Here is a 56,448-nt window from a genome sequence, read left to right on the forward strand (position 1 = left end):
AGTTGCGGCGGCGTGCTGTCAATCATCTCTATTGCTGTGCTTTCTGCAACCAGCCCCAACTCTTTCAAGACCGGAGACCCATCGTTGATGGCCTGCTTGATCTTGTCGAAATTCCAACGGGTCCTCAGCCCCTCCAGACGGTTCAGGCTTTCCTCTTCAGCGCGGTTGGGCATTTCAAGTCTCCTTGGATGAAAGAAGTCAACGGAAAATGGTTTCTGGAGGTACCTCGTGCAGGACGAGCACCGCTAGTGTTGCAGCCTGAACGAGGGGCAGTTCATCTTTTTGCAGAAGTTTTAGAACCTCTGTCCGTCCGTGGCTCCGTTTGGCAAACGCGTTAAGGTAGGGCCGTCGCAATCTGCGCCGAGCTTGCGCACCGTACCGGTCGCGTGGGGCAAGCAGCCACAACAGCGCTTCGGCACGATCCGGTGTCCCCAAATGCTCTGTCAAAGCAACGGCTTGGTGATCGGCAGGGATGTCCGAAACCCAATCTTCGGGTGGGAGCGAGGCATAGGACCAAAGGCCATTCACGTTTCGCCGCCACCGTTCCGCCGCGTCGGCGAGCGCAGGCAGATCACGGTCAGGACGGAAGAAGGCGTAACCACCGAGTGTTTCCGCTGCCAGCCCCGCATTTGCCAGTGCCTCTGCCGTGTCCGAGGCGTAGGAGGATAGCCCGGAAGCGATGTTGTTGAGCCCTTGCAGTTCCGGCGCGACTAAGTCCCCGATCTCTCCGAACAACTCTCTCAGGCGCGCAAGCTCGTTCTGAAGGCGCGCACCACCACGGTCAAACATTTGGTCGAGCCGGACAAATTCGACCAGTGGCGTGGCATAGGGATTGAGCGGCGCAACTCTGCGCCCTTGGGTTTCAGGTTCTATACCATTACTGGAGGCCAGATTTTGCTGCACGCCCAGATTGGCGCGCAGTCGGTCGGCACGATCAAGTGTGCGCCAGGCCAGTTCTTCGTTGCCGCCGGCAACGAACGGAAATATCAAGGCGCGTGTTTCGTCGATAATCCATGGGAAGGCGGCGGTTTCCCGTACAGACAACAGCATGAAATCCAGCGCGCACCCTGTCAGCATCGAAGCCTGCCGCATGTTCGCGCACTTGCCCAGCACCTCGTACCGGTCCTCCGACTGTAACCAATCCAAGCATTTCTCAAATCTGAACTCAGCCCATACTTCCAATAGAAGGCGTGTCATGGGCGGGCTGACTCTTTTTAGCGCGTCGTGAAAAAACGGCATCGGCAAAGCGCCAAGGATCTGGCTCGCCAGCGTCCACTGTCCGCTGCGCCATGCATAGGCCATCGTGATCAACCCAGCGTCGCTGGCCAGTTCATAACGTTCGGGAAAAGCGCTTTGCATGATACCGGGTATTTCACGCAATTCGCCTTTCTCCAGCATGATTTCGACATCCTTGATCGCGCGATCGTCCACTGGATAAGTCAGGTCGGCATCAATGGGTTTCACATATGTCGACCGCATTTGTTGAGGATCGAACGCAAGTTGCGGCTGCACGTGTCTGGCATCCAGAGGCGAGGAAGCGACGCCGCTCCAGAAATCTCTTCCGAGCTCTTGTTCGAGATTCAGGGCGAAATCTTCCGGTTCCAGATGGTCGTCCGCTTCGGGCAGAACCTGGTCCTGTCGTCCGAAATCCGATCGTTCCTGTTTTGCCTGACGGATTGCGTCACTTGCACGCGCGGGCAACTCGGCAAGCATATGGTCGTCGAACTCTTCAGCCAAAGCGCGGCCAATCTGCGGTATGTCCACTTTCGGTTCTCGGCACATCTGAAGCCGGTGATAGAGCGCAGCAACCGGATTTATCCCCTTGAACCATTCCGCGGCTTTTTGATCGATCTCGCGTGAGGTGTCCGGGAATTCTTCATAAATCAGTTTCAGAGTGGCCGCCCGGAGATCGCTACGATGCAGAATCCATGACCCCTCTCTCCGTACCAGCCAATGGTGGCGGCCCAGCTCTTTTAGAATGTCTTCGGCTTCTTTCTTGCTTAGCTCAAATCCAAGTGCAGGGGCGACTACTTCGCGCAAGGCGCCCACATTTATCCGCTGCAAGACCAAACCCTTGAGTGCCACTTCACGCAAAGTACGCGGCACCCGACTGAGAATGGCGCGATAAAGATAGCCTTCGATCTGCGCGCCGCTGGTATTCGCCGGCACGTGCAGGTCAGGTCGTGCTCCCATTTTCAGAGACTTGCTGGCGAGGACCAGGCGCAGGGGAATTCCTTGCGCAAGTTCCAGGATCGGAGCCCGTTGGGCCGCGTCGACGCCACGTTGTTCCAGCATGCTGTCAGCCACCGGATCTTCGAGCCCCGTCAAATCGATGCTGTCTCTGTCGACCCGGGATTGCGCGGGGACGATGGATTCCTTGCGCCCGGCTGAGATCACACAAATCGGGCACGCAGCGAATTCGGCCAGTCGATCGAGATGTTCAAACAGGCGGACGACACGGGAATCAGCTCGCTGGCGCAAGACCTCCAATGTATCGAGCAGGATAAGGATCGTACCGTCAAAGCTGGACAGGGCGCTTCGGATGGCCTGCATGATCTCCCGAGACCGTCCGCGTCGAGAAAGGTTCTCGGTGTCTGCCAGCGTTTCGGCCCGTTCGAACCGCGCCTCGCGCAGTTGCTTAGCAGTATATGGCAGGCCGTTTCCGATTTGACGGGATATCTCGTCGAAAAGGGCGTGATCGTCCTGCACATTCAGCGAAGACCGGTCGAAATCCAGTCGCAGAATGACCATGTCACGTTGGCGAGCCATCTGTATGACACGCTCCAAAAGATAGGATTTCCCAATTCCGGGCAGGCCTGAAATATGCAACGTGCGTAGTTTCACTGCGGTCTTTCGACTTGGGTGGTCTTCCCTTGTTGCCCAGCGGTCGGGCGAGGCCATCCAGCTATCAATCTTGCCTAATTCATCTTCGCGGCCGAAAAAACCACCTGATAGGGCCTGCTCATTGGCTTGTACCTGAAGCAACTTGTTGACTGTCCCTCGCAAGGCAGCCACCTGTGAATAACCCGGCGCTTGCGGTCCGCTCCGATCCAACACTTTAATCAGGTCCAGCAACGGTTGCGGGTTGTCGGCTTTGACGATCAGATCAGAGATCGCCTCGGGCGAGTATTGGGCCGCGCCTGTCAGGGCTAGCTCCACATCGGTTGGGGATTTGGCATATTCGCTACTGGGCGCAAAAGGTGAGGGTTTGGACAGTACTTCGCGGCGAACGCTGTTGCGCATGGTCCAGAGATCCTGAGACTCGTCCCGCTCCACCGTGCAATCCGGGCGTAAGAGGCTAACGATATCCAGCATTCGGTTCGTATCGGCCACCAGTTCGTTGCCGCCGATCTTCAACAAGGTTGAAACCGGGTTGAATGCACCTGACACCGCCGCGACCCATCGCAGCTTTTCCAGTACGTCACGAGTTCGCGGATCAGCCTGCATCATGAACTCCAATGTCTTTTCTCGCCTCTGTGCGCAACCGTTCGGCGACGAGCGGAAGATTGGCGATAGCAAAGCGGTTCATTTCCGCCGGAATTCCCTGCAAGGCAAGGTCAACGATGTGCCCGCACACATCAGGTGTCCATTTCAACGCCAATGCCCTGACCATCAGACCAACGCAGTCTTTGACGTCTTTTCGCAGGAACGGGCGGATATAGTCGACAAATAGCTTCGGTCGCGGATCGACTTCCACATTGTCCAGATTAGTTATGGTGCGGGCACGCAAATCATAGGTTTCGAAACCGGCCAGGATCAGCCGCAAGTTCGGAGTATCCAGAACTTCTTCAATCAAGTGTTCCAGTTGATATCGGGTGCGGTCGATCAACCCGCTGTCGGGATTGTCAAAGTAAAGCCAAACGGTCTCGTTCCTTTCCGTGGCGATCTTGCTCAGCTCGGAGACGACAGTGCGGATTCTGTCGTCTTCATGCGCGGTGCCGGTTGTTTCGTCTGCTGCGACGCCGGGCTGGGCTGCTATTGATGCGCTTCCGCCCAATGCTCGGCGGTTGAGGCTGGCGGTCAGATCACCTTGTTCATATCCAGGCTGCATCCTGACGATGCGATGTCGGGCACCATGGATCTCCAGAAAACGATCAAGCAGAGTATGGCTGAAATTCAACCCCTGCCTCTCGGCGATCTTTGTGCGTTTGATCCAAACGCCACGAAGGTTCTTGTCTTGCCTGTCCAGAATCGCGGTCAGTGCGTCAAAGAAATTGTTTCGCCCGATCACAAAGTGACCATCCAGATCATCGCTGAGTGACCAAAGTCTGCGTGGCGGGCAATCCAGCTTGATCTGCGCGCAGAAATCGTCATTGGCGGCAAAATGCTGAAAGGGCACCAGTCGGCGGACATTGTTCCATCGCCCCTGATGCAGGCCGACAAAATTGAACTGGCGGTCAAATCCGGCTCCACCGGAAGACCCGCCATGCGTTTTGATACTGTGAAGGTGGCGCGGTTCGTCCAGCCTATCTCGCCGGAGTTTTCCCACTGCAATCCCTTTTTCGGCGCCCTCCGGGAAATGAATCAGAACAAAACTTTCCGTACCCACCCAATTTGGCAACGCGTTCGGCAATGACATGTGTCCGAGAGTGCGGCCAAGCGGTGAACGTATGCGCAGCAGAACCGCATCGCACATCGTAGTGGCATCTCCATCGCCCGGAAGCACACCGTTCTTCTCACTGTCGAGGCAGGGCGCAACCCAGACCGGTCGGGCTTTGTGTTCACTGCCATCGGACAGCAGTACGCTGACGTCCGAGATCGTGTCCAAATCGAACTCGCTTGCTGCATCCGGCACGAAGGCACCCACAACATGGGCCGAAGTGAGGATTAGTCTCGGCGAAATGAGTGCGCCACTTCCGAGAACCTGATCGTGTTTCAGAACCCGGCACCGAAACGCCTTGGCGCCGCTGGCGAATTCGCCGATACGGTCGATGTCCAGATCATCAGCGTCAGCAGGGGCCAGGCTGGCCCCGTTGATCGGGACGTGCTCCACTTGATCCGCCGGATCGTCGGCCAGTGGAAGTGGCTCCAGCCCTCGACTGCGTAGGGCGGCAATGAACCGGCTCATCAGCTTCTTGTCTACCAGACGTCCGACGATCAAACCGGCCACTGCCGTTCCAGGCATCGATTGGGCCACCATCCGAAACGTGTCGATATCCCCAATGTGACCTGCCGACTGGAACACTTCCTCCACGGTTTGGTTCACCATGTTCGGGTGTTCCTGCATCAAGGGTTGCAGTTGGACGGCCGTCAGTGTTTCCGTTCCAGCCATGGATATAACTCAGCCCGCACCGATGGCAGCCGTAAGTGCAGGCTTGCCGGATAGTGCATCCTTCAATTCTTTGCCGATGTCGTCGCCTCCAGCAGTGCTCTCCTCGCCCAGCATCACTTCCGCGCGTTTGCGGGCGCCGGCGCGATAGCGCAGCCACAGCATTTCCGAGGCATAGTCTGCGAGCTCAGTTGTAAACTCGGCCGCAGCCGTTGGGTCCGAGTTGACGAGCTGTGTCAAAAGCACATTCGCGCTGGATTCCACACCAGCTTTGCCCAGTTCAGCTTCCGCAACAGCCTCGTGGCCAGTAGCCGACTGCGGCAAAGAAGCATCCAAAGCCGTTTTTGCATCAATAACACCCGCGCCAAGATCCGTGGCTCCGTTCCAGACAGATGGCTTGCTGAGGTCATTCGTGACGCAAGCCACCCACATCGACTGAACAGTGGTTCCAGCCGCTGCCGCTTTTGCTCGCAGCGTGGCTCGGCCACCGTGCCGCGCGACCCAAAGCGCTGCGACACCTCCGGCCAAAGAGGTGGCGAGTGTCGTGCCTTGCGCCGCTTTGATGCCCCAGTCGTGATCGATCGCCTTGTTCTTGGCTGCTCCCCACACATGCTCGCCCGGGGCGGACAGCGTTACTTGCGGTCCGCGACCGGTCCGCGCCCAAGGCCTCAGATCCGGACCCACAGCGGCCATCGCCGTGGCCAGCCCGAAATCCGAATAGGCTGCCGGAAAGATCACGTCGGGCCAGCAATTCCCTGCAGCGCAGATCACCACCAGCCCGCGCTCCACCGCCAACCGCAGAGCCCGTTCGGTAGAAGCGACACGCATCGGCCCCCCTTGCGCCATGACGATGACATCTGCACCATTGTTGATGGCGTGTGCAATCGCTCTGGGCAGGGTTCGCTGTTCGAAATTGATGACAGACCTGATTGCTCGGATAGGCATCACCATCGCGTCCGGGGCTGAGCCTGTGATTGCGCCCGGGCCGCTGGTTCTGCCGTTCATGTCTGCGCCCCCGCGCGATGCGACAACCGACATGACCAAAGTGCCATGTCCGGGATGTTGCAGCAGACTGTCGCTGAAACGATCAGACGCATCGGTGCCGCCTTCAACAAAATTAATCTGGTGGGTCAGATCCAACACGCCTTCAAGCTCTCCGTGCGTGGAATACCCGGTATCGATCACTGCAACCGTCGAACCCGCCCCACGGCTGTGTTGCCAGGCCAGCGGCGTACGGACCAGTTTATGCACCCAACCGAACGTTTGCGCGCTGCTGCGCGGTGTTGAGCACGAGAACAACCCGGCCTCCGTGGTAACCGCACCTACCGAGACAGCGCCATATAGGCTTTCGGGCAGAACCGGATTTGCTTCGACCGCATCCAAGGCACTTCGCAAGTGGCGAGCAAATGCAAAGGCAGTTGTTTCCCGTCCTGTTACATCGGTGTTTGGAAACTCGGCAAAAAAGAACTGATCCCTGTCACTACCAAACGCGGTTTCCACGATTGAGTTGGATCCTGGCACCGATTGCTCAATCAGTTTTTCCACGTCTTTCGAATTGGTTTCTTCCAAAAAGACCAATTCAACAACAAGAGGTGCGCCGACGTCCGATGCCTGCGCGCGAAGCGTTTCCAGAAGTTCCTGCATGGTAATATCCGGTATCGAAATGAAACAATCAGTACGGGTTACGATAACACAGATTTCCCTTCATTTCACCCTGCGCGGATGAATGCTTGGAAGACGTTAAAACAGAAGACCGGGCAAGGAATCTTGCCCGGCGCAAAAAAAACGAGATTGTTCGACCTTTAGCTTTTTGCCCGCATCAGCATCCCGAACAGATCACGTGGATCGTCAGGGTCGGCCAGCATGTCCAGTGGTTCATAGAAATTCGTGCCACCAATAGCACCTTTGATATAACGAAGGGCCGAGAAATCCTCGATAGCAAATCCCACACTGTCGAACAGGGTGATCTGCCGGTCATCATGACGCCCTTGTGCCTGGCCTGTCATCACCTGCCACATCTCGGTAACTGGGTGGTCGGGTTCAAGGGCCTGTATTTCCCCTTCGATCCTGGTTTGTTCGGGGTACTCCACGAAAATCTTCGAGCGCAGAAGGATATCGCGGTGCAGTTCCGTCTTGCCGGGGCAGTCGCCACCGATGGCATTGATGTGCACACCGGGGCCGACCATGTTGTCGGTCAGGATCGTGGCGTATTTCTTGTCGGCGGTGCAGGTCGTGATAACTTGCGCGCCCTCTATGGCCTCTTCTGCTGTCTTGCAACTCACCACAGTCAGCCCTTTGCCAGCCAGATTGGCTGCACATTTGGCGGTTGCGTTCGCGTCGGTGTCATAAAGACGAACCGTGTCGATACCGCACAAGGCCTTGAAGGCAAGGCACTGGAACTCGGACTGCGCTCCGTTGCCGATCATGGCCATTGTTGTAGCGCCTTCGGGTGCCAAATACTTGCCCACAAGGGCCGAGGTGGCCGCCGTTCTTAGCGCGGTCAGCATGGTCATTTCGGTCAGAAGGATTGGATAGCCAGTATAAACGTCAGCCAGCAGGCCAAAGGCGGTTACCGTCTGCAACCCCTCGGACGTGTTTTTGGGGTGGCCGTTGACATATTTGAACCCATAAGCCTCGCCATCCGAGGTGGGCATCAGCTCGATCACCCCATGTGGTGAATGGGCCGGGATTCGCGGAGTTTTGTCGAAACTTTCCCACCGTTTGAAATCAGATTCGATCTGATCGGCAATTTCAGAGATCATCTGTTCGACGCCGATGTGATGGATCAGCCGCATCATGTTGTCGACGGATACAAAGGGTACGAGGGCTTTGTCAGAAGGTTGCATCACGCACTCCTATCGGCGGGCAAGGTGGATGCCGGCGATCATGCAGCGGACCGATCCGCCGGCGGTTTCGATGGTGGGAACCGAGAGGGGCAGCGGCGTGGCGCTGGCCTCGATGATGGCGATCTGATCCGGCGTCAGCGCGGCAAGCGCGCGCGATGAAAGCGCCAGAACCAGCCCGTCGTGCCCGGTCAGCTCGATTGTGTTTCCGGCAAACTCCGTGATCTGATCATGTGTTAGGTCGATGACTTTGCGCCCGGTCTCTTCCAGCCGGGTGCAGATCGTCGCGCGCCGCTTGGGATCGGTGATCATGTCCAGACAGATCATCGCATAGTTGGTGCCGATCCCCATCAGGACGTTGGTGTGATAGACGTCGCGGCTCTGCGCGTCGCGCGCCTCGAACGCGATGGGTTCATAGTTGAAATGGGTGCAGAACCGCTCCAGCAGCACCGGATCGGCGCGGTGGGATTTGACCGTATAGGCAATGCGGCCCACGTGATCCAGTACCATGGCCCCGGTGCCCTCCAGCGCCAGATCGTCCTGTTCCAGCCCGGAATAGTCGATCACGTCCTGAACCCGGTAGTCCTGTTTCAGCATTTCGATCACGTCCGCGCGCCGCTCGCGCCGCCGCGACGGCACGAACATCGGATAGATCGCCACATGCCCACCCGGATGGGTCGAGAACCAGTTGTTGGGAAATACGCTGTCGGGCGTGTCGCGATCGCCGTGATCGTCAAAGACATGCACGGTCACACCGGCCTCGCGCAGTTGTTCCACGGCGCGGTCATGCTCATCCCGCGCGGCGGCCGAGGTGGCGGCGGCAGAGCGGTTGGCTAGCGTCTGGAACGCGTTGTCGTCGCGCGTCTCGGGGTTCGAGGCAAAGGCATGCGGCCGGATCATCACCACGGCGGAAGGGGCTTGCAGGGACAGCATCAGAAGCTCCGTGTCGGGCGGTCGAAGATGCGGCGCCCCATCAGCGAGGCGGCCAGATCGACCATCAGTTTCGCAGTGCGTCCACGCTCATCGAGGAACGGGTTCAGCTCCACCAGATCAAGCGAACAGACCAGCCCGCTTTCGTGCAGCAGTTCCATAACCAAATGGGCCTCTCGCTCGGTGGCACCGCCGGGAACTGTGGTGCCCACGGCGGGCGCGATGGTGGGTTCCAGGAAATCCACATCCAGCGACACGTGCAGGATGCCGTTGGCGTCGCGCACGCGGTCCAGGAACGCCATCAACGGCACCTTGATGCCATTCTCGTCGATGCTGCGCATGTCAACAAGAAATGCATCGTCTCTCTCCAGCGCCGCACGTTCGTGCGGATCGACCGAACGCAACCCAATCATCCCGACCCGGTCTGTTGGAACGGGCGCCGCGAGGGCAGGGAAGGCTTCGAACCCCGGTTGACCGGTGAAATACGCGACGGGAGTGCCGTGCAGGTTGCCGCTTCCAGTGCTGTCCGGAGTGTGAAAGTCGCTGTGGGCGTCAAGCCATAATACAAAAAGCGGGCGTTCCGTAGCCTTTGCATGCGCGGCCATTCCCGCGACGGTTCCCATTGACAAAGCATGGTCCCCACCCATGAAGACTGGAATACCTCGGCCTGCGGCATCTTGTGCAGTGCGTGACAGGGATCGAGCCCAGCCCACGCATTCCGGCAGAGCGAACAGGTGCTTATGCTCGGGCATATCCACGGGATCAGGTCGGATATCGCCCTGGTCGATAACTCGGTGACCCAAATCTGAAAGTGCCTGCATCATACCGGCAACGCGATAGGCATCGGGTCCCATCCGGCAGCCCTGACGCCGCTTACCCGCGTCCATGGGGACGCCAATGAGAAGTAGATCGTTGTTTTTCATGCCCTGATATTGTTCCCGAAGCGGTCTTGCCGGAAGAGAGCAAAATGCTCAAAATGGAACCAATCCACTCATAACGGAATATCAAAATGGACGATCTGGATAGCCGGCTTCTGAACGCGCTGCATCGGGATGCCCGCGCTTCGCTATCGGAACTGGCTGAACAGCTGGGTGTGACACGCACAACGATTCGAAGCCGGATGCAAAAGCTTAAGCAAACCGGAGAAATCGTGGGGTTCACTGTTCTCACCCGTCGGGACGTAGCACAAAGCCCGGTACGCGGGTTGATGATGCTGGGGATCGAGGGGCGCGGAACCGAACGTATCATGTCTCGAATATCTGCAATGCGGCAAGTGCGGACCGTGCATTCGACAAATGGCACCTGGGATCTGATCGCCGAGATTGGCACTCAAACACTTGAGGAACTGGATGAGGTCATCTTCTTTATCCGGCGTATGGATGGCGTGACGCGGTCAGAGACGAACTTGTTGCTCTCAACCCGGAAAGGACGAGTCTGAACGGGTTAAAAAGCGAAACTGATTGCAATATTATGCAGTAAAATATGCCCGTTCAGCTTTGCTTATCCGAAGCAGGTCTTGAGGTGAAATCGGAAAGACATGACGCGGTGTTCCGGCAGCAGCCCAGACCACGTCGAAACCTGTCAAGCGAGGATCGAAAAACGCCCGGATCGGGGACAGGTGTCCGACAGGGGCCACGCCGCCAATTGCAAACCCGGTTTGAGCGCGAACCAAAGCGGCGTCGGCCTTTTCAAGTGCCTCACCGGCAGCATTTTCCGGGCTGACCGAGTTTCCTCCGGCGGTCAGAAACAGAAGGGTGTCTCCGGAGCGTTCGCCTTGGAACACGATCGATTTGACAATTTGATCCAACGCACAGCCCACTGCGTTTGCAGCGTCTTGCGCAGTGCGGGCGTTGTCGGTCTCGCGGATTTCGACTGGCAAGCCAGCCTGTTCCAAGGCTACTCGGACACGTTTTAGGCTTTTGCTAATGGTTTGCCCCGGTTGACCGTGGAACGTTCACTGCGCATTCTGCGTCAATGGAAAGTCGCGAAATACGCTCGGGCCCGATTGTGGACCATATCCTGTCGCTGGAAAAGAAGGTTTGGCAAGCATTGGTCGAGGGCGATGCCACATCAGATCGGGCGCTGCTCAGTGACGACTTCACCGGGGTCTACCCGACTGGGTTCGCAACAAGGGACGAACACGTCGGGCAGTTCGCTGAAGCACCAACAATGGCTGAATTTCACCTGAGCGCTGTTCGCTTGCGAATACTGATCGGTGATGCAGTTTTGTTGTCTTATCGTGCTGACTATCGGAGACCCGGAAATGCTACGGCGGAGGTCATGCTGATCTCTTCCTTGTGGGAACGGCGAGCCGGGAAATGGATCAACACTTTTAGCCAAGACACGCCTGTCGTTTGATTGACCTAAATCTGGATCGTTTGTCCCATTGACCTGATCGCGACCGGGTGCACAACCTGCGCCTATGACCGATACACTTGCCATTACCCGCTTGCCACGTCCGTTCGACCCTTCACTCGGGGCCGAAGCGCGCGCTTCCATACCCGAGCTTACACCCGAACAGGGAGATTTGATCGCAGGCGCTGCCGGGACAAGCCCATATCTCAAGGGCCTTATCGATCGCGAGGTCGAATGGATTGCGCCGGCGTTGGCAACCCCCGACGCGGCTTTAGCAAAGATTTTTCAGGGTGTTCGTACCTTGCCTCCTGATCAGTTGAAGGGCGGATTACGGCAGGCCAAGCGCAGGCTGGCTCTTCTGACAGCTCTGGCCGATCTGTCGGGTGCATGGTCGCTCGAAAAAGTCACCGCGGCATTGACCAATTTTGGTGCATTAGCTGCCGATGTGGCCGCCAAGGCCGAGATTGCGGCATTGATTCGGCGCAAGAAACTGCCCGGCATGACCGAAGATGATATTGAATCTGCGGCGGGTATGACCATTCTGGCGATGGGAAAGATGGGCGCGTATGAATTGAATTACAGCTCTGACATCGACCTGATCGTGCTTTTTGACGAAACCCGGTTTGAACCTGATGATTTTTTCGATGCCCGGCAGAGTATGGTGAGGGCGACACGGAATTTTTGCGCGGTTTTGAGCGAGAAAACCGCTGATGGCTATGTCTTCAGAACCGACTTGAGGTTGCGGCCAGATCCCGCGGTCACACCGGTGTGCATCGCGATGGAGGCGGCAGAACGGTATTATGAAAGCCTTGGCCGAACCTGGGAGCGCGCCGCATATATCAAGGCGCGCCCATGCGCAGGCGACGTTGCCGCCGGAGAACGGTTTCTGGAAGCTTTGCGTCCCTTTGTCTGGAGGCGGCATCTGGATTTTGCGGCCATTCAGGATGCCCACGACATGCGTTTGAGAATTCGCGAAAACAAGGGAACAGGCGGTGCGTTCTCTATTCCCGGCCACGACATGAAACTCGGGCGGGGTGGCATACGCGAAATAGAGTTCTTCACTCAGACACGGCAATTGATTGCCGGCGGACGCGACCGCGACCTCAGGGTGCGCGGAACGGTTGACGGGTTGGCAGCGTTGGCGGTCAAAGAATGGATACCACAGGACGTGGCCTACAAACTGACGGGTCATTACCGGGCTCATCGCGAAGTGGAGCATCGAATTCAGATGGTTCACGACGCGCAGACACATAAGGTCCCCCAATCCGAAGACGGGATAGAACGGATCGCCTGTCTGATGGGGATAAATCGCAGCGATCTGGTCAAGCATTTGACGCAAGGGCTGACCGAAGTGCACGAGTTGACCGAAGGGTTTTTCGCCCCTGGGTCCGGTGCTGTGCCTGCGCCTGTGGATACTTTTCAGTTCGATTCAAATGTTCTGGCGCGCTGGCCAACCTATCCGGCACTCCGGTCGCAGCGGGGCGCTCGAATCTTCGAAAAACTGAAACCTGAGATTCTGAACCGCCTGTCAAAGACGGCTCGGCCTGACGAGGCGCTTGTGGCGTTAGACGGATTTCTGTCGGGTCTGCCGGCTGGGGTGCAGCTCTTTTCCCTGTTTGACGCCAATCCGCAACTCATCGACCTTTTGGTCGATATCGTTGGCACATCGCATGCCTTGGCGGGGCATTTGTCTCGCAACTCTTCCGTTTTTGATGCGGTGATCGGTGGAGATTTTTTTGCAGACTGGCCGGGCAAGACTGCCTTGCAATCTGAGCTGGTCGCGGCGCTGACGGCGGAAGATGACTATGAAACCCAGCTCGACATGGCGCGCCGCTGGTGCAAGGAATGGCATTTCAGAATCGGTGTCCACCATCTTCGTGGTCTGATCGATGGCGCGACGGCAGGGCGCCAGTATGCCGATCTGGCGGATGCGGTGATCTCTGCAATACTGCCATTCGTCATGACTCAATTCGAGGCCAAACACGGTCCCGCACCAGGGCGCGGCCTTGCGGTGTTGGGCATGGGGTCGCTTGGGGCAAGGCGTATCCATTCGCAATCCGATCTCGACATGATCGTCATATATGATCCGCAGGATCAGGATTTTTCAGATGGACGACGTCCACTGGCAACTCGAACATACTATGCTCGGCTTACACAGGCGCTCATCACCGCCCTGTCGGCGCCGATGTCGCAGGGCCGGTTGTACGAGGTCGACATGCGCTTGCGCCCATCGGGAAATCAAGGGCCGGTGGCGACAAGTCTAACAAGTTTCAAGAACTACCAGCAGAAAGATGCGTGGGTATGGGAGCATCTGGCGCTGACCCGCGCGCGAGTCGTTACAGGGGAATACAGTCTGTGTCGGGATATCGAAGATTTCCGGTCCAGTCTGATATGTCAGCCGAAGGACCGGCAAAAAGCCCTGCACGAGGTTGCCGAGATGAGAACGCGTCTTGCCGAAGCGAAATCGCCTACCGGGATCTGGGACGCCAAGACAGGGGCAGGTCGTTTGCTTGACATCGAGTTGGTAGCTGAAACCGGAGCACTACTGGCAGGGAGAACGGAGAGGGATGTTCAGGCCGGCCTTGACGGTGCGGTCGCTGCCGGTCTGCTTGGTGTCGCAGATGCCCAGTCTCTGAAAAGCAACTATGACTTATGTTGGTCTGTGCAGACCGCGACACGCCTGCTTTCTGGAAATGCGATCGATACCGACAAGATCGGCGAGGGCGGAGCGGCCTTCCTGTGCCGGTCCACCGGGTTCGAGCGGATCGAAGACCTTGAGGCTGCGCTGGAGCAAAGTTATGGGTCGGCGGCGTTGCTGATCGAGACCGCAATCGGAGAGAGTATGGATGCCCAGCAGCAACGATCCGAATGACCCGAAGGGGCTAATTCGCGAGGCCTATCGCATTGAAGGAATCACGTTACCCGAATGTCGTAGCATATTTCTGGATTGGGCACTCAGTCTGCCAGCTGAATTTGATCAGCTTCAGGTTTTGCGCGAACTTCATGCGGTGTATTCTCCCCAGGCGCCGGAACACCCGATGACCGAGGTCCTCAGCGACGGTTTGAGCGCAGCAAAAGCTCCAAAGCGCCGCGGCGGTTGGAAGTCGCGTCCGCGCGGACATGGCTGACAAAGGGGGCTTCCCCAGCGCGTGCAAGCGAATTATGAGGGCGCACATGACAGCGCCGCAGACAAACATCATTCGACCACGAATCCGTCTCAAGCCCAAGGCCAACGCCCGAGGAGTTCGGCACGGGTTTCCTTGGGTCTATGTCAACGACATCGTGACAGACCGGCGAACTCGAAAGATTGCGGCGGGATCGCTCGCGGTACTGGAAGATGACAAGCGGGATCCGATCGCGCTGGTTGCGGTCAACCCAAACTCCAAGATCATGTGCCGGGTGCTGGACCGCAACATCGACGCGGTGCTGGATCCGGCGTGGTTCGAGGCGCGGCTGAGTTACGCGCTGGCCTTGCGCGAACGCTTGTTCGATGCGCCATATTATCGTCTGGTCCATGCCGAAGCAGACGGTTTTCCCGGCGTGATCATCGATCGTTTTGGCGAAGTTTGCGTGATCCAGCCCAACGCCGCTTGGGCGGAATGTCATCTGGATCTTTTTGTCGACGCTCTGGTGAAGGTGACCGGGGTCACGACTGTGCTCAAGAACGCATCGGGGCGGACGCGGGCGCTTGAAGGATTAGATGACGTCAGTGTGACCCTGCGTGGAGATACGCCGGACAAAACGTTGCCCGTTCCCATGAACGGGGCCATCTATATGGCCGACCTGACAGGTGGTCAGAAAACCGGCCTGTTCTACGATCAGCGTCTGAACCACGCCTTTGCCGCGCGGCTTGTACACGCTGAGGCACAGGTTCTGGATGTGTTCAGCCACGTCGGCGGTTTTGCCCATGCAATGCTGGCTGGTGGTGCCGCGCAGGCATTGTCCGTTGACGGTTCCGCTGCGGCATTGGAACTGGCCAGTGCCGGTGCCGGAGCCTCAGGGTTCGGAGACAGGTTCGCAACGCGGCAGGGCGATGCATTCGAAGTTCTGACCGCATTGGGTGAAGAAGGCGCGCAATTCGACGTCGTGATTTGCGACCCACCTGCCTTTGCGCCGTCGAAACAAGCGCTTGATGCCGGTTTGCGCGCTTACGAACGTGTTGCGCGGCTGGCTGCGCCGCTGGTCAAGCCGGGTGGATATCTGGGTCTCTGCTCTTGTTCGCATGCAGCCGATCTGGGGCGCTTCCGAGATGCGTCGGCGCGTGGGATCGGACGGGCAGGGCGGCAGGCACAGCTCATCCATACGGGCTTTGCGGGGCCAGATCATCCGCAGATGCCACAACTTGCCGAAAGCGGCTATCTCAAAGCGGTTTTTTTCCGGCTGTGAGGGCCGTTCTTGACACCTGCGTGATCTATCCCACGGTTATGCGCGAGATGCTTCTGGGAGCCGCCAGACTCGGTCATTTCACGCCGCTATGGTCCGCACGAATTCTCGAGGAATGGGCTCGCGCGTCGCGCAAACTCGGCGCAGAAGGCGAGGCACAGGCGCGCGCGGAAATCGCTTTGACCCGTGCAAACTGGCCCAATTCCGAACTGCCGCCTGCGCCTGGTGTGGAAAAGCGGCTTTGGCTGCCGGATGCAGCCGATATTCATGTTCTGGCCGTCGCTGTCTCAGGAGCTGCGGATGTCATCATCACCCTGAACGCGCGAGATTTTCCAAAGCACATTCTTGCCGAAGAAGGTTTGGACAGGATTGACCCGGACGCGCTGTTGCATGGCTTCTGGCGCGATGATCCCAGCGGGTTGTCACAGGTTGCTGATCGTGTTCTGACCGAAGCCAACCGTCTTTCCGGCAACCAATGGACCTTGCGTAACTTGATGAAGAAGGCCCGGCTGCCAAAACTGGGTAAGGCGCTTGTGGCGCCTTATTAACTTCGGGTTCGACGCTCAGCTTATTGTCTTCCAGCGCTGTTCAAGTTTTTCCAGCGCGGCAATACGTTCGCCGGTTTTTGGGTGGCTCATCAACCAGGCGGGCGTCACACCCGCGCGCTTTTGTGTCAGGTCTTCCAGCTTTCGAAACAAGGATTTCTGTGCCTCGATTCCGATCCCGGCCTTGGTCAGCAACGCGGCGGCATACTCGTCTGCCTCGTACTCATCCGCCCGCGACAAGCGAGAGGCCAGCAAAGAGGTCAAGGCATTTGCGATCCAGACGCCAATCAGCGGTACGAATCTATTCAGGAAAATGATCAGTACGGTTCGCAGGGCATTCTGACCCGAAAAATCAATCATTCGACGCCTAGCATGACCCAAGGCGACGTGACCCAACTCATGCGCGATGACAGAGGCCATTTCCTCTGCCGACACGTCTCCGTTGCGAAACTTGCGGTAGAATCCACGGGTTATGAATATCCGCCCGTCCGGGGCCGCGAGACCATTTACCGGGTCGATCTCATATATATAGACAGGTATCCGGGCCAGATCGAGGGCGGCGGCCAACCGATCGGTCATCCGTTTCAGAACCGGATCGGCAAGCTCGGTCGATTTGGCATCAAGCTCCCGATGCGTTCGCCAAACAGAAATTCGGTACATCACGATGGCATATAGCAAGGCCAGCAGGATCGGGGTTACTCTAAGCATGACCTAGATATGGGGCAGGCGGACAATCCCGGCAAGGCGTACTTTTGACGTCCGGAATTTGAAAAGCTCCAAATTCTTGACAATCAAAGACGTGGCCGCACAATCGATGAAAGCGATTTGTTTGGGGAAATGGTTATGAATGTTTGGCACAGGGGCGGGTGTGCTCTTTCTGTATTAGCATTGTCTGCGACAATCGCGCAGGCACAGGATCGCATTGAAATTTCGGAAGGTGCGCTGACGTTATCAGCACCATCATCGATAGACTGTTCAGAACCACCCGAATTCAAACTGGAAGGCCCAGCAACGGCACTCTTCGCCGAAGACCGTTCTCCAGTGAATCGGATGGTATCACAGATGGCAAAAGGCTTGGCGCAAAGCTGTCCGGATGTTGAAGAACTGGCGGTGTCAGGCGAGGACCGTGGTGTTCAATACTCATTCACTGTGCAGCGCGACAATGGCTGGCTACTCGATCCAACTGTTGAAGACAAACCGGAGGAATCAACTGAGGAGACGGTTGCGCAAACTGCGTCTGAAGTCGAACAGCCAAAAACGGCAGGATTCGCGGAGCCCGAAATCAAGCCGGGATTGGCGATAGAGCAATTTGCAGGAGTTTTTGGACCGGTGAAGTCGGTTCGAGGATACCTGCCGCTCAATAACGACGATATCTGGTCCCGCGTATTGGCTGCTCGTGCTTATGCCGAGCACCCTGAATTCCTTCAAAACGACGAACTGGCCGTTGAGATCGCGGAACGTATGCTGACGCCGGTGGAATACCAGCAATTCCAGGGGCTGCTTGCCGGTAAACAGGCACATCAATGGTCCGTATTCGAGCGCCGGGATCTGGCCAACCGGGTGCGCACCCAATTGGCGCAGGGGCTGGATACACGTCGTCAAACCGGCCCGATCAACGTTTACCATGTGGCTGCGATTCAACTTGGGGAGTATGATTTTAACACTGGGTCGTTCCCATTGAATGGCGAACAACTACGCGGCTACAACGCGCCACGCTGGAGAAACATGCAAGTGTCGAATGCCTTTGATGGCATCGTCTTGCCGAACGAACTTGTTGCAAGCGTGGAGCAGGCGCGACAACTGGACAACTATCTGCGGCAGCGCAATGACAATCGTCTCTATCTGGCAGTTTTTGCCCGGATAACGCCAAACGTTCCGCCGTCGCTGGAACATTATGCTTCCAACCGCCATCACGTGCGCGATACGGAACTCGAACAAATCGCGCTGTTTGCCGATCCGGGACTGTCTCAAATACTGTTCGACTACACCCCGGCTTTGGCTGACCGTCAGACAATGGCGGATCAGGTCGCAGAATTTCTCTTGCGTCCGGTATCCTTCGGCGAGGATTTCGTGCGCGCGATCGGCACATTGACGGACAGTGATGCTGTCGCGGAATATCTGGCGCAGACTTATGTGAATAGTGGCGTACAACCGAAAAAAACCGCTGCACAGGTCTTGACCGAATTCGGTGAAACCCGAGGGCCGACAATGATGACTTTCAGCGGGGCCCTTCAGGTCGGCACCTACGACCCTGTCAGGAAGGTTCTGCCAGTACAAAGTTTTAGCGTTCAAAATCAGAATTATCAGTCGCTGCCGATCGGTTTCGGTATGAGAAACACGTTTTTCCCGCAGGTTTCCGAAATTCCCATGACTGAAGAACAGGCGCGCAGATTGAGTGAGACCGTGCAGAACAATTATCAGGTCGAGTTCCGGCTCGATGCTGAAATGGTAAGTGGCAATTTCCAGAACAGCCAGCCGACAACACTCTATCTGGAAACGACGCATCGCCCGCATCGGCTTGTGCTGTTTTCCGGGCGTCAAGGCGAGATACCGGCCAAGCGAGAAGTGCTTCTGGATGTCGAACTGCCCGAAAGTGGATCAGGTGTTCCGTCGTTGCTGGAAAGTCTGAGGATCGATCAATAAGGTTCTGGTCGCAATCAGCGGGTTAGACCGCGCATGCCCTGTTCCAACCCGGCCAGCGTCATCGGGACCATGCGGTCATCAAAGATTTCTCGGATCATGCCAATGGAATGGGTATAGTCCCAGTATTTCTCGGGGACTGGATTGATCCACAGGTTCGACGCCCACTGCTCGCGGGCGCGTTGCAACCAGATTTGTCCGGCCTCGGGGTTCCAGTGTTCGTTGGCGCCACCGGGGTAAGCTATTTCATAGGGTGACATTGATGCATCTCCCACGAAGATGCATTTGTAGTCAGGCCCATAAGTGCGCAGAACCTCGTGCGTAGGTGTCTGTGCGTCCCAACGGCGACGATTGTCGCGCCAGACGCCTTCATAAAGGCAGTTGTGGAAATAGTAGTATTCCAGATGCTTGAATTCGGCGCGCGCCGCCGAGAACAGTTCTTCGACGACCTTGATATGCGAGTCCATTGATCCTCCCACATCCAGGAAAAGGATCACCTTGACCGCGTTGTGACGCTCGGGCCGTTCCTTGACGTCGAGATAGCCGTGCTCTGCAGTGGCGCGGATGGTTCCGTCAAGGTCAAGTTCCATCGCGGCGCCCTCTCGAACCCAACGACGCAGACGTTTGAGCGCCACCTTGATGTTGCGGGTGCCCAACTCGACTGTGTCGTCCAGATTACGGAACTCGCGCTTGTCCCAGACCTTGACTGCGCGTTGATGACGGCTTTCCTTTTGGCCGATCCGTACCCCTTCGGGATTGTAACCATAGGCGCCAAAAGGCGAGGTACCGGCAGTGCCGATCCATTTGTTACCACCCTGATGTCGGCCTTGTTGTTCCTTGAGCCGTTCGCGCAGTGTCTCCATCAGCTTTTCAAAGCCGCCAAGAGCGTCGATTTCGGCTTTTTCCTCATCGGTCAGATGTTTCTCGGCCATCTTTTCCAACCAGTCTGCAGGGATGTTGACGGCTTCCAACACCCGTTCGAATCCGATCTCCTCTAACCCCTTGAAGCTCGCGGCAAAGGCGCGGTCGAACTTGTCGATGTTGCGTTCATCCTTCACCATCGAAACACGGGCAAGGTAATAGAATGCCTCGATGTCGTAGGTAGCCAATCCCCGCTTCATTCCTTCGAGAAAGGTCAGATATTCGCGCAGCGATACGGGAACGCTTGCTTTCCTGAGATTTTCGAAGAAAGGCAGGAACATCGCGTCAAACCATGAACCTGTGGGCCAGCAAAGTGGCGACCATTCCCACCAATGCAAACGCAATTGCGTATCCGGCGGCATATTGGGCAATATCCGCCCGGCTACCGTTGCGTCTACGGGCAGTCAGACCACCCACGATTGCCCCCAATGCGGCCAAAGCCAAAACGATCATCTGTTCTTATCCGCCCAATCTTTTGCGAGGGTTCAAGAGTGCGATGTCTTCCATCACCGAGCGAACCTCCCAATCCGAGCCGAACCCGTAGCGCGCCCATCCAATGCTGTCCAGCCTCAGGTTGCGGGCCTGATCCGGTTTGCCGGTCAGATCCAGCGCCTCGGCCTTGAGCATCATCAGAGTGGCCATCATTGCTGCATTCTCGGCGCGGGCGGTCACGTCGATGCTGGGGTTGATCTGGCGCAGGGCCGTGGTGCCATCGCCCTGCGAGATCGCGTATGCCGCAGTCTGGGCCGCGACATAGGCACGGTGCAACTCCGTGTCCGGTGTTTGAGATAGAAAATGTAGTGCAGTACCATAATGAAGCTGCGCTTGCTCGGGGTCATCCAATTGGATCATCCGCCCGATAAGGTAATGCGGGAAGGCGCGGCGCTGATCGTTCCATCCAGATTGCTCGGCGATCACGGCAGCACGATTTGCGGCCCGGCGGCGCTGCGATGGATCGGCGTTTGGTCCCAAAGAAATCTGTACGGCCTCGATCCAACTGCGAGGGGTTTCGAAATATGTTGCGGAACGAACGAAATCGCCGTTCGGATTGAGACGGCTCAGCAGCCCCGGCAGAACCGACGCCACTTGTCCGCGCCCCATGCCACTGCGCAATTCAGGTGAATAGGTCGCGCGCAGAACAAGCATGTCGAACCCGGTCAGAACGGTATGTACATTATCGTCATTAAAGACTGAATCCGGCAATCTATAGAGATCGTTGAGTGGCCCTAATGCCTGCGCCAGTTCTTCGTGCAGGCAGTCTCGGACCTCTTGCGGACTGACGTCATAGGGAATGAAGATGCCCAGCCGCTCCCGTTTTGTCAGGGTTGACCAGTTGGTCTTGGGGCTGCGCCGGTCGCGGCGGTATTCTGCCAGGCTTGAGACATTGGGAACAACGAAACAGGCGGCCTGAGGAAGCGCGCGGTGGATCTGGTCGCGGCTGACCGCTTCGATTGTAATGTTCGCGTTGCTTTCGAATGTGCGGTGAATGTCGATTCTGGCTTCGCTGCGCAACCGTGTCAGCAAACGGTCCAGATCGGCAGTCATGGTCGGAGGCGGCGACCCGGTGACGCGTACCGTGATTGGCGTTTCAAAGCGCGTGAAAACGGGGAGTTCGCGTCCGCTTTCCAACTCGAAATGCAACGAAAGGAAATCTGCCGCAATATTGGCGTTCGACCGCGTTGGTGCTTTCGGGTGCGCGGTCGTAAAGCTTTTCATCGGCGGCAGAACACTGCTAGCTATCTGCGAGCGTGTGGCGGTTTCTTGCGGGGGAAAGGTGCTGCATCCGGCAAGGATCGTAGACAATATCAGGGCGGCGAAACGTATCATTGGCGGTTGTACCGGACGAACGGGGTTAGTTTGCCGACGCGATCATATAACCTGCGTGCAGTTTCGTTGAACTCCTGCGTCAGCCAATAGACCGACGGCGCGCCCTGCCGATCAGCCTCGGCATAGACCGCCTCGATCAGAGCACGACCAACTCCGCGTCCACGAGCTTCGGGGCGGGAATACAGGTCTTGCAGATAACAAGTGTTTTCAATCTTCCAAGCGTGTCGGTGAAACAGGTAATGAGTGAGTCCCACGAGTCGCCCATCAAGCTCGGCCACGAAGCATGAGAAATCCTGAGGATTGTCCCCCAGCAGCCGCGCAAACGTGCTTTCATAGATGTCATCCGTCGCCGAAGTTTCGTAGAACACCAGATAGTCCTGCCACATCTCGGCCCATTCGGAGCGGTCCGTTGGGCGCAATTCCCTGATCAGGAGTTCACTGGTCACGCTCATATCCCCGGTTTTGGCCAGCCTGCACTGGTCTCATCGCATAGCATGGTCGCATCCTGCTCCGGCCAAGGCAAGCGGGCAGGGGTACATATATTGCGAACTCCGTCTAGCGTTGTCTTCTGGCCATAAAGGCCAAGCGCTCGAAAAGATGAACATCTTGTTCATTCTTCAACAGCGCCCCATGCAGTTTCGGCAGAGCATTGGCCCCATCGCGTTTCAGGTCTTCAGCGCTCAGATCCTCGGCCAGAAGCAGTTTTAACCAATCAAGCACTTCTGACGTCGACGGTTTCTTTTTCAAGCCTGACGTTTCCCTGATTTCATAAAATTGGGTTAGCGCTGTTGTGAGCAAGGCTTCCTTAATACCAGGATGATGAACTTCGACAATCCGGCGCATCGTCGGTTCGTCGGGAAACCGGATGTAATGAAAGAAGCAACGCCGCAGAAAGGCGTCCGGCAATTCTTTTTCGTTGTTGGACGTGATGATCACGACGGGCCGATGCTTGGCCCGAACCGTCGCGCCGGTCTCGTAGACGTGGAACTCCATCTTGTCGAGTTCCTGCAACAGATCATTGGGGAACTCGATATCGGCCTTGTCGATTTCGTCGATCAGCAAAACCACCTTCTCGTCGGCATCGAACGCCTGCCACAGCTTGCCGCGTTTGATATAATTGCTGACGTCGTGAACTTTCTCTTCGCCCAGTTGGCTGTCTCTGAGACGACTCACCGCGTCGTACTCGTACAGGCCTTGCTGTGCCCGCGTCGTGGATTTGATATTCCACTCGATCATCTTTAGCCCAAGCGCGCCAGCCACTTGTTTGGCCAATTCGGTTTTGCCGGTTCCAGGTTCACCCTTGACCAACAGGGGGCGTTCCAGTGTTACGGCGGCATTCACGGCGATGTTCAGGTCATCGGTCGCCACATATTCAGCGGTACCTTGAAAACGTGTGGTCATGAATCTCTCGTCAATCGGCTGATCAGAGCAATAGGTGATGCCATCGGGTTACTCGCGGGTGCGGCGATTTACAAGTCCGACGCCGGGTCGCATGGATCGCTCATTGGCCAGTAACCGAAGGGATCTTGATTCGGCGCACAGCGCTTTGCCTTCAGCTATGGTGCCGCAGAAATGCCAGACAAAGATCACAGAAAAACAAGGTTCTTCTGCAAGATGTCTCATAATTAGACAAGTTGATATTCGGGTCGGATTTCGCGGCGTTTGTGTAGTGACATTCCTCGTTCCGTCGGATAAACGCACCGCAGTAGGAGAGAGCCGATTGTCAGGTGAAGCAACAATGACCGACGCGTCCGGCCATGCCGAGGGAGCAGATATGAAACAGGAAGTTTTTCTGCCGGAGGACTATCGTCCGGCCGAAGATGAGCCTTTCATGAATGATCGCCAGCTTGAGTATTTTCGTCGTAAGCTGTTGAATTGGAAAAGTGAACTATTGGCGGGAAGCCGCGACACGATTGAAGGACTTCAGGGAAATACGCGCAATATTCCCGACGTTGCCGACCGCGCCAGCGAGGAGACGGATCGCGCGTTGGAATTACGCACCCGCGACCGCCAGCGAAAACTTGTCGCCAAAATCGAAGCCGCGCTGCGTCGGATCGACGAGGGCGAATATGGCTATTGCGAAGTAACCGGTGACCCGATCTCGCTCAAGCGGTTGGATGCACGCCCGATCGCGACCATGACTTTGGAAGCACAGGAACGGCACGAACGGCGCGAAAAAGTTCACCGCGACGATTGATCGCTGAGTCATCTTTGATGAATTGAACGCCGGGGCCTTTCGCTTCGGCGTTTTTTCGTTATGCCAACGGAATGGATATCACTGGATTAAGAATTTGCGTGGTGGGGGGCGGTATCGGAGGCCTTGCCGCCGCTATCGCGCTGCGAAAACGTGGCGCTTTGGTTCGGATCCTCGAACAGGCGCCGGAGATCGCCGAGGTCGGGGCCGGGCTGCAGATCAGTGCGAACGGCATTGTGGTCCTGCGTGCCCTTGGCATCATAGACGATGCGCCGCGAGCCGGACTGTGCTCCAGCGGTACCGTCGTGCGAGATTATCGAACCGGACGTCGCATCGCCAAATTGCCTGTGCCGCGCATCGGGCCTACCTATTACTTTCATCGCGCCGACCTGATCGGCTTGCTGTACGAAACGGCTATTCGGTACGGGGTCCAGATCAATCTTGGGAAAACGGTCGTGGCGACGCGGCCTGATGGGGACGGCGCAACAATCGAATTGGATGACGGCGAACAACTCGCGACTGATTGCGTCATAGCTGCCGATGGTGGCCGCAGCCGATTACGGGCCGAGTTGAACGAACAGGAAGCGCCGGAATTCACGCATCAGGTTGCCTGGCGCGCGACAATCCCCTGGAGTGAGAAACCCAAGCAGACGAACGCCAGCCTCACAATAGGACCGGGTCGCCACGTCGTTTTGTATCCCTTGCGAAATCATGCATTGATGAACATTGTGGCTGTCGAAGAGCGTTCCGACTGGCGCGAGGAGGGGTGGCGTCGGAAGGGTGACCCGGATGATCTGCGTGCCCGGTTCCATGACTTCGGCGGTGAAGTTGCCGAGATCCTGAGCGAGGTGCAGGATACGTTCCTTTGGGCTCTTTTCCTGCGCCCCGTCGCGTCCCGTTGGCATAACGAATATATGGCTATTTTGGGCGATGCCGCGCATCCAACGCTTCCATTCATGGCGCAAGGCGCGTGTCTGGCCCTGGAAGACGCATGGGTTCTGGCTCGATCGTTCGAAAGCGCAAGCAGTATCCCGCAAGCTCTCGCGACGTACGAGGACGCAAGAGTGAAACGTGCACAAAAAGTGGTCGCGGCGGCGGCAAATAATGCGCGAAATTTCCATCTTCGCGGGCCACTACGTTTGGCTGCGCAATTGGCATTGGCAACAATTGGGCCGAGGCTCAGCCGTCGTTACGAGTGGATCTACGACTATGACGTGACCGCCTGATCGGGTCAGATATCCATTTCCACCCAGACCGGCACGTGATCCGAAGGCTTGTTGTGCCCGCGCACTTCGGCGTCAATGCGACAGTCCAGCATCAGGTCAGCGGCCTGTGGTGTCATCAGTAAATGGTCGATCCGGATGCCATCATTCTTGTTCCAAGCCCCAGCTTGGTAATCCCAGAAAGAGTAGTGACCTGGGCCTTGCGTGCATGCCCGGAACGCGTCGGTAAAGCCGAGATTTAGGACTTTGCGGAACGCTTCACGGCTCTCCAGACGAAACAGAGCATCCTCACGCCAGGCGTCCGGGCGCTTGGCATCCTCGACCTGAGGAATGATGTTGTAGTCACCTGCCATCAGCGCCGGCTCCTCGGACGCCAGCAACGCCTTTGCACGGTCATAAAGGCGCTCCATCCATGCCAGTTTGTATCCATATTTCGGACCCGGGACCGGGTTCCCGTTCGGAAGGTACAAGCCGCAGATACGCAAAGCGGTCCTGCCCACAACTGTCGCCTCGATCCATCGGGCCTGCTCGTCGTGGTCATCGCCGGGTAATCCGCGCGTGACACCCTCCAGCGGCAGCTTTGAAAGGATCGCCACGCCGTTGAAGCTTTTCTGCCCGTGAGTTTCGACGTTGTACCCACGCTCCTCGAACAATTCGCGCGGAAAATTCTCGTCGACAGACTTGATTTCCTGCAGCAGCACCACGTCTGGTTGCGCATCATCCAGCCAACGGGGCAAGGCTTCGGCTCGTGCCTTAATGCCATTGATATTGAATGTGGCGATTTTCATGCGCGATCCTCCGTAATTCTGAGGCAACCTATCGCGTAGAACCGACCCGACGGCAAGGTGCTGAGGTCGTTTGCGCGGCTCTGCCTCGCGCTCCGGGGTGAGCATCAGTTGATTTAGTAACCGGATCCTTAGCCAATTTCTTCGAGACAATTGAGTGGTTCAGGCGGAGATGCCGATGCTCGCTTAATTTTGAGTTCTCTAGCTTTAAATCCGGATATTGAGCCCTGCTTTACATTGCCGGATATATCTTGGGCGTTTGGGGGCAAAGCCCCTACTGACGCTTACATGGAAAATGAGGTGCCACACCCGCAAGACGCGGTAGCATTTGGGTTATCGATCACGAACCTCGCACCGATCAGTTCTTCGCTGAAATCGATCGTTGCATTCTCCAGAAATGGCAGCGAGATTGCATCCACAACGACTTTTTGGCCGTTCCCTTCTAATACCAGATCGTCGTCTTTTGGTGTGTCCAGAGCGATTTCGTATTGAAATCCAGAACATCCGCCGCCTTCGACTGCCACGCGCAAGGCCTGACCCTGCTCTGCCGCGCCGATTTCAGCCAGGCGGTCAAAGGCGCGATCCGTGACTCTGGGGGGCAGGTTCATAACGATCTCCGAAGGTTTTCTTCTCAAGCGACCTACAATATAGAAAGCGCAACAACAGGTCACAAGGACTAGAGCTTTGGATAGAGCGGTTTTTGCCTCGACACCCGAGCGTGCAAGAGGGCGGCGTGTACCCGAAGAGGAAAGCAGTTTCCGGTCGTGCTTTCAACGAGACCGCGACAGGATCATCCATGCCAGCGCCTTTCGACGGCTCAAGCACAAGACGCAGGTATTCGTCGAGCACGAAGGTGATAGCTATCGCACTCGTCTAACCCATTCCATCGAAGTGGCGCAGGTAGCACGGACTATTGCAGGTGCCCTGGGTTTGAACGCCGAGTTGACTGAGGCTGTCGCCTTGGCTCACGATCTGGGCCACACGCCATTCGGACACACGGGCGAGGACGCGCTGCACGCGCTGATGAAGCCATACGGAGGGTTCGACCACAATGCCCAAGCAATCCGGATCGTCACCAAGCTCGAGCGGCATTATGCCGAGTTTGATGGCCTGAACCTGACCTGGGAAACGCTTGAAGCTATTGCCAAACATAACGGTCCGGTTGTTGGCGAGTTGCCCTGGGCCTTGGCGGAATGCAATGCCGCCTTTGACCTGGAACTGCACACCCATGCCAGTGCCGAGGCGCAGGTGGCCGCCTTGTCGGACGATATCGCCTATAATAACCACGACCTGCATGACGGGTTGCGGGCAGGTTTGTTCACCGACGAGGAAATCGCGGCTTTGCCCATTGTGGGCGATTGTTATGCCGAGGTGGATCGGGCCTATCCGAAACTTGACGCCTATCGTCGTCGGCACGAGGCACTGCGGCGCGTTTTTGGCGTCATGGTCTCGGACGTGATCAAAACGTCGCTTGCACTGTTCTTGCAATCGGGCGCCAAATCCGTAGAAGAAATACGCGCCTTGGGTTACCCCGTCATCCGGTTCTCTCCCAAACTCTGGGGGCAGTTGAAAGAAATACGCGCCTTCCTTTTTTCCCGCATGTATCGCGCCCCGTCCGTCATGGAAGTGCGCGCGCAGGTTGCCAGAGTCGTAGACGAGCTGTTTCCGATCTATCTGCACGATCCCAGACAGTTGCCGCGCCATTGGCATACCGACATTGAGACAGCTCAGGATGAGACCGCGCTGGCCCGATTGGTGTCTGACTATATCGCGGGCATGACCGACCGGTTTGCGTTGCAAGACCATGCACGCCTGACCGGGGGCGAACTGAAACGGATCTGAACGCGATGCAGTAAGGCAAAGCGTTCCATTGACCTTGTCGTCTTGCGTGATAAACCGCCGGGCAAGCAAAAGGACATCACGATGAACCTGTTTTCCGACATCCGCGGCCTCGTTCTGGGCGCGCTGGTACAGATGCAATCCGAGGGCGTGCTGCCTGAAGGACTAAGCTTTGACAATGTCGCCGTGGAACCGCCGCGTGATGCGGCACACGGTGATATGGCGACCAACGCGGCGATGGTGCTGGCCAAACCAGCAAAGATGAAACCGCGCGATATCGCCGAAGCTTTGGCTGCAAAACTTGTTTCCGACGTGCGTATCACCGATGCCGAAGTTGCTGGCCCTGGTTTTTTGAACCTGCGCCTTGCGTCATCGGTCTGGCAAGGCGTTTTGTCGGCGATTCTGTCTGAAGGGACTGGTTATGGGCGCTCCGACATGGGGCAAGGCAAAAAAGTTAACGTTGAATATGTCTCGGCGAACCCGACCGGGCCTTTACACGTTGGGCATACACGCGGCGCGGTATTTGGCGACGCGCTGGCTAGCCTGCTTGACTATGCCGGCTATGAGGTGACCCGCGAGTATTATATCAACGACGGTGGTGCTCAGGTCGATGTTCTGGCGCGGTCGGCCTATGAACGTTACCGCGAGGCCAACGGGCTGAGTCCCGAGATTGCCGAAGGTCTTTATCCCGGCGATTACCTGATCCCTATCGGTGAGGCACTCAAAGACAAATATGGCGACAGCCTGATTGATCGTCCGGAATCCGAGTGGCTGGAGGATATCCGAAACTTCGCGACCGATGCGATGATGGATCTGATCCGCGCCGATTTGAAAGAACTCGGCGTCGAGATGGACGTATTCTTCTCGGAGAAATCTCTTTACGGCACCGGTCGGATCGAGGCGGCGTTGGAGTCGCTGGACAGCAAAGGGCTGATCTACGAAGGTGTACTGGAACCGCCAAAGGGAAAAAAACCCGAGGACTGGGAACCACGCGAACAGACTCTGTTCAAATCTACTGAGCATGGCGATGATGTGGACCGCCCTGTCAAGAAATCGGATGGCAGCTGGACATATTTCGCCCCGGACATCGCCTATCACTATGACAAGGTTACGCGCGGCTATGACGCTCTGATCGATGTCTTTGGCGCCGACCACGGAGGTTATGTGAAGCGGATGAAGGCTGCAGTGTCGGCCCTGTCCGATGGCAAGGTGTCGCTTGATATCAAGTTGACCCAACTGGTGAAGCTTTGGAAGAATGGCGAGCCATTCAAAATGTCAAAGCGGGCTGGGAATTTTGTCACGTTGCGCGACGTTGTAGATCAAGTTGGCCCGGATGTGACCCGTTTCGTGATGCTGACACGTAAGAATGATGCTCCCCTGGATTTCGATTTCGACAAGGTGCTGGAACAAAGCCGCGAGAACCCAGTGTTTTATGTTCAGTACGCTCATGCTCGTATCATGAGCGTACTGCGCCGCGCCGAAGAGGCCGGTATCCAGGCTGACATTCCGACACTTGTCGCTGCCGATTTGACCCGGGTCGATCACGAGGCTGAGCTCGCAGTGGCCAGAAAGATGGCCGAATGGCCACGTCTGGTGGAAATTTCCGCGCGAACGAATGAACCGCATCGGATTGCATTCTATCTCTATGAACTCGCAGGAGATTTTCATGCACTCTGGAATCGGGGCAACGAAGAAACTTCGCTGCGTTTCCTTCAGGATGGCGATGTGGCCACAAGCCAGTCGAAAATAGCCTTGGCGCGTGCCGTTGCGGTTGTGATTTCGGCTGGCTTGGGTATTCTTGGGGTCAAGCCGGCGCAGGAGATGCGATAATCAATATCGCCCGAACCGCCGGCCCGAGGAGCAAGGCAAGAAATGACCCGCGCGTCCGAGCCGGATGCATGCGGGCAGTGAGGCGGATATGGCGAGTTACTATCAGTCGGGGCTGTCAGGCCCCGCGAACGAGTATCATACGGATCAGATGCATTCTCCGGGTGATGAGGAATATCTGGATTATCAGGACATTTCCGATTTCTCGGACGCTCTCCCGCCGTCGGGCGGTTTTGGCCGGATGGTCAGTGTTCTTGGTGCCGTTGCCTCGCTGGCGCTGGTCGCAGGTATCGGCATCTGGGGTTACAAACTGGTGATGCGTGATGTCAGCGGCGTTCCGGTCGTGCGTGCGATTGAGGGGCCAATGCGAATCCAGCCCGAAAGTCCGGGCGGCACTCCGGCGGATCATCAGGGATTGGCGGTCAACACAGTTGCGGCGCAGGGATCCGCGGCGCCTCCTGCCGATCGTCTCATCCTGGCGCCAAAACCAGTTTCGCTCGCCGATGAAGACGCGCCGATGGGCTTGCTGAAGCCCACGCCCGCCGTACTGGTGGTCGAAGAAGAAATCTCTGATCAGGAAGCCGCTGACCTGCGGCAGGACACTGTCGATTCTTTGGTTGCAGAGTTGTCGGGCACCAACGAAGACCCGGTGGAAGCACTGGAACAGGACGAGTTGCAACTCGCCGCTCTCGAACTGCCCGATGAGGAACCGGCCATCGATCCTGCCGATCTGATCGCGAGCCAGCCCGACAACGCTCTGCTTAGTGAGCCAGGCGTGCGCAAATCTCTTCGACCGATCCGTCGGCCTGCGCGGGCCACGCCAAGCGGGACCGAGCTGAGCAGCGATACCCAGGCCGCCATCAACGCGGCGGTCAAAGCCGCCGCAGGTCTGGATGTTGATCCCGATACCTTGGCGGTTGGAACACGACTTGCACAGCTTGGCGCTTATGAAAGCGCCGAAGTTGCTCAGGTTGAATGGGACCGGCTTTTTGGTCGTTTCGGCGACTATATGGATGGAAAGCAAAGGGTTATTCAAAAAACCTCGAGCGGCGGGCGGACATTCTATCGTCTTCGCGCAATGGGGTTTGAGGATCTGAGTGATTCACGTCAGTTCTGTGCGGCATTGGTGGCACAGGGGGCTGATTGTATCCCGGTTTCCGTGCGGTGAGATTCGGGGCCACGATTACCGATGCCGAAGGTCTTCGCCTGACGGTTGAGGAAAAAGAGCGGTTTCGCAAACTGAACCCGTTCGGGTTCATTTTGTTTGCCCGCAATATTGATACTGCAGACCAAGTCCGTGCCTTGTGCAGTGATTTCCGCGACGCAGTGGGGCGTGATTGCCCGATCACCATCGATCAGGAAGGTGGTCGGGTGCAGCGATTGCATGCGCCTCTTGCGCGGGAGTGGTTGCCGCCACTGGATCATGCGGATCGGGCAGGAGATAACGCGGAACGCGCGATGTACCTGCGGTACCGTCTGATCGCCCACGAGTTGATGGGCTTGGGTATCGACAGCAACTGCGCGCCAATGGTCGATGTGGCACAGCCTGAAACACACTCTTTTCTGCTCAATCGTTGCTATGGCCGCGATGCCGATACCGTATCGAGATTGGGTCGCGCAGTGGCGCAGGGCCATCTTGATGGTGGCGTGTTGCCTGTGGTCAAACACATCCCTGGACATGGCCGGGCGACCTTGGACAGCCATTTCGACCTACCCCATGTAGGCCGGACATTGGAAGAGCTTGAACAAACCGATTTCGCGTCCTTCCGCGCGCTAAACGATCTACCGATGGGGATGACTGCACATCTGGTCTATGACCGTATCGACAACGAGCCGGCGACCATTTCGCCACGTATGATGGAGGTTATTCGCCAAAAGATCGGTTTCGGTGGGTTGATCATGACCGACGATATCTCGATGAAGGCTCTCAATGGCTCGTTGGGCAATTTGTCCCGGCGTGCGATCCTTGCCGGATGTGATGTGGTTTTGCACTGCAATGGAACCCTCGCGGAACGTACAGCGGTGATGGAAGCCGCCGGAGAGATGACGGAGGCCGCACAAAAACGTGCCGAACAGGCGCTAGCGATGCGCAAGTCACCGCAGGAACTTGACATCGACGCCGCCGAGGCGGAACTATCTCGCCTCATGGGCGGGCAGGTGTATGTCGGATAACCTTTTTACCGAAGATACGATCTCGGTCACGGATCGCCTGGCGGCCGAGGCGTTGATCGTTGATGTCGACGGCTTCGAAGGCCCACTCGACGTGCTGCTGACTTTGTCGCGAACGCAAAAGGTAGATCTGCGCAAGATTTCGGTTCTGGCGTTGGCGCATCAATATCTGGCCTTCGTGGAGCGTGCCCGCGCACTGCGAATTGAATTGGCCGCAGATTATCTCGTGATGGCGGCATGGCTAGCCTTTCTGAAGTCACGGCTACTACTGCCCCCGGATCCTAATGAAGAAGGCCCGTCGGGCGAGGAACTGGCCGCCCATCTCGCGTTCCAGCTTGAACGTTTGCAAGCGATGCGCGATGTGGCTGCGCGGCTGATGGCCCGGGACCAGTTGGGACGAGACTTTTTCAGGCGCGGCCAGGGTGAAGATGTCACACGTATCCGCACGGTCAGTTATTCGGCGACGCTGCTTGATCTGATGCAGGGCTATGCTCGCATTCGCACCCGTGATGAGTTCCGCCCATTTGTCATGGATCGCGACGCGGTGTTCACGATGGAACAAGCGTTGGAGCGTATGCGTCCGCTGATCGGTTTTGCCGGCACATGGACGGACATGGCCAGCTATTTACCAAACGGTTGGAACGCCGACCCGATGCGTCGCCGATCGGCAACGGCGGCAACCTTTGCCGCCTCTCTGGAACTGGTTAAGGAAGGGCATATGGAAATCCGCCAAAGTGATACCTTCGCCCCAATCCAATTGCGCAAGAGGACAGAGCGACGTGACTGACGCGACCCAGAATGACACTTCCGGGAACCTGTTCGATGCCCCTCCTTTGGCTGAACAGGAACGTATGGCCGAAGCGGTGCTTTTTGCCAGCGCCGAACCAGTCAGTATTGCCGATCTCGAAGCCCGGATGCCGCATGGCAGTAATGCCAGCCAGGCCCTGGAGTTACTGAAAAAGCGTTACGAAGGACGGGGTGTACGCGTGGTTCAGGTGGGTGAGGCCTGGGCTATTCGAACTGCCCCCGATCTGGGCTTTCTGATGCAGAAGGAAACGGTTGAGACACGCAAGCTTAGCCGCGCGGCGATCGAGATGCTGGCGATCATCGCCTATCACCAACCCTGTACCCGCGCCGAAATCGAGGAAATTCGCGGTGTCTCTGTCTCGCGCGGAACAATCGACCAGTTGCTGGAAATGGAATGGATCAGGTTGGGCCGGCGGCGTATGACGCCGGGTCGTCCCGTGACATTTGTGGTGACCCCCCAGTTTCTGGACCATTTCGGCCTTGAAAGCGCCCGCGATCTTCCGGGCCTGAAAGAACTGCGCGCCGCTGGATTGTTGGAAAATCGTCCACCACCCGGAGCGATGCCCATAGGCGAAGGGCGGGACGAAGCAGAAGGTGAGGACGGGCAGTCCGAACTCTTCGAAGAGGAATGACATGAACCTGAACAGGTTGATTGACCGGATTGTACGAGAGGCTATACGCCACTTGCTAAAGCGTGGCGTCGACACTGGGGTCGATTTCGCCGCGACCCGCAGATTGGATGACCAAGCCACCTCGGCTGAAAAGACGCAGCCGAGACAAAAGCTCTCGCGAGATCAAAAAAAAAATTTCGACAGGCACAACGCATTTCGCGCCAGATGCGGAAGTTTATACGTTTTTAAGTCAACGTAGTAGGTTACAACGGCGTCTTAAAGTGCTTTGACAGCTTTAGGCCTTGACCCTGATAGTTCGACGCGATGCCCGCGCCATACAACTGGGTCGGCAACTCGGCCATTTGTTCATAAACCAGGCGACCTACAACCTGACCGTGCTCCAACACAAAGGGCGCTTCGTGGCATCTCACCTCCAGCACCCCGCGTGATCCCGCACCGCCAGCGGCCGCATGTCCAAAACCGGGGTCGAAGAAACCCGCATAGTGCACCCGGAACTCGCCGACCATGGCGAGATAGGGAGCCATTTCAGCGGCATACATCGGGGGAATGTGAACCGCCTCGCGGCTGACGAGAATATAGAACGCGCCGGGATCAAGAATGATGCGCCCATCCTTGCTGCGCACTTCTTCCCAGTATTCCAACGGCTCATAGGCACCGATTCGATCTAAATCGATAACCCCGGTATGCGGTTTGGCGCGATAGCCCACCAAATCAGTGTTGGGTAGACGCAGGTCAACGGAAAACCCAAGTCCGTCCTGAATAACCGCAGGGCCATCCACCAGCGGAGTTTTGGCGTGCACCGTCCTTAGATCGGCATCAGACAAGATCGCCTGACCCTGACGGAACCGGATCTGGTTGAGCCGCATCCCGGGACGTACCAGAACCGAGAAAGATCGGGGGCAGATTTCAGCATAGAGCGGTCCGACATAACCCGATGCAATCCGGTCAAACTCGGTGCCGCTGTCGGTGATGGTTCGTGTCAGCAGATCAAGTCGCCCGGTAGAACTCTTGGCATTTGCAACCGCATTCATGTCCGGGGGCAGGGCGAGCGATTCCATCAGCGGCACCAGATAGACGCAGCCCTTTTCCAAAACCGCGCCTTCGCTGATGTCGATGCGGTGCATCTCGAATTCTTCCAGCCGGTCTTGGACCGTGTTGCCTTCGCCCGCCAGAAACGAGGCGCGGACACGGTAAGCAACTATTCCCAAACGTAGATCAAGACTTGCTGGCTGCACTTGCGCCGCCAGGATCGGGTGTGTTGCGGCAATCTGGCCGCGTTCGATCATCTGCTCGATTTTCTGGTTCGGGCATACGCCTGTCATGCCGATCCCCCTGTGGGCCAGATGTTCTGGCCTGCGGATATGGTACGTCGGTGTGATTTGGTCGGGCTAGCAGGACTCGAACCTGCGACCTTCCGTCCCCCAGACGGACGCGCTACCAGGCTGCGCCATAGCCCGACGTTGGGGTGTTCATAATGGTTTTCCCGGCAGGAGCAAGAGAAAAACATTGCCTTTTTCTTATCCCGCTGCCTGATTGTCGACCTTATCCAGCCATGCCCTCAGATCACGCGCGAGTGGAGCAATCAGGACCAGTTTTTTCTTGTCAAACCGATCGATCGACCAAAGTTTTGCCAGAACTCCTGATTCCGTGCCATCAGATTCGATCTCGCTATGAACCGCAACTTTTGGGGTATCGTCCTCAGTCTTGAATTCACCTGCAAGCCCGGTCGACGCATTGCTCCCGAGGGGAGGCCGTGGTGCGGGAGGGTCCCCAAGGTCCATGTCCATTTGCGTGGCCGTCGGACGGGTGTCCGCATGTTCCATGAAGGGTATTACGTTGCCCTTGGCCGAGGCCTGTTGAACCGCCGGTTCATCCAGGCTTTGCGACAATCGTGCGACATGGGCGACTCCTTCTTCACGCAAAATGCGCTGAACCCCTTTGATTGTCAGGCCGTCATCGTGCAGCAGCCGTTTTATCCCACCGAGCAACTGCATATCATTGGGGCGGTAATAGCGTCGTCCCCCAGCCCGCTTGACTGGCTTGACCTGGGAAAAGCGACTTTCCCAAAAGCGCAGGACGTGGGCTTGTACCCCCAACCAATCCGCAACTTCGCTTATGGTGCGAAATGCGTCGGGAGATTTGCTCATGTCCTCTCTATCCCGAAGTTATTTGCGGTTTCCGGCGGCGACGCGGTCTTTCATCAGGTGCGAGGGACGGAATGTCAGCACGCGTCGTGGCTGGATCGGAACTTCTTCTCCGGTTTTGGGGTTACGGCCAATGCGAGCGGTCTTGTCGCGAACGCTGAAAGTACCGAAAGACGAAATCTTGACCTGTTCGCCCCGCACCAATGCGTCAGACATATGGTCCAGTACGCTTTCGACCAACTGTGCACTTTCGTTGCGCGACAGTCCGACTTCGCGAAAGACAGCCTCGCTCAGATCCATCCGAGTCAGTGTTTTGTCACTCATGCCATTTCCCCTGTTGTTGGCAAAGCATAGGGGGAGGGTAAATTCGCTGTCAATATCAATGAATTGCGGGCGGCTGTGTAAGCGCTATCGCGCCTGTTACCATCTCAGGACGACGGCGCCCCAGGCAAGGCCTCCCCCAATTGCTTCGGTTACGATCAAATCACCCGGTTTGATTTGTCCGCGCTGCTTACCAACGGATAGGGCCAGAGGGATGGATGCTGCCGACGTATTTCCGTGATCCTGCACCGTGACGACAACCCGTTCCATTGGAAGGCCCATTTTCTTTGCGGTGCCCTGAATGATGCGAATATTGGCCTGATGCGGCACGATCCAGTCTACATCCGCGCTGCTCAAGCCAGCTTTGCCCAATGCGGTTTCTGCGGTTTTGGCCAGCTTGTCCACCGCGTGGCGAAACACCTGGTTGCCTTGCATGCGTAGATAGCCGGTGTTTTGTGTTGCAACTCCGCCGTCGACATAAAGCAGATCCTTGTACCGTCCGTCCGAGTTGAGATCCGTCGACAAGATGCCCCGGTCTTTTGCTGTTCCTTCACCTTCTTGTGACTCGAGAATCACAGCCCCGGCGCCGTCACCAAACAGAACGCAAGTCGAACGATCGGTCCAATCCATGATTCGCGAAAACGTTTCGGCTCCGATGACCATCACGCGTTTGGCTTGCCCCGACAGGATCAGCGCGTTCGCATTGCTGAGCGCATAGACAAAACCTGCGCAGACGGCTTGGACATCAAAGGCAAATCCCCTGGTCATACCCAGACGGGCCTGCACCATGGTCGCTGCGGATGGAAAGGTCAGGTCGGCGGTCGACGTGGCGAGTACTATGGCATCGATATCTTCAGCGGTCAGTCCCGCATCCTTCAATGCGGCCTCGGCTGCGCAAGTCGCCAGATCCGACGTGGTTTCGCCTTCGGCGGCAAAATGACGGCGCTCGATCCCCGAGCGGGTGCGAATCCACTCGTCCGACGTGTCCAGTGTCACTTCGAATTCCGAATTTGGGACCACGCGTTCCGGCAAATAATGCCCGACACCTACTACTACTGCTCGGCTTGCCATGCCCGGTTACCGCCTTTTGTTATTGTCCAGCCTGCGATGCTGCCTGACCGTCATCTTGGGCAAGCGCCGAGGTTGTTGCAACCCGAGCCGCCAGTTTTTCCGAGAATCCGGACTTTGCCAGCGTGAACGCAAGTTTAACCGCTGCGGAAACGCCCGTCGCATCCGCACCGCCATGAGATTTTACGACTGTTCCGTTCAGACCCAGGAACACGCCGCCGTTGACGCGGCGCGGGTCGATTCTTTTCTTCAACCGCTGCAGCGACGTGATCGCCAGAACTGACGCCAGACGGGACAGCGGAGAGTATTTGAACGCTTCTTTCAAGAGATCGCCGATCAGACTGGCCGTTCCTTCGCCGGTCTTGATCGCCACGTTGCCGGTAAAGCCGTCAGTGACGATCACATCGGCCCGTTTGCCGGTGATATCGCTGCCTTCGACAAAACCGGCGAATTCAAAATTTGCCTGCTCGGCAAACTCTGCGATCAGGCCATGCGCTTCTTTTAACTCGGCGCGGCCCTTGTGCTCTTCGGTGCCGACGTTCAGCAGTCCGATCCGGGGGCGTGACAGGCGCATGCCGTTGCGGGCGTAAGAGGCGCCCATGAGCGCGAATTGCAACAGATCCTTGGCGTCCGCCCTAACATCCGCGCCCACGTCGAGCATGACGTTGAACCCCTGCGGGTTTCGCGACGGAAACAGAATCGCGATGGCAGGCCTGTTCACACCGGGCAGTTTGCGCAGCCGCATCATGGACAGGGCCATGAGCGCACCGGTATTGCCGCAGGACACGGCGCCATGTGCTTCGCCCTCGCGAACCGAGTCGAGCGCTGACCACATCGAGGTTTGCTTGCCGTTGCGCACAACCTGGCTTGGCTTGTCCTCCATCGTGACGACATCGGTACAATCACGAAAAACGACGCGTCCCTCGAGGACACGCCGTTTGGCAACCAGTTTGCGCAGCTGCTCTTCCGGGCCGTGCAGGATGAATCCGATTTCCGGATTCTTCTTGGCCGAAATCGAGATGCCCGCCACAACGACCGAAGGACCCGCGTCCCCGCCCATGGCGTCAACCGAGATTATGATCTGTCCGTTCCTGAAACCGGTCTGATCTGGCTGAGCCGTCATGTGGTGGCCTGCACTCGAACGGGCTTAGGCCGCGTCTTCGTCCAGGTCGATTTCGTCGGCCTGAGCGACGACTTCGCGGTCGTCATAGTGACCGCAGGACGCGCACACATGGTGCGGGCGCTTCAGCTCGCCACAGTTCGGACACTCGTTCGGGTTGGCAGCAACCAGAGCGTCGTGCGCGCGGCGGTTGTTGCGGCGCGACTTGGAAACTTTGTTCTGTTGGACAGCCATTGTCTCAACCTTTGTCTGACTGGGGCCTGCGGATCTGCCGCCGGCCGGGTTACATTCTTCGTTTTCTCGTGGCGTGACGCGCGTTTAGGGCACTGCCCTCACGATGTCCAACCCAAAATCCGATGAGCGCGCGAAAATACCGCGATTCTCGTCATGTTCAAGTGGTTTTTCTGAGCGCCTGCTATGACAGGTCTCGGGCCTCATGTCACTTGTCTTTTTTTAGCGTCTTGCGCAATTCGGCCAAACCCGCAAACGGCTTTACGTCCTCGTCTGTCATGGCTTGTTTTCCCGGTTCCGTATATACTGCTTCACCCAGATCGGCACCGTCCTTTCGAGGATATTGTGGCAAGGCCAAAGACAGCGCTTCGATCATCACAGTGTCGAGATCGATGAATGCTTCCAGTGCCTCGGTCTCGTCATCTTCGGGCATTTCGGCCTCGGCTTCGTCTGGTTCCTGCCAATCGGCCAGAAACACGCGGCGCACATCGGAATCGATGCGGGTGGTGACAGGTTCCAGAGAGATCACGCAAGGCTGGACCACGGTTGCGCCCAGCTTTGCCGAAAGAACCCAATCGCGTTTTCCTCTTGACCGAAGCTCTCCTGTAAAGCTCAGTTTACGCAAGCCCAACAGGTCCATTTCATCTCTGATGCGTTCCAGTTCAGATGCGTCGGGACGCAGGTGGAACTCCGTTGGCGTGTTTTGGGCAAGGTCGGCGACCCGAAGGGGTGTCTGGTCTCTCATCCGGGATCTTTCGTGTGTTGAACCGGCGCGTTGGTTTCTGTAATCGGATAGAAGCCGCGTGGCGCCAAGGCAAGAGGTTCTGGATGGTAAAGTTTAATGATCTGCTGACACCGGCAATCCGGGTGATCGCATTCGGGACCTGTCTGGCTGTCGCCACGGCCTGTACGCCGATATACAAGAAGCACGGTTATGCTCCGAGCCAGGCCGAACTGGCTGAACTGAAAGTTGGGGTTGATACCCGCGATAGCGTGATCGAAGCGGTCGGCGCACCGGGGGCATCCGGGGTGTTGAAGGATTCTGGGTATTATTATGTCGTGTCCCGGTTCCGTCATTATGGCCCGAAACAGCCCGAGGTTGTGTCGCGGGAGCTGGTAGCCATCACCTTTGACCAGCGTGGCGTGCTACGCAATATCGAGCGCTATACGCTGGAAGATGGGATCGTCGTGCCGCTCGAGCGTCGAGTGACCAGTTCCAGCGTGGAGGACAAGACCTTCCTGCGTCAGTTGTTGGGCAGCATCGGAAGCTTCAACCCGGCAAACGCGTTGAACTGATAATGGCCTATTGTTATGCCGATTTGCCCTTGTCGCCGCTTGCGTGACGCAGCGAATGTGCTTACGTGATCCGGGCGGCGCTGCGAGGAAGTCAACCTTGGCAGAAACGGTTTTGGTGGACAAAGGACGTTATAGGGCGCGATGTGCCTCTTCGGCTGGGGATGTCGCTGACGCACAGGCATTGCGTAGTCTTGCGTTCAAAGCAAAAGTGCTGGATCAGGACGAATTCGATCAACGCTGTACACATGTCCTGATTGAGGACATGCGCGCGAACGGGCGTATCGTGTGTTGCTTCAGGATGCTGACGCTTGACTGCGGACGTGACATTCATCGCAGTTATTCCGCACAATATTATGACCTTTCGGGGTTGTACGATTTCACCGGACGTATGGTTGAAATGGGACGGTTCTGTGTACACCCCGATTGGAATGACCCTGATATTCTGCGGGTCGCATGGGGGGCGATGGCGGTTTTCGTGGACCGGTACAATGTGGAAATGCTGTTTGGGTGCTCTTCGTTTGCTGGCACTGAAACCAGGCAATACCTGGATGCGTTTGCCATGTTGAAGGACAGACACCTCGGCCCGAAACGCTGGCTACCGCGCGTCAAGTCGCCGGATGTATTCCGGTTTGCCGCGCGGCTGAGGAGGCGGCCGGATGTGAAGCAGGCGATGTTGAGGATGCCGCCAATGCTCAGGACATATCTGGCGATGGGCGGTTGGGTTGGCGATCACGCGGTTGTGGATCGGTACATGAACACGCTGCATGTCTTTACCGGGCTTGAAATCGGCGCGATCCCTGCGTCGCGCAAGCGCTTGTTGCGTTCAGTCGCCGGGTATTTGGAACAGGAAGAAGCACAGGCCGTTGACGCGGTGAGCGCTCCGGTTTAGCTGGCGGGAATGGCGAGAATTCCTTTGTTGCAGATGTCCGGCATTTCCCTGACTTTTGGGGGTGATCCGGTTTTTTCCGATCTCGATCTGGTAATCCAGCCGGGCGACAGGGTCGCTTTGGTGGGGAGAAACGGATCGGGCAAGTCGACCCTGATGAAAGTGATGGCCGGACTGGTGGAGCCGGATTCAGGCGATATCGTTATTCCTCCATGTAAATCAGTTGGTTACATGGAGCAGGATCCGGATATGTCGGGTTTTGCGACGCTGGGGGATTATGCATCGAGCGGGTTGGAGCCCGGCGAGTTGTACAAGGTGGAGCGCGCTGGGGAAGGGTTGAAATTCGATCCCGCCCGTGCGGTAAACACCGCCTCGGGCGGTGAGCGGCGACGGGCCGCGCTGGCCAAGCTGATGGCCGAAGCCCCCGATCTGATGCTGTTGGATGAGCCGACGAACCATCTGGATATCGAGGCGATCCGATGGCTGGAAAATGAGTTGAAGGCCACTCGTGCGGCCTATGTCCTGATCTCGCACGACCGCGCATTCTTGCGTGAGCTGACGCGCGCAACCCTTTGGATAGACAGAGGAATGGTTCGCAGGCAAGAGAGGGGTTTCGAGGCTTTTGAGGTCTGGCGCGATCAAGTTTGGGAGGAAGAGGACACCGCGCGCCACAAGCTGGATCGGCTGATCAAATCCGAGGCCCGCTGGGCAGTCGAAGGCATCAGTGCGCGGCGCAAGCGAAATCAGGGACGGGTGCGGGCGCTGCAGGCGCTGAGAGCCGAACGTGCAGCGCAGATCAAGCGGCAGGGATCTGCGGCTATGTCTTTGGAATCAGGTCCGAAATCCGGTCGCAAGGTGATTGACGCCAAGGGCGTGAGCAAAAGCTTCGACGGCAAGCAGATCGTCCGCAACTTTGATTTGCTGGTCCAGCGTGGTGACCGGGTCGCGTTTGTCGGACCGAATGGTGTTGGAAAAACAACTGTTCTCAATATGTTGCTGGGGACAGTTGAACCGGACGACGGAACGGTAGCAACAGGCACCAATCTGGAAGTGGCGGTATTCGATCAGACCCGGGCGCAACTTGATCCCGAGATGAGCCTTTGGGACAGTTTGACAGGCGATCCGGAGATGCGTGTTTCGGGCAAGGCAGACCAGGTCATGGTGCGCGGCATTCCCAAGCATGTCGTTGGTTATCTTAAAGAATTTCTGTTTGACGAACGACAGGCAAGGGCGGCTGTCAAGTCGTTGTCGGGTGGGGAAAAAGCGCGGTTGCTGCTGGCGAAACTGATGGCGAAGCCGTCGAATTTGCTGGTGCTGGACGAGCCGACGAACGATCTGGATGTGGAAACGCTGGATCTGTTGCAGGAGTTGTTGGACGACTATGACGGCACCGTCCTTCTGGTCAGCCACGACCGGGATTTTCTGGATCGGGTGGCCACCACCACGATCGCGATGGAGGGCAACGGGCGTGCCGTCGTCTATGCCGGAGGTTGGTCGGATTATATCGCGCAGCGCAGTGATGAAACTGTAAAAAAGGAAGAAAAAACAAAGTCATCAACGCCAAAGATAAAGGTGGAAGTCAAGCCGAAAGAGGGCCTGACATTCTCGGAAAAACACCGGCTTGAAAAGCTGCCAAAGGAGATCGAACGGCTGGAAGCCGAGATCGGAAAGTTGCAGGAGTTCATGTCGGATCCGGAATTGTACACCCGTGAGCCGGTCAAGTTTCAGAAGGCCACCGAGGCGCTGGTCGAGCGGCAGGCAAAGCTGGCCGCAGCCGAGGAGGAATGGCTGATGCTGGAAGAGAAGGCCGAGGCCGGTTGAGCCGGATTGTGCGAATTGTACCGGGTTTCAGACCCCGGTTGTCCAAAATGTACATATGAAAACCGGCCCGGAGCATAGCTCCGGGCCGTTTCGTCAGAACCGTTCAGCGCATCCGCAACGCGCCGTCGAGGCGAATGACCTCGCCATTGAGATAGCCCATCTCGACGATGAAGCCGGCCATGCGGCCAAACTCTTCGGGGCGGCCCAGACGCGGCGGGCAGGTGACCTCGGCGGCAAGCTGATCCTGCGCCTCTTGCGGCAGGCCCAGCAGCATCGGGGTCAGAAAGATGCCGGGCGCGATGGCCATGACGCGGATGCTGTCACGGGCAAGGTCGCGGGCCATCGGCAGGGTCATGCCGACGATGCCGCCCTTGGAGGCGGAGTAGGAGACCTGGCCTTTCTGTCCGTCAAAGGCGGCGATGGAGGCGGTATTGATGATCACACCGCGCTCGCCGTTTTCATCCGGTTCATTCTTTGCCATTTCGGCGGCGGCGAGGCGGGCGACGTTGAAGCTGCCGATCAGGTTGATATCGATCGTCATGTCGAAGGTCTTGAGCGGCAGCGGGCCGTCCTTGCCCAGCGTCTTGCCGACGGTGCCGATCCCGGCGCAGTTCACGGCGGCGGTGATCCGCCCCATCTTGTCGACGGCATGGGCGATGGCGGCGGCGACCGACGTTTCACTGGCTACATCGGTTTCGGCGAAATGCCCGCCGATCTCGGCGGCGACATTTTGACCGCGCTCGACATCGCGGTCAAAGATGGTGACCTGCGCGCCGTTTGTGGCGAAATAGCGGGCGGTGGCCTCGCCAAGGCCCGAGGCCCCTCCGGTGACGATGACGGCGGTGGTGCTGAGCTGCATTTCTGGTTCCTCTCCCCGGATATGAACAGGTGTTCAAATAATGCAATCCTGTGTATCTGTCCACCTCTCATGCGGCCAGGCGTGTTGGAGTATCCGGGTCGCAGGGGGCAAGGCGGTTGAGTGTTCATTCAGCAGATCGCGGCGAAGGGGTGTATTTGGCCAATTTTCGCAACCGGTGCATAATGCCCGCCGTTTGGGATCGGAAACCAGTTCGAGGGGGGATACTCGATGGATGCATTATGGCATACGCCGCAGATCAGGATTGACGAGAAATGCCGGACTGCCTGGGTTCAGGTTGGGGATGGTTTGTTGAGGCAGCATGACAAGTTCAAAAAGGAAAACGACAGGCTGATCAAACTGGTCGAGGACATGCGCAAGGCTGAACAGGCCTATTTGCAGGCCGAAGCGAAAATGCGGAATCAGCTGCAACTGGTCATGAAGACGGCAGAAAAGAGCGCGCGCGTGGCGGCGCAGCTGCGGTCCAAGGACCTGAAGAACTGCAAGGTGGCAAAATCGAACTCGTTGATCGAGCGTTACATGGAAAAGAGCGTTGCAGGATTTGAAAAGCAGTTGAGCGACTGGATCAAGGCGCACAAGAAAGTGCTGGGCATGCCGAATGCCAAGCAGCGCCTGCCAATGCGGTGATTTTGCACCGACCCCGGCCTAGACAGGGTTGGCCGCAGCAATTCGTGGGCGCAGGCCACGCGCCGGGCCGGCGGTTGAAGGAAAGCTCGCTCCATGAATAACCCGCGGTTTGATTAGTGACAGCGGGTCAGCGACTGCCTGATCCAGCTTTGCGATTTCTTTCCGGGCATCGAAAGAACGCCAATTTGAAACCGGGTTGGGTATTGTCGGGGAACTGTTGGTCGAATCACGGGGGAATTCATGCTCAGACTTGTTATCACTTTGGGTGTTTTGACTGCTTTGAGCAGTCCTGTGATGGCCGATGGGTTTCTGGACAAGGTCAAGAAGGGGGCAGAGAATACAGCGGATGCCGTGGGGCGCGGGGCCAAAAAGGCCGGAAAAGCGCTGGAAAAGGGAGCGGAGGCCGTCGGTGACACGGTCGACTCGACCGCCGAACTGGTCACGAACGAAGCCACGCCGGAGGAGACGCGCGCGAAGCTCGACGCGATGGCGGACGACATTCTGGCAAGGCTCCTGACCGAGAATGCAGATGCGGCCCAGTTGTTCGAGATCAGCGAGGGATATGCGGCGTTCGACACGCGCAAAGTGACCGTGTTCCCGGTATCTGCCGGTTACGGGCGCGGCGTTGCGGTGTCCAGGCTTGATGCCCGGCGGACGTATATGAACATGGGAACCGGCGGTGTTGGTGCTTCGTTGGGGATCGGTGGTTTCAAGACCCAGTTCGTCATCCTGTTCGAAACGCAGGCGGATTTCGACAAGTTCGTGACCGAGGGATACGACGCGACAGCGGAAACCGGGGCGATGTTCGGCGACGACACCACTCAGGAAGCGGCCAGATTCGTCGATGGCCGGACGTTTTTCGTGCTCAGCAAGAAGGGGTGGCGCGTCGCGGCGAGCGCGTCCGGCACGAAATACTGGAAATCGCCGGAACTGAACTAGCGGTCAGGCCGAGCAGCTGGCCCCGCCCAGAACGCAGAACTTGGCGCAATGGGGATGGTTCAGATGTACGTCCGCCTCGGCGTCTTCCAGCGTGGAGCCCAATTCGAATTCCGGCGAATAAGGCAGAAGGGTGCAGGCCAGAACAGCCGGTTTCGACGCCCCTTTGCGTTTGACCACCATGCGTGAGGTTGCGCACATCACGTCGGTTGGCGCCTTGTTCAGAATGCCCCAGCAGGCTGTTGTGATTTCGGGCACTTCGACGGTTTCATCCATTTCGGGAAACAGCACGGTCTGGCCGGGGTCGTTGGCGTCGATGTCGATACCGTGTTCCTTGAAGAAAGAAGCATAGCCCTGGCGGCTTTCGGCGTCTGTCTCGCCCCAGACGGTGCGGCCCGCGATGGTCATCCGAATCCCGTTGTCACGCAGCCATTTCATGCCTTCGAGTGTTCTGTCAAAACTGCCTGCGCCGCGTTCGGTGTCGTGCAGTTCCGGTCGGGGGTGATCAAGCGAGATGCGCAATGTCAGGCGGTCTCCGAAATCCTGTTTGAGGCCGATCAGCCCGTCGCGCATTTTCGGGCGCATCATCGGCTGCATGGCGTTTGTCAGAATCAAGACCTCGAATCCCCGCTCCAGCGAAGCGCGGGCCATGTCGATGATTTGCGGATTCATGAATGGTTCGCCGCCGGTGAAGCCGATTTCGCGGATCGGCCAGTTGCGGGCTGCAATCTGGTCGAGGTACTCGCGCACTTCTGCGGCGGTGATATAGACCAGCGCGTCGTTGGTGGGGCTGCTGTCGATGTAACAATTGGCGCATTCGATGTTGCACAGGGTTCCGGTATTGAACCACAGGGTCCGGGGGTCGCTCAGGCGGACGGACGCGCGGGTTTGTCCGTCGGCTGTCACGTATCTGTCCTGGAACTTGCCCAGGTTTGCTTTGTGCAACACGTTGTCTTTCATACCCACATCCGGCTGTTGAACTTGTCGGTTCGTTCTAGCCTGACGCGGGAAGAAAGTTAAAGTAGGCCATCAGGTGCTGACAGAGTTTTGATTTGAAGAGAGCAGGATTATGATTGCGCTAACATTGGACAGGCAACCAGATCGACGTTAAGGACAAGTTATGGTTTCACGCGTTATTCCGGTTGATCCGTTCGACCTCGTAATTTTTGGCGGTACGGGCGATCTTGCCCGGCGCAAGATCCTTCCGGCGCTGTTTCGGCGCTTTTGTGCGGGGCAATGGCCGCATGATGTGCTGCTTTTGGGGGCTGCGCGCAGCGATCTTGACGATGAAGGCTATCGCGAACTCGTCGGCGGATTCCTGAAAGACCACGCCGGGGAGCGGGCGAAAGACGGGCAGGCCCTGCAGGCATTCCTGGCACGTGTCGGATATGTGCGAATCGAGGCGCAGGGATCGGAAGGATGGAGGGAGCTTGCCCAGCGCCTGTCGCCGGACAGGGTTCGGGCCTTTTATTTCTCGGTCGGGCCGCGCCTGTTCGGCGCGCTGGCCGAGCGGATCGAAGCGCATGGCATGGTCACCGACCAAACGCGGATCGTGGTCGAGAAGCCGTTCGGCCATGACCTTGCCAGTGCCCGGGATTTGAACAGGACATTGGCGGGTCATTTCCAGGAACGGCAGATTTACCGGATCGACCATTATCTGGGGAAGGAAACGGTTCAGAACCTGATGGCGGTGCGGTTCGGCAACATGCTGTTCGAGCCGCTGTGGAACAGCCAATACGTGGATCACATTCAGATCACCGTTGCTGAAACGGTCGGTGTGGACGGGCGCGAAGAGTATTACGACCGCGCCGGCGCGATGCGGGACATGATGCAGAACCACCTGATGCAGCTTTTGTGCCTGATCGCGATGGAGCCGCCCGCCAAGTTCGATCCTGACGCGGTTCGGGACGAAAAGCTCAAGGTGATCCGCGCGCTTGATCCGGTCTTGCCGCATCACATAGTGCGAGGGCAGTTTGCGACCGCACAAGGGCTGACCGGATATCGGGATGTGGTGGGAAATCCGCGTTCCAGCACGGAAAGTTATGTCGCGCTGCGCACGCATATCAGCAACTGGCGATGGGCGGGAACGCCATTTTATCTGCGCACGGGCAAACGGTTGGTGGCCCGGTCTTCGGTCATCAACGTGATGTTCAAGGATGCGCCACATTCAATCTTTGGCGAAGAGGCCGGACGCCACGCGAATGTTCTGTCGATCCGGTTGCAGCCCAACGAAGGCATTACGCTGAAGGTAACGATCAAGGAGCCGGGGCAGGGTGGTATGCGTCTGGTGGACGTTCCGCTGGACATGAGTTTCGCCGAAGCGCTGGGGCCTGAAAACCAGGATCCGCCCGATGCTTATGAAAGGTTGATCATGGATGTGGTTCGTGGCAACCAGACGTTGTTCATGCGCGGTGACGAGGTCGAGGCCGCCTGGGCCTGGACCGATCCGATCATCGCGGGATGGGAGGCGCGAAATGATGTGCCCAAACCCTATGATTGTGGCAGTATCGGGCCGGGTGACGCCGAACTGTTGATGAAACGCGACGGTCGTCGCTGGCAGGGGATCAAGCCATGAAAATTCAGGAATATGCGGATCGGGATTTGCTGGCGATGGATGTGGCGAACATGCTGGCCGGTGAGCTTGAGGCTGTATTGTTTCACGAAGAAACGGCGTCATTTGCCGTACCCGGAGGTACCACGCCGGGGCCGATATTCGACAGTCTGTGCGCGGCGGATATCGAGTGGGACAGGGTGCATGTTCTGCCAACCGACGAGCGCTGTGTGCCCGAAGATCACGAACGCTCGAACGCACGGCTGATCAAGGAACGTCTGCTGGTGAACCGCGCGTCGTCGGCGCGCTTTTTGCCGTTATACGTGCCGGGTTCCGAGCCAGAGGATGTACTGACCGACATTGAGGCCATGCTTGCGCCGGAATTGCCGCTGTCGGTTCTGGTGTTGGGAATGGGCGAGGACATGCACACCGCTTCTCTGTTTCCGGGAATGCCGGGGCTGATGGACGCGATGGGCGACCACGCGCCGGTGCTGGCCGTGGCGCGCCCGCAGACCCAGCCCGAAACCAGGATCACGCTGACCGGGCCGGTCCTGGACGGGGCGTTGTCCAAACATCTGGTCATCTATGGGGCGGAAAAACGCGAGGCCCTGGAACGGGCGATGTCGCTTCCTCCCGAAGACGCCCCGATTACCGCGGTGCTTCGCGGTGCGACCATTCACTGGGCAGCGTGAGAGCGGTGATGTTCGATGAATTGAAAGGTGTCGCCGCCCATTCGCGGGACCGGAAAATCCTGGATCTGTTCGAGGCCGATCCGAACCGTGCCGAACGGTTTTCCGTCGCTGCCGGCGATCTGTTGTTCGACTATTCCAAGACACAGATCAACGAGGATGTCCGCAAGCGTCTTTTGGCGCTGTGTGATACGGTAAGACTGGCCGAACGCCGCGAGGCGATGTTTTCGGGGGCAGCCATCAACGAAACCGAAGGCCGCGCGGTCTTGCACACGGCGTTGCGCAACCTCGACGGCGGCCCGGTCGTGGTGGATGGGCAGGACGTGATGCCGGATGTTCTGGAAACCCTGCAGCGCATGCGGGTGTTTGCCGAAAAGATACGTGGCGGCGCGTTGCGAGGGGCGGGGGGCAGTTTCACCGACGTCGTGAACATCGGCATCGGCGGGTCGGATCTTGGGCCGGCCATGGCGACGGCGGCGCTGTCTGTGTATCATGACGGGCCGAGGATGCATTTCGTGTCGAATGTGGATGGCGCGCATATCGCGGATACGCTGCGCCCGTTGGATCCCGCGCGCACATTGGTGATCGTGGCGTCGAAGACCTTTACGACCATCGAGACCATGACGAATGCCCGTACGGCACTGGCCTGGATGACGGAAGGCGGCGGCGATCCGGCCCTGCAGTTTGCGGCTGTGTCCTCCGCTGCGGATCGGACCGGAGCCTTTGGCATTCCGTCCGGGCAGGTATTCGGTTTCGCGGATTGGGTTGGCGGGCGATACTCGGTCTGGGGGCCTATCGGTCTTCCGGTGTTGATTGCCGTCGGATCCCAGGCGTTCGACACCTTTTTGCGCGGGGCCCAGGCGATGGACCTGCATTTCCGATCGGCGGACTGGCACGAGAACATGCCGGTGATGCTGGCCCTGGCCGGCGTTTGGCATCGTCAGGTTCTGGGTCACCCCAGCCGTGCGGTTCTGCCTTACGATCAGAGACTTCTGCGTCTGCCGGCCTATCTGCAGCAGTTGGAGATGGAATCGAACGGAAAGTCCGTCGCCATGGACGGTACCGCCTTGCCGTTCCCGTCGGGGCCGATTGTCTGGGGAGAGCCGGGTACGAACGGCCAGCACGCGTTTTACCAGTTGATCCATCAGGGCACGGACGTGATCCCCTGCGAATTCATGGTCGCGGCCGAGGGGCATGAACCGGAACTGAGACATCATCACAGGCTGTTGCTGGCCAACTGCCTGGCGCAATCCGAAGCATTGATGCGCGGTCGTTCGCTGGAGGAGGCGCGGTCGAGGATGGCGGAAGCGGGGTTGTCCGGGGCGGAACTGGAACGTCAGGCGCGGCATCGCGTTTTTTCTGGCAACCGCCCCTCGACAACTTTGATGTATCCAAAGCTGACACCCTATGTCCTGGGCCAGATCATCGCTCTTTATGAACACCGCGTCTTTGTCGAGGGTATCATTCTCGGGATCAACTCCTTTGATCAATGGGGTGTCGAGTTGGGCAAGGAGTTGGCCACATCGCTGGGGCCGATCGTCGATGGTGAGGCTGCCGCCGATGGCAAGGATGGCTCGACCGCGGCGCTGGTTGCCTATGCACTTCGGCACCGGGACTGAGGCGGCGGGGGCGACCGGGCTGGCTGATCCAATCTAAGCGGTTGTCTTGGCATCGATTGATTGGCACTGTTCCACGCAGGAGGGCGTGTGCCCCGGTGTGTCTTGCCGGGACCACGGGACAGGGATGTCAGGCAGGGGCGGAGTGAATACCGCCATGCCGAAGGGGAGGATTTTGCATGCTTGGACAGATGATGACGCAGCCGTTGCTGATCTCGTCCTTGATCGACCACGCGGAACGATATCACGGGACGACCGAGATCTGGTCTGTCGAGACCACGGGCGGTGTCACGCAGTCAAGTTGGGGTGAGGTTGCTGTCAACGCCCATCGTCTGGGGTCGGCCCTGACGCGTCTTGGGCTGGAACCGCAGGACAGGGTGGCAACGATCGCCTGGAACAATCGCCGCCATCTGGAGGCCTATTTCGCGGCGTCCAGCGCTGGGTTTGTCTGTCACACGATCAATCCCCGCCTGTTCCCCGAGCAGCTGGTGTACATCATCAACCATGCCGAAGACCGCGTGGTATTCTTTGATGCGACCTTTGTACCGCTCATCGCGGCGCTGCACGACAAGCTGACCGAAGTGCGCCATTTCATACTGATGGGGCCGCGCGACCAGAACGCCGCCGATCAGATACCGGGGCTTTTGTTTTATGACGAGTTCATCGAAACCGGGGATGCCGGTTTCGAATGGCCCAGTTTCGATGAAAACACCGCGTCAAGCCTTTGTTATACATCGGGAACCACCGGGCATCCGAAAGGTGTCTTGTATTCCCACCGGTCAACCGTGCTGCACAGCTTTGCGTCGAACACTCGGGATGTGATCGGATACTCGGCGATGGACACGGTGCTGCCCGTGGTGCCGATGTTCCATGTAAATGCCTGGGGGTCGCCTTATGCCTGCGCGATGTCCGGTTCGCGCATGGTTCTGCCGGGGCCGAACCTGACCGGTGAGGCGCTTGTCGAATTGATCGATACATATGAGGTGACAACCTCGCTGGGCGTGCCGACGATCTGGCAGGGATTGCTGGCCGCTGCCGCGAAATCGGGCAGCAGGCTGGGCAGCCTGAAAAGAACCATCATTGGCGGGTCGGCTTGCCCGCCGTCGATGATTGCGACATTCCGGGACCAATACGGGGTGGATACGGTTCACGCCTGGGGCATGACCGAAATGAGCCCGCTGGGAAGCGCCAACATACCGCTGGCCAAGCACCGGGATCTGCCGGTCGACGAACAATACCGGCTGCGCGAAAGCCAGGGGCGCCCGCCATTCGGGGTCGATCTGAAGATCGTCGATGATGACGGCAATGACCTTGCGCATGACGGTGTGACACAGGGCGACCTTATGGTGCGCGGGCACTGGGTGCTGGACAGCTATTTCCACATGGAAGATCAGGAAATTCTGCAGGATGGCTGGTTTGCCACCGGAGATGTGGCGACAATCGACGCAGACGGGTACATGACCATTCGCGACCGGTCGAAGGACATCATCAAATCCGGCGGGGAATGGATCAGTTCGGTGGAGCTGGAAAATATCGCCGTGGCCCATCCCAAGCTTGCCACTGCGGCGGTTGTTGGCGTGAAACACCCGAAATGGGACGAACGCCCGCTGTTGGTCGCGGTGAAAGCCGAAGGCGAAGACCCGACCGAGCAAGAGCTTTTGGCCTATTTCGAAGGCAAGATCGCCAGTTGGCAGATCCCGGACAAGGCGGTGTTTGTCGATGCCTTGCCGCTGAATGCCACCGGCAAGGTTCTGAAGCGCAAGCTCCGCGATGAATTCGGAGATGTTTTGTTGCGGTAGACAGCCTGTGTCACGCGGTGGCTGTCAGGCCGTGACCAGATGGAGCGGTGAATATGGAAACCGTGGGAAAAACAGCAGTTGTAACAGGGGCCGGACGCGGCATCGGTCGCAGTCTTGTGCAGGCTTTGTCAAAAGCCGGCATGAACCTTGTTCTGGTCGGACATAACGGTGCGGCCCTTGAAGAGACCGCATCCGGTCTTGCAGGCAAATCCATTTGCGTCGTCGCGGATGTTTCAAAGCTGGAAGATGTTCAGCGTGCAGCAGACGAGACGATACGCGCGTTTGGTGCTGTTCATTTGCTTTGCAACAACGCTGGTGTGGGACCGTTCGCGTCTGTGCAAGAAACGACGATTGCGGAATGGGAGTGGGTTCTGTCCGTCAATTTGTGGGGTGTTATTCACGGGATACAGGTTTTCCTGCCAGTGTTCGAGGCCCAGAACGAAGGCCACATTCTTGCAACTGCATCCGAGTCGGGATTGTATGGCGTGCCGTTTCTGGCGGCATACAACACATCAAAATTTGCCGTTGTCGGCCTGATGCAGTCTTTGGAAAGAGATTTGCGGGCGTCTGGTTCGAAGGTCACTTCGTCGGTTCTGTGTCCCGGTGCGACACGCTCTCATATTTTGGCCGGAGAACGCCCGGACTACGCGCACAGGCCTGCTCCGGTTTCAGAGAAAACCAGAGCATTCAGGGAAGTGGTGGGTGAAGCAATTGAGGCTGGTATGGACCCGGACGCAGTGGCCGAATGTGTTCTCGATGGAATGAGACGGAAACATTTCTGGCATTTTTCACATGATCACGTCCCGCAAACGGCGTTCAAGCAAGCCCAGGTCATGGTGGAAAGTCGTCAATTGTCCGAGCTGTAGAATGAGAGTGAACAGGCCCCGGAACGTGAGGCCATGCTGACAGGTTCAAGATGGATGCCGTTTCGGTTTTCAGGTTTTGGGAAATGTCTGGGGCTCAGGCTCTGCAATACACCCAGACGTTGCCGGTTTTTCCATGTCAGCTTAATTGCCTCAGCGGCTCCGGATTGAGAGTGGGCGATAGTGCGTTGAAAATAGAGAGAAATATCAGGGAGCCTTGGAGCGGGTAACGGGAATCGAACCCGTAACTTAAGCTTGGGAAGCTCGCGTGATACCTTTTCACCATACCCGCGCTCTGTGATTTCGAGATATTCAATCGGCGGTGGTCCGTCAAGCGGTGGAACGCAGGGTGCGGCGGTTCCTTTTGTGCCGGGTGGTGCGCCCGGTGTGGTTACCCGGATCTGGCCGAAAATCTCAGCGACAGGCAGGACATGCCGCCGTCAAGCCGGGCGCAGTCGCGGTTGTCGATCTCGACCACCTCAAAGCCTTGGCGGTCCAGCATCTCGGCGGTGCGGGGAAAGCCTGCGGGGAAGAGGACCAGATTGTTGAAACGGATCGCATTGGCCGCGGCTTCTTCGCCGTCGGCGGTATGAAGAACCCGGTACCCGTCGAAACAGCCCGATGCGTCCAGCCGCCGTGTCGAAAGCACGGTTTCCGCATCCATCAGCGAGCAATCGGTCTTGAAATGCAAGACACCTTTTGGCGTAAACACTTCGCGCAGGCTGTGCCCCCAGCCGGACACGATGTCACGCAGTTCCCGAACCCCGGCTTCGTCGGTGCGGGCGGACCGGCCAACCAGAATCTCGCGGCCGGTTACGAGAATGTCGCCGCCTTCTATGAATCCGGGCCCTTTGATCTCGTGGATGTCGTCAAAGCATTCGGTCAGGGCAGGGGCCATTTCGGCAACTTCCCCCAGACGGGAGGGGGCGCCGGGACGCATCAGGACCGCGCCTTGCGGAAGGCACAGGGCCGTGTCCTCGACAAACACCGAGTCGGGGAATGCATCCAGTGGCTCCAGCTCGATCACCGTCGCGCCGGTGCTTTTCAGGGCGGTCACATAGGTGGCGTGTGCCGCCAGCATCGATGCGAGGTCCGGTGTGCCGGTGTCTTCGGCCCTGAGACCGTTGACGACGCTTGCGGACGGGCGGCGGGTGATTGCATGGGTGAATTCGAAGGAAGGGTTGTTCATCATCTGTGTTCCGTGGGTCATGCGGCGTCGCGCCCCAGTTTTTTGGCGTAGGCGATCATGCGGTCGATTGCCGTGGTGAATGTGTCGTCATCGATGGTCAGGGCAACCCTGATCCAGCCGTCGAGCGATGCGCCGAAAGAGGAGCCGGGCATCACGGCAACGCCTGCCTTGTCCAGCAGGTCAAGGGCAAAGGTTTTCCCGTCCAGGCCGGTCGCGGCCACGTTGACCATCGCGAACATTCCGGCCTGCGGTTCATGAACGATCAGGCTGGTATCATGGTTCAGACGATCTGCCAGCAGGGCGGCGCGCGCTGCGAACCGCTCGCGCATGCCGGAGGCGACAGCTGAGCCTTCGCGGACGGCCAGTTCGGTCATATCGGCAATGAACGGCTGGTTTCCGAACAGAATGGTTTCCGAGACCGGCAGCAGCGCGTCGCAGAACGCCGCCGGCGCCACGCACCAGCCGCTGCGAAACCCGGGTGCGGCGTGGGATTTGGATATCGATGACACGGCAATGACCCGGTCGGCCAGGTCCGGCGAGGACAGCGGCGAAACAAAAGCCTGCCCCGGAAAGACGAGGTCCTGGTAGACTTCGTCGGAAATCAGCCACAGGTCGTGCTTTTTTGCCAGATCACCTATGGCGCTAATGTCGGAGGCGGTCAGAATTGCGCCTGTCGGATTGTGGGGCGTGGTCAGCAGAATGGCGCGGGTGCGCGGCGTGATACGCGCAGCGATGTCTTTGGCCTGCATCCGAAAGCCGGTTTCGGCTTGCAGCGGAACGGCAACCATGTCCGCGCCCGTGGCGCGGATCACGGCCTCATACGTGGCATACATCGGGTCGCCGACCAGAACTTCGTCCCCGTGTTCGGCGACGCCCATCAGCACGGCAAAAAGCGCGGTCTGGGTTCCCGGAAAGCACAGGATGTTCTCGGGGCTGAACGGCCAGGTATGCGTTTGGCTGTACCTTTCGGCCAAGGCCCGGCGCAGTCCGGCCTCGCCGCGGCCATCGGAATAGCCGGTTCTTCCGCGGCGCATGGCGCGGTCTGCGGCATCGATCAATGCGGTGGGCGTCGGAACATCCGGTTCACCGATGGTCATTTCGATGACATCCAGCCCCTGATCACGCATCTCGCGGGCTTTTTGATGGACGTCCCATTTGGCGCCACCGAGCCCTGCCAGACGCGTTGTAATTGCTGCGGTTTTCATTGTCGTACTTTCATTGTTCAAGCTTCAACCCGATAATGGCGCCGACCGATTCAAGGCCGATACCGACCAGTTCCTCGGTGTCGAAAATGTCGGGCAGTGCGCCGCCCTCCATCCACAACCCATCGATGACCGCGTTGCAGGCCGTCGCGAGGTGGTGCAGCCGCCTTGGCGTTTCGTTCCGACCGTTTTCCCTGAGCGCGGCACAAATCAGATCTTCGAGGCGGTTTCGGAACTTGTCATAGGTGCGTTCGTGAGTGGCCTTCATCTGCGCGTCGTTTTTCACCTTGTTGAGAAAGCTGGCCCACAAGGCGATCGAACGCGGGTCGACCACAGGCGGGCTGAGCGAGGCGCGAACGAATATCGCCAGACGGTCTGTTGCGGACCCGCTGAATTCGGCGGCCGGGGCGAAGGTGAGATCCGTCATCCGGTCCATATGGTGCCCGTAGGCGGCAACGATCAGGTCATCCTTTGATGAAAAGTAATGCCGGATCAGGCCTTGCGTGACATCGCCCCGTTCCGCGATTTCGCGCACCGTCGCACCCCTGACGCCGTTTTCCGCCACAAGTTCGAGCGCGGCCTCGATCAACGCAATCTTGCGTTGCTCGGGCGTTTCACGCGTAAACTTTCGGCGTTCTTCGGGCATGCGCTGTTCCGTCTTGATGACCGACGTAATTATACGCTTGCATAATTACTGGTGTTGCGGCTTACTACAAGCGGAAAAGCGGGGAAGCCGGACCATGCCAGAAACCTTGGCCGTTGACAGGGCAGCGATTGCCGAGACCTCGGAAGAGGCCATTCGCGTCGATGATTTGCACAAATCTTTCGGCAGTCTCGAGGTTCTGAAAGGCGTTTCCCTGACCGCCAACAAGGGCGACGTGGTGGCCATTATCGGCGGCAGCGGGTCGGGGAAGTCGACCATGCTGAGATGCATCAACTTTCTGGAAACGCCGTCATCGGGAACAATCGTCATCGGGGGCGAAACCGTCGAGATGCGCGCCGATGGCAGCCCGGCGAACAGGCGTCAGATCGAGCGTATCCGGACGCGGCTTGCGATGGTGTTTCAGCAATTCAATCTTTGGACGCACCGGACACTGTTGGAAAACGTGATCGAAGTGCCGGTCCATGTCTTGAAAGTGCCGCGGGCCGAGGCAACACGACGCGCGCACGAGCTGTTGGAGCGGGTTGGCCTGGGCGACAAGGCGGATGTTTTCCCCTCGTTCCTGTCGGGCGGACAGCAGCAACGCGCCGCGATTGCCCGCGCGCTGGCCGTCGATCCCAGCGTGATGTTGTTCGACGAGCCGACCTCTGCGCTAGATCCCGAACTGGTCGGAGAAGTGCTGACGGTGATCAGGGATCTGGCCGCCGAGGGCCGCACGATGCTTTTGGTGACGCACGAGATGAAGTTCGCGCGCGAGGTCGCCGATCATGTGGTCTATCTTTATCAGGGCCGCATCGAGGAGCAGGGACCGCCTGCCGAGGTGTTCGGCAACCCAAAATCGGACCGTCTGAAACAGTTTCTGAAATCAGTGCATTGACTGAAAAAAAATGGGCCGCAGGCCTGACAACAGGGAGACCACAATGAAAACCAGACTTATGCTTGCCGCCGCAGCACTTGCTGTCGCAACAGGGGCCGCTTCTGCCGAACAGGTCAAGATCGGCGTTGCGGCGGAACCTTATCCGCCCTTCGCCTCGCTGGATTCCTCTGGCAACTGGGTCGGGTGGGAGATCGACGTGATCAACGCCGTCTGCACGGCAGCTGAACTTGATTGCGTCATCACGCCCGTTGCCTGGGATGGCATCATCCCGTCGCTGACCGGCCAGCAGATCGACGCCATCATGGCTTCGATGTCGATCACCGAAGAGCGGATGAAAACCATCGATTTCTCCGACCCCTATTACAACACGCCGGCGGTCATCGTTGCGGACAAGGCGTTGGACATTCAGCCGACGCCGGAGTCTTTGGCTGGGAAAATCGTCGGGATTCAGGCGTCGACCATCCACCAGGCCTATGCCCAGGAGT

At 57.9% G+C, this 56,448-nt stretch carries 54 protein-coding genes and 2 tRNA genes (1 of these 56 only partly in view); 27 read left to right on the forward strand and 29 right to left on the reverse strand.

The genetic code is table 11. The features are described 5' to 3' along the window. Positions 1-198 precede the first annotated feature (198 nt). The 6 genes from AC2FLX_RS14085 to rocF form a co-directional block, all read right to left on the reverse strand. Entirely contained in the window at positions 199-3,447 is a 3,249-nt protein-coding gene (locus AC2FLX_RS14085; RefSeq protein ID WP_496810564.1) for an ATP-binding protein, read from the reverse strand. Beyond that, the gene (locus AC2FLX_RS14090; protein ID WP_496810565.1) at positions 3,437-5,272 is read right to left on the reverse strand and encodes a S1 family peptidase; all 1,836 of its coding nucleotides are present in this window, start codon (positions 5,270-5,272) and stop codon (positions 3,437-3,439) included. The genes AC2FLX_RS14085 and AC2FLX_RS14090 overlap by 11 nt, the downstream gene beginning before the upstream one ends. A 9-nt stretch (positions 5,273-5,281) precedes the next feature. After that, positions 5,282-6,913 carry a S8 family serine peptidase gene (locus AC2FLX_RS14095; protein ID WP_496810566.1) on the reverse strand — a complete coding sequence of 544 codons (1,632 nt, stop codon included), beginning with the start codon at positions 6,911-6,913 and terminating at the stop codon, positions 5,282-5,284. Between the two features lie 158 nt (positions 6,914-7,071). After that, positions 7,072-8,118 (reverse strand): ornithine cyclodeaminase, encoded by a 1,047-nt coding sequence (gene ocd, locus AC2FLX_RS14100; protein ID WP_480749932.1) that lies wholly within the window; start codon positions 8,116-8,118, stop codon positions 7,072-7,074. A 6-nt stretch (positions 8,119-8,124) separates the two neighbouring features. Next, complete coding sequence (ctlX, locus tag AC2FLX_RS14105; RefSeq protein ID WP_496810567.1) at positions 8,125-9,045, reverse strand: citrulline utilization hydrolase CtlX; 921 nt, start codon at positions 9,043-9,045, stop codon at positions 8,125-8,127. Next, the gene (rocF, locus tag AC2FLX_RS14110) at positions 9,045-9,965 is read right to left on the reverse strand and encodes an arginase (RefSeq protein WP_496810568.1); all 921 of its coding nucleotides are present in this window, start codon (positions 9,963-9,965) and stop codon (positions 9,045-9,047) included. The genes ctlX and rocF overlap by 1 nt, the downstream gene beginning before the upstream one ends. A gap of 86 nt (positions 9,966-10,051) precedes the next feature. Here rocF and AC2FLX_RS14115 point away from each other — a divergent pair, with 86 nt between their 5' ends. Next, a complete protein-coding gene (locus AC2FLX_RS14115) occupies positions 10,052-10,480 on the forward strand; it encodes an Lrp/AsnC family transcriptional regulator (protein ID WP_480749935.1) in 429 nt (142 codons plus the stop codon). Between the two features lie 30 nt (positions 10,481-10,510). Here AC2FLX_RS14115 and AC2FLX_RS14120 read toward each other — a convergent pair whose 3' ends face one another. Next, on the reverse strand, positions 10,511-10,969 hold the full coding sequence (locus AC2FLX_RS14120) for a YbaK/EbsC family protein (protein ID WP_496810591.1): 459 nt from the start codon (positions 10,967-10,969) through the stop codon (positions 10,511-10,513). A 47-nt stretch (positions 10,970-11,016) separates the two neighbouring features. On the opposite strand from AC2FLX_RS14120, the gene AC2FLX_RS14125 reads away from it, so the two are divergent. The 5 genes from AC2FLX_RS14125 to AC2FLX_RS14145 all read left to right on the forward strand — a co-directional run bounded on the left by AC2FLX_RS14125 (position 11,017) and on the right by AC2FLX_RS14145 (position 16,328). Next, positions 11,017-11,400 carry a DUF4440 domain-containing protein gene (locus AC2FLX_RS14125; RefSeq protein ID WP_496810569.1) on the forward strand — a complete coding sequence of 128 codons (384 nt, stop codon included), beginning with the start codon at positions 11,017-11,019 and terminating at the stop codon, positions 11,398-11,400. Between the two features lie 64 nt (positions 11,401-11,464). Further along, complete coding sequence (locus tag AC2FLX_RS14130; RefSeq protein ID WP_496810570.1) at positions 11,465-14,269, forward strand: [protein-PII] uridylyltransferase family protein; 2,805 nt, start codon at positions 11,465-11,467, stop codon at positions 14,267-14,269. Then, the gene (locus AC2FLX_RS14135) at positions 14,244-14,525 is read left to right on the forward strand and encodes a hypothetical protein (protein WP_480749939.1); all 282 of its coding nucleotides are present in this window, start codon (positions 14,244-14,246) and stop codon (positions 14,523-14,525) included. The genes AC2FLX_RS14130 and AC2FLX_RS14135 overlap by 26 nt, the downstream gene beginning before the upstream one ends. 46 nt (positions 14,526-14,571) lie before the next feature. After that, positions 14,572-15,783 carry an RSP_2647 family RNA methyltransferase gene (locus tag AC2FLX_RS14140; protein ID WP_480749940.1) on the forward strand — a complete coding sequence of 404 codons (1,212 nt, stop codon included), beginning with the start codon at positions 14,572-14,574 and terminating at the stop codon, positions 15,781-15,783. After that, a complete protein-coding gene (locus tag AC2FLX_RS14145; RefSeq protein WP_480749941.1) occupies positions 15,780-16,328 on the forward strand; it encodes an RSP_2648 family PIN domain-containing protein in 549 nt (182 codons plus the stop codon). Before AC2FLX_RS14140 ends, AC2FLX_RS14145 begins: the two co-directional genes overlap by 4 nt. 15 nt (positions 16,329-16,343) lie before the next feature. On the opposite strand, the gene AC2FLX_RS14150 is transcribed toward AC2FLX_RS14145, so the two are convergent. Beyond that, positions 16,344-17,033, reverse strand: coding sequence for a M48 family metallopeptidase (locus AC2FLX_RS14150; RefSeq protein ID WP_480749942.1), 690 nt, complete (start codon positions 17,031-17,033; stop codon positions 16,344-16,346). Positions 17,034-17,168: 135 nt separating this feature from the next. Between AC2FLX_RS14150 and AC2FLX_RS14155 the strand changes: the two genes are divergently transcribed. Next, entirely contained in the window at positions 17,169-18,968 is a 1,800-nt protein-coding gene (locus AC2FLX_RS14155) for a hypothetical protein (protein ID WP_496810571.1), read from the forward strand. A gap of 14 nt (positions 18,969-18,982) precedes the next feature. On the opposite strand, the gene AC2FLX_RS14160 is transcribed toward AC2FLX_RS14155, so the two are convergent. The 5 genes from AC2FLX_RS14160 to AC2FLX_RS14180 form a co-directional block, all read right to left on the reverse strand. Further along, positions 18,983-20,167 carry a vWA domain-containing protein gene (locus AC2FLX_RS14160; protein WP_480749944.1) on the reverse strand — a complete coding sequence of 395 codons (1,185 nt, stop codon included), beginning with the start codon at positions 20,165-20,167 and terminating at the stop codon, positions 18,983-18,985. Positions 20,168-20,171: 4 nt separating this feature from the next. Further along, a complete protein-coding gene (locus AC2FLX_RS14165; protein WP_480749945.1) occupies positions 20,172-20,339 on the reverse strand; it encodes an apolipoprotein acyltransferase in 168 nt (55 codons plus the stop codon). Positions 20,340-20,345: 6 nt separating this feature from the next. Further along, on the reverse strand, positions 20,346-21,713 hold the full coding sequence (locus AC2FLX_RS14170) for a DUF2927 domain-containing protein (protein WP_496747311.1): 1,368 nt from the start codon (positions 21,711-21,713) through the stop codon (positions 20,346-20,348). Next, positions 21,710-22,165, reverse strand: coding sequence for a GNAT family N-acetyltransferase (locus AC2FLX_RS14175; protein ID WP_496810572.1), 456 nt, complete (start codon positions 22,163-22,165; stop codon positions 21,710-21,712). Before AC2FLX_RS14175 ends, AC2FLX_RS14170 begins: the two co-directional genes overlap by 4 nt. Before the next feature lie 103 nt (positions 22,166-22,268). Beyond that, entirely contained in the window at positions 22,269-23,114 is an 846-nt protein-coding gene (locus AC2FLX_RS14180) for an AAA family ATPase (RefSeq protein WP_480749948.1), read from the reverse strand. A 373-nt stretch (positions 23,115-23,487) separates the two neighbouring features. On the opposite strand from AC2FLX_RS14180, the gene dksA reads away from it, so the two are divergent. Both dksA and AC2FLX_RS14190 read left to right on the forward strand, forming a co-directional pair. Then, positions 23,488-23,910 carry an RNA polymerase-binding protein DksA gene (dksA, locus tag AC2FLX_RS14185; RefSeq protein WP_480750007.1) on the forward strand — a complete coding sequence of 141 codons (423 nt, stop codon included), beginning with the start codon at positions 23,488-23,490 and terminating at the stop codon, positions 23,908-23,910. Positions 23,911-23,981: 71 nt separating this feature from the next. Beyond that, positions 23,982-25,133: an FAD-dependent monooxygenase gene (locus AC2FLX_RS14190; RefSeq protein WP_496807426.1), complete on the forward strand. Its 1,152-nt coding sequence runs from the start codon at positions 23,982-23,984 to the stop codon at positions 25,131-25,133. A gap of 5 nt (positions 25,134-25,138) precedes the next feature. Here the strand turns inward: AC2FLX_RS14190 and xth are convergent, their stop codons facing one another. Next, on the reverse strand, positions 25,139-25,918 hold the full coding sequence (xth, locus tag AC2FLX_RS14195; protein ID WP_496747315.1) for an exodeoxyribonuclease III: 780 nt from the start codon (positions 25,916-25,918) through the stop codon (positions 25,139-25,141). A gap of 281 nt (positions 25,919-26,199) precedes the next feature. Further along, positions 26,200-26,523 carry a HesB/IscA family protein gene (locus tag AC2FLX_RS14200; RefSeq protein WP_480749951.1) on the reverse strand — a complete coding sequence of 108 codons (324 nt, stop codon included), beginning with the start codon at positions 26,521-26,523 and terminating at the stop codon, positions 26,200-26,202. A gap of 76 nt (positions 26,524-26,599) precedes the next feature. Here AC2FLX_RS14200 and AC2FLX_RS14205 point away from each other — a divergent pair, with 76 nt between their 5' ends. The 6 genes from AC2FLX_RS14205 to scpB all read left to right on the forward strand — a co-directional run bounded on the left by AC2FLX_RS14205 (position 26,600) and on the right by scpB (position 33,189). Further along, complete coding sequence (locus AC2FLX_RS14205; protein WP_496810573.1) at positions 26,600-27,757, forward strand: deoxyguanosinetriphosphate triphosphohydrolase; 1,158 nt, start codon at positions 26,600-26,602, stop codon at positions 27,755-27,757. Between the two features lie 81 nt (positions 27,758-27,838). Continuing rightward, the gene (argS, locus tag AC2FLX_RS14210; protein ID WP_496810574.1) at positions 27,839-29,584 is read left to right on the forward strand and encodes an arginine--tRNA ligase; all 1,746 of its coding nucleotides are present in this window, start codon (positions 27,839-27,841) and stop codon (positions 29,582-29,584) included. 88 nt (positions 29,585-29,672) lie between these two features. Then, positions 29,673-30,749: an SPOR domain-containing protein gene (locus AC2FLX_RS14215; RefSeq protein ID WP_496810575.1), complete on the forward strand. Its 1,077-nt coding sequence runs from the start codon at positions 29,673-29,675 to the stop codon at positions 30,747-30,749. Next, positions 30,746-31,753, forward strand: coding sequence for a beta-N-acetylhexosaminidase (gene nagZ, locus AC2FLX_RS14220; protein ID WP_496747329.1), 1,008 nt, complete (start codon positions 30,746-30,748; stop codon positions 31,751-31,753). Before AC2FLX_RS14215 ends, nagZ begins: the two co-directional genes overlap by 4 nt. Then, on the forward strand, positions 31,743-32,537 hold the full coding sequence (locus AC2FLX_RS14225) for a segregation and condensation protein A (RefSeq protein WP_496810576.1): 795 nt from the start codon (positions 31,743-31,745) through the stop codon (positions 32,535-32,537). The genes nagZ and AC2FLX_RS14225 overlap by 11 nt, the downstream gene beginning before the upstream one ends. Further along, a complete protein-coding gene (gene scpB / locus AC2FLX_RS14230; protein WP_496810577.1) occupies positions 32,530-33,189 on the forward strand; it encodes an SMC-Scp complex subunit ScpB in 660 nt (219 codons plus the stop codon). The genes AC2FLX_RS14225 and scpB overlap by 8 nt, the downstream gene beginning before the upstream one ends. 242 nt (positions 33,190-33,431) lie before the next feature. Here scpB and AC2FLX_RS14235 read toward each other — a convergent pair whose 3' ends face one another. The 8 genes from AC2FLX_RS14235 to AC2FLX_RS14270 form a co-directional block, all read right to left on the reverse strand. Next, positions 33,432-34,511 carry a 2'-deoxycytidine 5'-triphosphate deaminase gene (locus AC2FLX_RS14235; RefSeq protein ID WP_496810578.1) on the reverse strand — a complete coding sequence of 360 codons (1,080 nt, stop codon included), beginning with the start codon at positions 34,509-34,511 and terminating at the stop codon, positions 33,432-33,434. A gap of 58 nt (positions 34,512-34,569) precedes the next feature. Continuing rightward, positions 34,570-34,646: transfer RNA gene (locus tag AC2FLX_RS14240), tRNA-Pro, on the reverse strand. Positions 34,647-34,706: 60 nt separating this feature from the next. Further along, positions 34,707-35,336: a MerR family transcriptional regulator gene (locus AC2FLX_RS14245; RefSeq protein WP_480749959.1), complete on the reverse strand. Its 630-nt coding sequence runs from the start codon at positions 35,334-35,336 to the stop codon at positions 34,707-34,709. An 18-nt stretch (positions 35,337-35,354) separates the two neighbouring features. Next, a complete protein-coding gene (gene ihfA / locus AC2FLX_RS14250) occupies positions 35,355-35,657 on the reverse strand; it encodes an integration host factor subunit alpha (protein WP_480601149.1) in 303 nt (100 codons plus the stop codon). Between the two features lie 96 nt (positions 35,658-35,753). After that, a complete protein-coding gene (locus AC2FLX_RS14255; protein ID WP_496747327.1) occupies positions 35,754-36,725 on the reverse strand; it encodes a beta-ketoacyl-ACP synthase III in 972 nt (323 codons plus the stop codon). A 19-nt stretch (positions 36,726-36,744) separates the two neighbouring features. Beyond that, complete coding sequence (plsX, locus tag AC2FLX_RS14260; protein WP_496810579.1) at positions 36,745-37,845, reverse strand: phosphate acyltransferase PlsX; 1,101 nt, start codon at positions 37,843-37,845, stop codon at positions 36,745-36,747. Positions 37,846-37,869: 24 nt separating this feature from the next. Then, positions 37,870-38,076, reverse strand: a complete 207-nt coding sequence (rpmF, locus tag AC2FLX_RS14265; protein ID WP_008756996.1) for a 50S ribosomal protein L32 — start codon at positions 38,074-38,076, stop codon at positions 37,870-37,872. A 205-nt stretch (positions 38,077-38,281) separates the two neighbouring features. Next, on the reverse strand, positions 38,282-38,818 hold the full coding sequence (locus tag AC2FLX_RS14270) for a YceD family protein (RefSeq protein ID WP_480749962.1): 537 nt from the start codon (positions 38,816-38,818) through the stop codon (positions 38,282-38,284). Between the two features lie 83 nt (positions 38,819-38,901). Between AC2FLX_RS14270 and AC2FLX_RS14275 the strand changes: the two genes are divergently transcribed. From AC2FLX_RS14275 to AC2FLX_RS14285, 3 genes are all read left to right on the forward strand, one after another. After that, positions 38,902-39,369: an outer membrane protein assembly factor BamE gene (locus AC2FLX_RS14275; protein WP_480749963.1), complete on the forward strand. Its 468-nt coding sequence runs from the start codon at positions 38,902-38,904 to the stop codon at positions 39,367-39,369. 97 nt (positions 39,370-39,466) lie between these two features. After that, positions 39,467-40,258 carry a GNAT family N-acetyltransferase gene (locus AC2FLX_RS14280; protein WP_496810580.1) on the forward strand — a complete coding sequence of 264 codons (792 nt, stop codon included), beginning with the start codon at positions 39,467-39,469 and terminating at the stop codon, positions 40,256-40,258. 9 nt (positions 40,259-40,267) lie between these two features. After that, the gene (locus AC2FLX_RS14285; protein ID WP_496810581.1) at positions 40,268-42,076 is read left to right on the forward strand and encodes an ABC-F family ATP-binding cassette domain-containing protein; all 1,809 of its coding nucleotides are present in this window, start codon (positions 40,268-40,270) and stop codon (positions 42,074-42,076) included. A gap of 103 nt (positions 42,077-42,179) precedes the next feature. Here AC2FLX_RS14285 and AC2FLX_RS14290 read toward each other — a convergent pair whose 3' ends face one another. After that, a complete protein-coding gene (locus AC2FLX_RS14290; protein WP_496810582.1) occupies positions 42,180-42,935 on the reverse strand; it encodes an SDR family NAD(P)-dependent oxidoreductase in 756 nt (251 codons plus the stop codon). A 228-nt stretch (positions 42,936-43,163) separates the two neighbouring features. Between AC2FLX_RS14290 and AC2FLX_RS14295 the strand changes: the two genes are divergently transcribed. Beyond that, a complete protein-coding gene (locus AC2FLX_RS14295; protein WP_480749967.1) occupies positions 43,164-43,580 on the forward strand; it encodes a hypothetical protein in 417 nt (138 codons plus the stop codon). Between the two features lie 240 nt (positions 43,581-43,820). Continuing rightward, positions 43,821-44,519 carry a lipid-binding SYLF domain-containing protein gene (locus AC2FLX_RS14300; RefSeq protein WP_480749968.1) on the forward strand — a complete coding sequence of 233 codons (699 nt, stop codon included), beginning with the start codon at positions 43,821-43,823 and terminating at the stop codon, positions 44,517-44,519. A gap of 3 nt (positions 44,520-44,522) precedes the next feature. Here the strand turns inward: AC2FLX_RS14300 and AC2FLX_RS14305 are convergent, their stop codons facing one another. Beyond that, a complete protein-coding gene (locus AC2FLX_RS14305) occupies positions 44,523-45,476 on the reverse strand; it encodes a radical SAM protein (protein WP_496810583.1) in 954 nt (317 codons plus the stop codon). A 160-nt stretch (positions 45,477-45,636) separates the two neighbouring features. Between AC2FLX_RS14305 and zwf the strand changes: the two genes are divergently transcribed. From zwf to AC2FLX_RS14330, 5 genes are all read left to right on the forward strand, one after another. Next, positions 45,637-47,091 carry a glucose-6-phosphate dehydrogenase gene (gene zwf / locus AC2FLX_RS14310; protein WP_496746042.1) on the forward strand — a complete coding sequence of 485 codons (1,455 nt, stop codon included), beginning with the start codon at positions 45,637-45,639 and terminating at the stop codon, positions 47,089-47,091. Next, positions 47,088-47,759, forward strand: coding sequence for a 6-phosphogluconolactonase (pgl, locus tag AC2FLX_RS14315; RefSeq protein WP_480749971.1), 672 nt, complete (start codon positions 47,088-47,090; stop codon positions 47,757-47,759). The genes zwf and pgl overlap by 4 nt, the downstream gene beginning before the upstream one ends. Positions 47,760-47,767: 8 nt before the next feature. Next, positions 47,768-49,375: a glucose-6-phosphate isomerase gene (gene pgi, locus AC2FLX_RS14320; RefSeq protein ID WP_496810584.1), complete on the forward strand. Its 1,608-nt coding sequence runs from the start codon at positions 47,768-47,770 to the stop codon at positions 49,373-49,375. 176 nt (positions 49,376-49,551) lie between these two features. Further along, positions 49,552-51,171 (forward strand): long-chain-fatty-acid--CoA ligase, encoded by a 1,620-nt coding sequence (locus tag AC2FLX_RS14325; protein WP_496810585.1) that lies wholly within the window; start codon positions 49,552-49,554, stop codon positions 51,169-51,171. 53 nt (positions 51,172-51,224) lie between these two features. Continuing rightward, positions 51,225-52,037 (forward strand): SDR family oxidoreductase, encoded by an 813-nt coding sequence (locus AC2FLX_RS14330; protein WP_496810586.1) that lies wholly within the window; start codon positions 51,225-51,227, stop codon positions 52,035-52,037. A 215-nt stretch (positions 52,038-52,252) separates the two neighbouring features. Here AC2FLX_RS14330 and AC2FLX_RS14335 read toward each other — a convergent pair. From AC2FLX_RS14335 to AC2FLX_RS14350, 4 genes are all read right to left on the reverse strand, one after another. Continuing rightward, a tRNA-Gly gene (locus AC2FLX_RS14335) sits at positions 52,253-52,326 on the reverse strand. Positions 52,327-52,425: 99 nt separating this feature from the next. After that, complete coding sequence (locus tag AC2FLX_RS14340; protein ID WP_496810587.1) at positions 52,426-53,223, reverse strand: dimethylarginine dimethylaminohydrolase family protein; 798 nt, start codon at positions 53,221-53,223, stop codon at positions 52,426-52,428. Positions 53,224-53,240: 17 nt separating this feature from the next. Beyond that, on the reverse strand, positions 53,241-54,428 hold the full coding sequence (locus AC2FLX_RS14345) for a pyridoxal phosphate-dependent aminotransferase (RefSeq protein WP_496810588.1): 1,188 nt from the start codon (positions 54,426-54,428) through the stop codon (positions 53,241-53,243). Between the two features lie 10 nt (positions 54,429-54,438). Further along, positions 54,439-55,071, reverse strand: a complete 633-nt coding sequence (locus AC2FLX_RS14350) for a TetR/AcrR family transcriptional regulator (RefSeq protein ID WP_480749976.1) — start codon at positions 55,069-55,071, stop codon at positions 54,439-54,441. Between the two features lie 94 nt (positions 55,072-55,165). Here AC2FLX_RS14350 and AC2FLX_RS14355 point away from each other — a divergent pair, with 94 nt between their 5' ends. Continuing rightward, positions 55,166-55,963 (forward strand): ABC transporter ATP-binding protein, encoded by a 798-nt coding sequence (locus tag AC2FLX_RS14355; RefSeq protein WP_480749977.1) that lies wholly within the window; start codon positions 55,166-55,168, stop codon positions 55,961-55,963. A 43-nt stretch (positions 55,964-56,006) separates the two neighbouring features. Continuing rightward, positions 56,007-56,448, forward strand: the 5' portion of a protein-coding gene (locus AC2FLX_RS14360; protein WP_480749978.1) for a transporter substrate-binding domain-containing protein. 323 nt of this gene lie beyond the right edge of the window; only the first 442 of its 765 coding nucleotides appear in the window; the start codon lies at positions 56,007-56,009; its stop codon lies off the right edge, out of view.

The organism is Ruegeria sp. YKSF57, from assembly GCF_059612585.1.

Bases quoted from the DNA above. Each gene is read 5' to 3' on its own strand.
- AC2FLX_RS14090 (WP_496810565.1), bottom strand. From the start codon at position 5,272: ATGGCTGGAACGGAAACACTGACGGCCGTCCAACTGCAACCCTTGATG.
- AC2FLX_RS14160 (WP_480749944.1), bottom strand. From the start codon at position 20,167: ATGTTCCTGCCTTTCTTCGAAAATCTCAGGAAAGCAAGCGTTCCCGTA.
- AC2FLX_RS14180 (WP_480749948.1), bottom strand. From the start codon at position 23,114: ATGACCACACGTTTTCAAGGTACCGCTGAATATGTGGCGACCGATGAC.
- AC2FLX_RS14225 (WP_496810576.1), top strand. From the start codon at position 31,743: ATGTCGGATAACCTTTTTACCGAAGATACGATCTCGGTCACGGATCGC.
- rocF (WP_496810568.1), bottom strand. From the start codon at position 9,965: ATGAAAAACAACGATCTACTTCTCATTGGCGTCCCCATGGACGCGGGT.
- AC2FLX_RS14350 (WP_480749976.1), bottom strand. From the start codon at position 55,071: ATGCCCGAAGAACGCCGAAAGTTTACGCGTGAAACGCCCGAGCAACGC.
- AC2FLX_RS14130 (WP_496810570.1), top strand. From the start codon at position 11,465: ATGACCGATACACTTGCCATTACCCGCTTGCCACGTCCGTTCGACCCT.
- AC2FLX_RS14275 (WP_480749963.1), top strand. From the start codon at position 38,902: ATGGTAAAGTTTAATGATCTGCTGACACCGGCAATCCGGGTGATCGCA.
- argS (WP_496810574.1), top strand. From the start codon at position 27,839: ATGAACCTGTTTTCCGACATCCGCGGCCTCGTTCTGGGCGCGCTGGTA.
- AC2FLX_RS14085 (WP_496810564.1), bottom strand. From the start codon at position 3,447: ATGCAGGCTGATCCGCGAACTCGTGACGTACTGGAAAAGCTGCGATGG.
- pgl (WP_480749971.1), top strand. From the start codon at position 47,088: ATGAAAATTCAGGAATATGCGGATCGGGATTTGCTGGCGATGGATGTG.
- AC2FLX_RS14215 (WP_496810575.1), top strand. From the start codon at position 29,673: ATGGCGAGTTACTATCAGTCGGGGCTGTCAGGCCCCGCGAACGAGTAT.
- AC2FLX_RS14300 (WP_480749968.1), top strand. From the start codon at position 43,821: ATGCTCAGACTTGTTATCACTTTGGGTGTTTTGACTGCTTTGAGCAGT.
- AC2FLX_RS14095 (WP_496810566.1), bottom strand. From the start codon at position 6,913: ATGCAGGAACTTCTGGAAACGCTTCGCGCGCAGGCATCGGACGTCGGC.
- AC2FLX_RS14355 (WP_480749977.1), top strand. From the start codon at position 55,166: ATGCCAGAAACCTTGGCCGTTGACAGGGCAGCGATTGCCGAGACCTCG.
- AC2FLX_RS14115 (WP_480749935.1), top strand. From the start codon at position 10,052: ATGGACGATCTGGATAGCCGGCTTCTGAACGCGCTGCATCGGGATGCC.
- AC2FLX_RS14235 (WP_496810578.1), bottom strand. From the start codon at position 34,511: ATGACAGGCGTATGCCCGAACCAGAAAATCGAGCAGATGATCGAACGC.
- AC2FLX_RS14305 (WP_496810583.1), bottom strand. From the start codon at position 45,476: ATGAAAGACAACGTGTTGCACAAAGCAAACCTGGGCAAGTTCCAGGAC.
- AC2FLX_RS14340 (WP_496810587.1), bottom strand. From the start codon at position 53,223: ATGAACAACCCTTCCTTCGAATTCACCCATGCAATCACCCGCCGCCCG.
- AC2FLX_RS14290 (WP_496810582.1), bottom strand. From the start codon at position 42,935: ATGCAGCTCAGCACCACCGCCGTCATCGTCACCGGAGGGGCCTCGGGC.
- ihfA (WP_480601149.1), bottom strand. From the start codon at position 35,657: ATGAGTGACAAAACACTGACTCGGATGGATCTGAGCGAGGCTGTCTTT.
- AC2FLX_RS14330 (WP_496810586.1), top strand. From the start codon at position 51,225: ATGGAAACCGTGGGAAAAACAGCAGTTGTAACAGGGGCCGGACGCGGC.
- AC2FLX_RS14200 (WP_480749951.1), bottom strand. From the start codon at position 26,523: ATGAACCTGCCCCCCAGAGTCACGGATCGCGCCTTTGACCGCCTGGCT.
- AC2FLX_RS14295 (WP_480749967.1), top strand. From the start codon at position 43,164: ATGGATGCATTATGGCATACGCCGCAGATCAGGATTGACGAGAAATGC.
- xth (WP_496747315.1), bottom strand. From the start codon at position 25,918: ATGAAAATCGCCACATTCAATATCAATGGCATTAAGGCACGAGCCGAA.
- dksA (WP_480750007.1), top strand. From the start codon at position 23,488: ATGAAACAGGAAGTTTTTCTGCCGGAGGACTATCGTCCGGCCGAAGAT.
- ctlX (WP_496810567.1), bottom strand. From the start codon at position 9,045: ATGCTGTCCCTGCAAGCCCCTTCCGCCGTGGTGATGATCCGGCCGCAT.
- AC2FLX_RS14135 (WP_480749939.1), top strand. From the start codon at position 14,244: ATGCCCAGCAGCAACGATCCGAATGACCCGAAGGGGCTAATTCGCGAG.
- plsX (WP_496810579.1), bottom strand. From the start codon at position 37,845: ATGACGGCTCAGCCAGATCAGACCGGTTTCAGGAACGGACAGATCATA.
- AC2FLX_RS14270 (WP_480749962.1), bottom strand. From the start codon at position 38,818: ATGAGAGACCAGACACCCCTTCGGGTCGCCGACCTTGCCCAAAACACG.
- AC2FLX_RS14255 (WP_496747327.1), bottom strand. From the start codon at position 36,725: ATGGCAAGCCGAGCAGTAGTAGTAGGTGTCGGGCATTATTTGCCGGAA.
- AC2FLX_RS14155 (WP_496810571.1), top strand. From the start codon at position 17,169: ATGAATGTTTGGCACAGGGGCGGGTGTGCTCTTTCTGTATTAGCATTG.
- AC2FLX_RS14325 (WP_496810585.1), top strand. From the start codon at position 49,552: ATGCTTGGACAGATGATGACGCAGCCGTTGCTGATCTCGTCCTTGATC.
- AC2FLX_RS14125 (WP_496810569.1), top strand. From the start codon at position 11,017: ATGGAAAGTCGCGAAATACGCTCGGGCCCGATTGTGGACCATATCCTG.
- AC2FLX_RS14175 (WP_496810572.1), bottom strand. From the start codon at position 22,165: ATGAGCGTGACCAGTGAACTCCTGATCAGGGAATTGCGCCCAACGGAC.
- AC2FLX_RS14190 (WP_496807426.1), top strand. From the start codon at position 23,982: ATGGATATCACTGGATTAAGAATTTGCGTGGTGGGGGGCGGTATCGGA.
- AC2FLX_RS14140 (WP_480749940.1), top strand. From the start codon at position 14,572: ATGACAGCGCCGCAGACAAACATCATTCGACCACGAATCCGTCTCAAG.
- AC2FLX_RS14170 (WP_496747311.1), bottom strand. From the start codon at position 21,713: ATGATACGTTTCGCCGCCCTGATATTGTCTACGATCCTTGCCGGATGC.
- AC2FLX_RS14165 (WP_480749945.1), bottom strand. From the start codon at position 20,339: ATGATCGTTTTGGCTTTGGCCGCATTGGGGGCAATCGTGGGTGGTCTG.
- rpmF (WP_008756996.1), bottom strand. From the start codon at position 38,076: ATGGCTGTCCAACAGAACAAAGTTTCCAAGTCGCGCCGCAACAACCGC.
- pgi (WP_496810584.1), top strand. From the start codon at position 47,768: ATGTTCGATGAATTGAAAGGTGTCGCCGCCCATTCGCGGGACCGGAAA.
- AC2FLX_RS14245 (WP_480749959.1), bottom strand. From the start codon at position 35,336: ATGAGCAAATCTCCCGACGCATTTCGCACCATAAGCGAAGTTGCGGAT.
- AC2FLX_RS14150 (WP_480749942.1), bottom strand. From the start codon at position 17,033: ATGCTTAGAGTAACCCCGATCCTGCTGGCCTTGCTATATGCCATCGTG.
- zwf (WP_496746042.1), top strand. From the start codon at position 45,637: ATGGTTTCACGCGTTATTCCGGTTGATCCGTTCGACCTCGTAATTTTT.
- AC2FLX_RS14285 (WP_496810581.1), top strand. From the start codon at position 40,268: ATGGCGAGAATTCCTTTGTTGCAGATGTCCGGCATTTCCCTGACTTTT.
- AC2FLX_RS14345 (WP_496810588.1), bottom strand. From the start codon at position 54,428: ATGAAAACCGCAGCAATTACAACGCGTCTGGCAGGGCTCGGTGGCGCC.